The sequence below is a fragment of the Serratia sp. BFP-2025 genome (assembly GCF_050880365.1).
GTDB classification, from domain to species: domain Bacteria; phylum Pseudomonadota; class Gammaproteobacteria; order Enterobacterales; family Enterobacteriaceae; genus Serratia; species Serratia surfactantfaciens.
Window position 1 is genome coordinate 1 of sequence record NZ_JBPAFV010000003.1, and the last position, 57,671, is coordinate 57,671.

Here is a 57,671-nt window from a genome sequence, read left to right on the forward strand (position 1 = left end):
CAGGACGCCCGCCATAAACTGCCAGGCATCAAACAAAGCCGAAAGCCCTGAACTGACGTTCAGGGCTTTTTGCTATGCGTAAAAAACAAAAAAGCGCAGCTACGCTGCGCTGCTTTACCCAACTTCTCTCCGACAGGCAGCCAGAGAAAAGGCCCCGAAGGGCCTTTGATTAGGGTGTGTTTGCTTTTTTCACTTATTATTCGGTTAATGCGAGCTGCCCTGAGAGATGCCCAGCCCGGTTTGCGAACGGACAAACTGGGCCCGGAAGCGTTCCCTTTCTTGCTGTCCAGCCAGCGAGCCGTCGGTTATCGAGAACAGCCAGGTGCCGACAAAGGCCACGATCATCGAGAACAGCGCCGGATATTCATACGGATAAATCGGTTTTTCATGGCCGAGGATCTGCACCCAGATCGTCGGGCCGAGGATCATCAGTATCACCGCCGTCAGCAGGCCCAGCCAGCCGCCAATCATCGCGCCACGGGTAGTCAAACGCGACCAGTACATCGACAGGATGATGATAGGGAAGTTACAGCTGGCGGCGATGGAGAACGCCAACCCGACCATAAAGGCGATGTTCTGCTTCTCGAACAAAATCCCCAGCGCAATGGCGACCAGTCCCAGCACCACGACGGTGATCTTGGAGACCTTCAGCTCATCGCGCTCGGTCGCCTTGCCGTTTTTCATCACGCTGGCGTAGAGATCGTGGGACACTGCCGAGGCGCCGGCCAGCGTCAGGCCCGCAACCACCGCCAGAATGGTGGCGAAGGCTACCGCCGAGATAAAGCCGAGGAAGAAGTTGCCACCAACGGCATTGGCCAGGTGCACCGCCGCCATGTTGGTGCCGCCCAGCAGCGCGCCGGTGGCGTCTTTGAACGCCGGATTGGCGCTGACCAGCAAGATGGCGCCGAAGCCGATGATAAAGGTCAGGATATAGAAGTAACCGATAAAGCCGGTGGCGTAGAACACGCTCTTGCGCGCTTCCTTGGCGTCGCTGACGGTGAAGAAGCGCATCAGGATGTGCGGCAGGCCGGCGGTGCCGAACATCAGCGCCAAACCGAGCGACAGCGCGGAGATCGGATCGGAGACCAGGCCGCCGGGGCTCATGATGGCGATGCCTTTCGGGTGCACCTTCACCGCTTCGGCGAACAGGGTATTGAAGTCGAAGTTAACCGACTTCATCACCATCAGCGCCATAAAGCTGGCGCCTGCCAGCAGCAGCACCGCTTTGATGATCTGCACCCAGGTGGTGGCCAACATGCCGCCGAACAGCACATACAGCACCATCAGAATGCCGACCAGGATCACCGCCACGTGGTAGTTGAGCCCGAACAGCAACTGGATCAGTTTGCCGGCGCCGACCATCTGCGCGATCAGATACAGCGCCACCACCACCAACGAGCCGCAGGCCGACAGGGTGCGGATCGGTTTCTGCTGCAGGCGGTAAGAGGCGACGTCGGCAAAGGTATAGCGGCCGAGGTTGCGCAGGCGCTCCGCGATCAGAAACAGAATGATCGGCCAGCCGATGAGGAAGCCGATGGAGTAGATCAGGCCATCATAGCCCGAGGTGTAAACCAGAGCGGAGATGCCGAGGAACGAGGCGGCGGACATGAAGTCGCCGGCGATCGCCAGGCCGTTTTGCAGGCCGGTGATACGCCCGCCTGCGGTGTAGTAGTCCTGACGGGAACGGGTGCGTTTGGACGCCCAGTAGGTGATGTACAGGGTGGCGCCGACAAACAGGATAAACATCACGATCGCCTGGATGTTCAACGGCTGACGATGCACTTCGCCGCCGATGGCGTCGGCGCGGGCCAGGCCGGGCAACAGCAGCAGCGCGGCGGCGGAGAGGGCGGAACATAAGCGTTTCATTGTTTCACCTCGCGCAGAATTTCTGCGGTGAGGCGGTCAAACTCGCCGTTGGCGCGAAACACGTAGATTCCGGTCAAGACGAAAGAGATCACGATCAGCCCGACGCCGACCGGGATCCCGCGGGTGATGGTCGATCCGACGGCGATCGGCGTGCCGAGCCACTGAGGATCGAAGGCGATCAATAGAATAAAGCCGACATACAGCGCCAGCGTAATCAGCGAAAGCAGCCAGGCGAACCGGCCGCGTTTTCTTACCAGCTCTTTAAAGCGCGGGTTTTCTTCAATCCCTTGATAAATGGTGTCATTCATCAGTGTGTCTCCAGTCGGTATTGAGAGAGTACGCCGCGCCAGGGCCGCTCAACGGCGCGTTATCCGAATGAGCGGCCTGAAGCGGCGTAAATTATGACGGTACTTTCATTGATTGTTTTTCTTCCAACAGCTTGTCGACTACGGCCGGATCCGCCAGCGTGGAGGTATCCCCCAGGTTGCTGGTGTCACCGGCGGCAATTTTGCGCAGGATACGCCGCATGATCTTGCCGGAACGCGTTTTGGGCAGCGAATCTGTCCAATGCAGCACGTCCGGCGTGGCGATCGGCCCTATCTCTTTGCGCACCCAGTTGCGCACTTCGGCATAGAGCTCCGGCGTTGGTTCTTCGCCGTGGTTCAGCGTGATATAGGCGTAGATCGCCTGGCCTTTGATGTTATGAGGAATGCCGACCACCGCCGCTTCGGCGATTTTCGGATGCGACACTAGCGCGGATTCGATCTCGGCGGTGCCCAGACGGTGGCCAGAGACATTCAGCACGTCGTCGACGCGGCCGGTGATCCAGTAATAACCGTCCTCGTCGCGGCGGGCGCCGTCGCCGCTGAAGTACATGCCTTTGAAGGTCGAAAAGTAGGTCTGCTCGAAGCGCTCATGATCACCGAACAGGGTGCGCGCCTGGCCCGGCCAGGAGTCGACGATCACCAGGTTGCCTTCGCAGGCGCCCTCCTGCGGTGTGCCGACGTTATCGACCAGCGCCGGCTGTACGCCGAAGAAAGGCCGCGTGGCGGAACCGGCCTTCAGCTCAGTGGCGCCCGGCAGCGGGGTAATCATGAAGCCGCCGGTTTCGGTTTGCCACCAGGTGTCGACGATCGGGCATTTCGCGTTGCCTATCTTGTTGTAGTACCACTCCCAGGCTTCCGGGTTGATCGGTTCGCCGACCGAGCCCATGATGCGCAACGAATCGCGCCGGGTGCCCTCGATCGCCTTGTCGCCTTCGGCCATCAGGGCGCGAATGGCGGTTGGCGCGGTATACAGAATGTTGACCTGATGCTTGTCGATCACCTGCGACAGGCGGTTGACGCCCGGGTAGTTAGGCACGCCTTCGAACATCAGGGTGATGGCGCCGCAGGCCAGCGGGCCATACAACAGATAGCTGTGACCGGTGACCCAACCCACGTCGGCGGTGCACCAGTAAACGTCGCCATCGTGATAGTCGAAGACATACTTGAAGGTCATCGCGGCGTACACCAGGTAGCCGCCGGTGGTGTGCAGCACGCCCTTCGGCTTGCCGGTCGAGCCGGAGGTGTACAGGATAAATAGCGGATCTTCGGCGCTCACTTCTTCTGGCGGGCAGTCGGCGGAAACGTCCTGAGTCAGCTCATGCCACCACAGATCTCGCCCTTCCTGCCAATACCCCGGTTTACCGGTGCGTTTGAACACCACCACGTTCGCCACGCTGACCACGCCGGGATTTTTCAGCGCGTCGTCGACGTTCTTTTTCAGCGGCACGGCGCGGCCGGCGCGCAGGCCTTCATCGGCGGTGATCACCAGTTTGGCGTTGGAATCGATAATGCGTCCGGCGACCGCTTCCGGCGAGAAGCCGCCGAAGATCACCGAATGGACGGCGCCGATGCGCGCGCAGGCCAGCATGGCGACCGCCGCCTCCGGCACCATCGGCATATAGATAGCCACCACGTCCCCTTTTTTCACGCCGAGCTTTTTCAGCACGTTGGCGAACTGGCAGACATCATGATGCAACTGTTTGTAAGTCACTTTCTTGGATTGGGTCGGATCATCGCCTTCCCAGATGATGGCGGTTTGGTCGCCGCGCTCGGCCAGATGGCGGTCCAGACAGTTGGCCGACAGGTTCAACGTGCCGTCTTCAAACCAACGAATGCTGACGTGGCCCGGATCGAACGAAGTGTTTTTAACTTTGGTATAGGGTTTGATCCAGTCCAGGATTTTGCCATGCTCACCCCAGAAAGCCTCTGGGTCTTGAACCGACTGTTGATAATACTGTTGGTATTGTGCCGGATTAATCAGGGCGCGTTCTGCAATTGCAGAAGGAATAGCGTGTTTATGCAGTTGGCTCATAGCTTTTCTCCTTGAAGTTGTTAATGATATGTCAACTGAAGGTTAAGTATAGTTTGCTACGATTCTTTGTTTCTTTTTTGCGCGGCAGATCACGCAACAAAGATATTGATTTGTAATAGTTCTGTCGCATTTGCAGGGCGTATCTATCTCTTTGGCGTTTAAATCATCATAAACCCGCGTTTTTAGCCAAAAATACTTATCTAAAGAACAAAAAAGAATAAACAACGCCGAGACTATTTGCCTCGTGCTTAATAGCGTGGGGAAGTATTGGCATTATTCCGCGCTATAAATCTTTTTGGATTATTTTTCGCTATTAATATTCGAAGTTGGTATTAACGCGATATAACGATAGACGGCACATCCTGAAATAACGTTTTATTAACCTTTAATTCCTGATGAAAAGTCGGGTGATACCCGAGGGTATTCACTCTGCGGCATCGCTCGATTTTTAAGCTAAATATAAAGTGGCGCTGCATTTATGAGGGAAAGTGTCACTCGGTAAATTCTCATTTAATTGACTTTTGAGTAACAAAATATAAACATTTGTCGTGGACTAAATATGCAGAATGGACGAAAAATAACGCATTTTAATGGCGTTCAAAAAAACGTCGTCGGCACGGTTATGTACTTCATTATATGAAAAATTATGTTTTTAATAACAAGCAATTATGCCATTTGAAATAGTAACGCGAAATTTTTGTGATTCGATTCAGCGCTCAACCCTGACAAATCAAGGCTTGCAGAGCATGCCGCCCGGATGATACAGATTTATACTGCGTCGCACCCAGGGCAGGTGAACGCTTCCACTGAATTAACATAAGCCTGTAATAAATGATTAAGTATTCTTTTCGCTGTGTTGCGACTTTGTACGGCGGAAAGAGTCTTTGAGGACTTTTTGGGTATGAAAAGTGTAAAAATTAGCCTGGCTTGGCAAATCCTGATCGCGTTGGTACTGGGTATTATTGTTGGCGCGGTATTGCACAACCAGACCGAATCTCGTGAGTGGCTGGTAAGCAATATTCTCAGCCCGGCGGGTGATATCTTTATTCGTTTGATCAAGATGATTGTGGTGCCGATCGTTATTTCCACGCTGATCGTCGGCATTGCCGGCGTGGGCGATGCGAAAAAGCTGGGCCGCATCGGATTGAAAACCATTATTTACTTCGAAGTGATCACCACCGTTGCCATCGTGGTGGGGCTGACGTTAGCCAACGTATTCCAACCCGGCCACGGCATCGATATGTCGACGCTGACCACGGTGGACATTTCGCAGTATGAGAAAACCACTGAACAGGTGCAAAGCGGTTCGCACAGCCTGGTGGCGACCATTCTGTCGTTGATCCCGTCGAACGTCTTCTCGTCGATGGCCAAGGGCGACATGCTGCCGATTATCTTCTTCTCGGTGCTGTTCGGTCTGGGCTTGTCGTCGTTGCCGAAAGAGACCAAAGAGCCGTTGCTGAAGGTGTTCAAGGCGGTGTCCGAGAGCATGTTCAAAGTCACCCACATGATCATGCGCTATGCGCCGATCGGGGTGTTTGGCCTGATTGCGGTCACGGTAGCCAACTTCGGTTTCGCTTCGCTGCTGCCGTTGGCCAAGCTGGTGGTGCTGGTGTACTTCGCCATCGCCTTCTTCGCCCTGGTGGTGCTGGGGGCGGTCGCCCGGCTGTGCAACCTGCGCATCTGGACGCTGATCCGCATCCTGAAAGACGAACTGATCCTGGCCTATTCCACCGCCAGCTCGGAAACGGTGCTGCCGCGCATTATCGAAAAGATGGAGGCTTACGGCGCGCCCAAGTCGATCACCAGCTTCGTGGTGCCGACCGGTTACTCCTTTAACCTGGACGGCTCGACGCTGTATCAGAGCATCGCCGCTATCTTTATCGCCCAGCTGTACGGCATCGAGCTGTCGCTGGGGCAGGAGATTGTGCTGGTGCTGACGCTGATGGTCACCTCGAAAGGGATCGCCGGCGTGCCGGGCGTTTCGTTCGTGGTGTTGCTGGCCACGCTGGGCAGCGTCGGCATTCCGTTGGAAGGCCTGGCGTTCATCGCCGGCGTGGACCGTATCCTGGATATGGCACGCACCGCGCTGAACGTTGTGGGCAACGCGCTGGCGGTGCTGGTGATCGCCAAGTGGGAACACCAGTTCGATCGCAAGAAAGCGCTGGCTTACGAAACGGAGTTCCTGGCGCAAAAGGTGAAGCCGGCCAATCAGGCCTAACCACCGAGTATCGCCTACGTTAAAAACGCCCCGGGCCCCGCGCCTGGGGCGTTTTGCTTTTATGTCCTTTCAGCTTGCCACTTTCTTTTCTCTGCCCCCGCTACGTGACTTGCATCCCCGCTTAACAGAATCTAAAGTGTTACCAAATTATTGGAAATGATAATAGATGTTATTATCATTTTCATTTGATGATGTATGGAAACACGCAAAAGCGGTTGAACGGCGGAATGTCGTCCGTGCGGCGCTTTTATTCAGGCTTATCAAAGGTAGGTAACATGTCGGACACCGCTTTGGCCTCTGAATGGTTGCCGCTGGCGCCAGCGCAGCTTGATTTCTGGGAAGAATACACCTTGCACCCCGGGCAGACCTTATCCACCGTCGCGCATTGCACCGAACTGTGCGGCGCGGTAGAGGAAGAGGCGCTGTGTCGGGCGATCGCCGTCACGCTTGCCGAAACGCAGGCGTTTGCCCTGCGCTTTGGCGAACGGCGTGGCGACCATCCTCCGCCGTTACGGCACGATCCTCAGCGCATACCGTCATTGCAACGCATCGATCTGCAAGCGCATCGCGATCCCTGGCAGGCGGCGCAAAGCCTCATGCGCGAGGATATAGCGCAGCACCGGGCGCTGCACAGCGAAGCGTTAGCCGCAACCTGGCTGCTGAAGCTGGCACCGGAGCGCTACCTCTGGTACGTGCGCGCGCACCATATCTTGGTCGACGGTTTCGGCATGGCGCTTATCGAACACCGCTGCGCCGCGTTATATGCGCACTACCTCGGCCAGGGCAACGCAGGCATCCCTCTGGGCGCCTTTGGCCCCTTTCAACAGGCCGAGCTGGCCTATGCCGACTCCGAGCGCTGCGAGCGCGATCGGCGCTTTTGGCAAGCCTACCTGCCGTCGTCGCAGGCGTTGCCGACGGTGCGCAAGGGCGGCGCGGCGTACGGCGTGCGGCGTTTGAGCGCCAACCACCGGCTGCCGGCGGCGGTGTCGCAACGTTTAACGCAGCTGGCGGAGCGCAGCGGCATCAATTGGCCCGACTTGCTGGTGGCGTTGTCGGCGGTCTGGCTGTTTCAAGTGATGCCGCAGCACACCCGGCAGGGCGATACGCTGCCGATGTGGATGCCGGCGATGAATCGCCGCGGGCAGGCCGCCACCAATGTGCCTGCGCTGGCGGTCAATACCCTGCCGCTGCTGGTGTCACCGTCGCAAGCGGAGACGCTGGGGGGCTTTCTGACCGCTCTGACGCAGCAGCTGCGCGAGCTACGCGGCCACGCCGGCTATCGTCTGCGGCAACTGGCCGTCGATCGCGGAGTGGCTCCGGACTCGCGTTTCTTTATTTCCCCTTTCATTAATGTGCAGCCCTTCGATGCGCCCCGTTTCACCGGCTGCAGCGGTGCCCGGCGCGTGCTGGCCGGCGGTTCGGGTGACGGTTTCAACCTGACTTATCGCGGCCGCACCGACGCCCGAGATCTGCAGGTGGATATCGATATCTATCTGGAGCAGTTCCCGACGGAGGATGCGCTGAACTATGGCGAGGCACTGCAAGAATTCCTGTTGCGTGCGCTGCAACGGGATGCGTGGGAACAGCCGCTGGCGGGTCTGACGGCGCTACCCGCCTGATAAAATACGGGCGGGGGATGTCCCCGCCCAAGTGGCATGGCTTCAGTTGGTCAGTAACGCCGCCACTTCACGCGCGTTCTTGCACGGCAGGAGCGAACTGCTCACCAACCGGGTGCCGAAAGCGTCATTGAGGCGCTCCGCCACCTGTTTGATATGCGGCAGTTTCAGCCCCATGGCGATAAACGCCGTCTCTTCTCCCCATTCCGGGCGCGGCGTCACGCCGATCGCCTGCCAGTAAATGGTCAGGATCTCTGCGCTGCGCGCCAAAGGCGCGTGCGGCGGCGGTGCCGCGCAGGCGTTCAACGCCGGCGCGGTTTGCTGGTGGCTCAGGTCGGCGCGGATGCGATGGCGGTCGGTTTTACCGTTGGCAGACAACGGCAGCGCCTCGGCATGGATAAAGCGCGTGGGAATATGGGTACAGGGCAGATAGCCGGTGGCGAAGGCACGGATCTCGGACAGCGGCAGCGGTTTGCCGTCACGAGTCAGATACAGGGCGCCGAGCGCCGCCTCGTTGTTCTCTCCGCTGGGATAATCCACCACCACCATATCCTGAATCGCCGGATGACGGCGCAGCACGTTTTCGATTTCCGGCAGTGAGACGCGTACGCCGCGGATCTTCACATAGCCGTTCACTCGGGTCGCGAACATGATGTTGCCGTCCGCGCGATAGTAACCCTGATCGCCAGTGCGGAAAGCGCGTAGCGGCTGCCCATCCGGCCCTTCGAGGGTGATGAAATCATGCTGCTTCAGCTCCCCCTGTTCCAGATAGCCCAACGCCAGGTTGACCCCGGCGGTATGGATGCGGCCGACCACGCCGGCCGGGCAGTGGCTGCCGTCGTCATGACAGATGAAATAACGGTTGGCCGGCAGCGGGCGGCCGTAAGGCACGGTGCCGCTCTCCTGCGGGGCGATCGGGTGCCAGATGCTCCAGATGGTGGTTTCGGTCGGCCCGCCGAGCGAGAACAGCGCGAGATCCGGGCGCAGGGTGCGCAGGGTTTGCACCGTCGCCGGCTTGATGTAGTCGCCGCCTTGCGCCACCAGACGCAGCGAACGCAGGCTGTCGGCCGTCTTGCAGGTGAGCAGCATCTCCAGAATGGCAGGCACCGAACACCACAGGGTGACCCGATGTTTTTCCACCAGCTGATTCCAGCTGATGGCGTCTTTTTCCTGATGCGGCGCCGGCAGCACCAGCGTAGCACCGGCGCACAGCGAACCGAACAGATCGAACATCGACATGTCATGGTGCGGCGGCGTGACGGAAATGAACACGTCGTCGGCGGTGACCGCCCAGCGCTGCTGGGTCTGGTGGACGACGTTGGAGGTGGCGCGGTTGTTGAGCACCACGCATTTAGGCTTGCCGGTGGTGCCGGAGGTGTACAGGTAGTAGCTCGCGGTCAGGCTGGCGCTGCGTTCCGCCAGCGTCTGTTCATCCGCCAGCGCAGGCGCGCGATCCGTCGGCGCCAGCAGGATCGCCGGCGTGACGCCGATCGGCGTCTCCAGATCGCCGCCGTGCACCACCAGCGTTGGCCGGCAGTTCTCCAGCAGGTAGGCGGTACGTTCCGGCGGCGAGTTGATATCGATAGGCACCCAGATCACGCCCTGCAGGGCGCAGGCGAGGCTGAAGATGACCTGTTCCGGGCTGCGCGGTAGATACAGCGCCACCACATTGCCCGGCTGCACGCCGCGGCTCTGCAGGTTGGCGATCGCCGTGGCGATCCGCTGGCCCAGCTCATTATAGGTCAGCGTCTGCTCGCCGCAGATCAGCGCGTTGCCGCCGTTCTGCGCGCCAAACAGCCGCTCGGCCAGCTGCGCCAGATAAGGATAAGGCGCGTAATTCGCTTCGCTGTCGTTGTGGCGGTAATGCGCCAGATCGATGAAGTCTCGCGGCGCGATTGTCAGGTCGGCGCGTTGGCAACTGTGCAGGATGCGCTGCTGCAAGGCCGCCAGCATGGCCTCGACCTGCTCGCCGTGCAGCGCCTGTTCGGCGTAGTCCACGCACAGCTGCAGGTTCTTTTCACTGTCCAGCGTCAGGCGAATGTCGATGGCGACCTGCGGCGTTTGGGTCAGGCCGTCGTGGAAGCGCACTGGCGCCTCGGCCGGCAGCGTTTCCCAGCCCAGACAGTTGGTCAGGATCACCGGCAGCGCCGGGCCGCCCTGGCTTTGGCCGAGCAACTGTCGCGCCAGATCGACGCCGGAAAATGTCAGGTGGTCGAGCGCGCCAAGCACGTCGTCCTGCAAGGCTTGCGCACGCTGGATAAAGTCTTCGCCGTAGCGGGAATAACGCACCGCCACGAAGCTGGAGGCGTTGCCCAGCGCGCCGTCGGCGGCGGGGAACGCCACCGGTACGCCGACGCACAGCTCGCCGTCGGTGGTCCAGTGGGCCAGCGTATCGAGGATCAGCGCCGACAGCAGGCTGTTGCGCAGCAGCGCATGCGGCGATCCCAGGCGGCCGAGCCGTTTTAGCGTGTCGTGCGGCAGCGTCAGGGTGGCGCGGCGATAGCGTGATGAGGTGAGATTGGCGAGCGGGGCGCGCCACGGCAATGCCGACGGGGTGGTGACATCCTGCAGCTTGTCGCGCCAGTAGGCCGCATCGGCCTGACGCTGCGCCGCCGGGGCGGCCGGGGGCGGCAGCGCGGCGGCGGTCGGCGCCAGAGGGCGATCGTCGAACAGGCGCGCGATCACGCTGGAGATCCCCTGGCCGTCGAGGATCAAGGCATCGAAGCTGGTGAAGATCAGCGTATCGTACGGCGATCCCGTCGGATCCTGCTGTTCGGCAAGCTGGATCACGGCGATGCGCCACAGCGGCTGGCTCGGATCGTGGCGCTGGTGGGAGTAGTGCTCGCGCAGCTGTTCGAGCTGGCGCTGCGCTGCTGCGCCGTCAAGAGAGCGCAAGTCGTGGCGATCCAGGTGCAGCGCAACCTCCGGGCGCACGTGCTGCGTGCCGCGCTGCACATCGATGCAGGTGCGAAGCGCCGGGTAGTGCTGTACCAGCTCGGTCAGACGCGCTTCAAGGCGCGGCACATCCAGCTGCCGGGCGCGGTATTCGCGAAAGTCGTGCATCGCCACGCCGCCGAGCGGCCATCGATCGCTGCGGCCAAGAAGATAGGCCTGCTGCAGTGCGGTTAATGCTGTCTCCATGATACTTCCCTATAGTCGCTAACCGATTAAAACGAGTCGGGCGCCACGCGCCCGGAAACCGATCTCAGTGCTGCGGCGCCAGGGCGGCGAGCAGCGTTTTTGCATTTCGCCCCGCCTCGGGCGAACGTTGGCAAATCAGCGCCGCCAGCGCCGCCGGGGAGGGATGCGCCGCCAGATCCTGCGCCGTCAGCGCCGCCGTCAGATACTTGTTGAGCACCGTCAACAGCGCATTCACCCCGGCATCCGGCAAGGCCAACCGGTGGATATCGTCGTGGTCGCGTAAGTCGGCCTCGAGGGCCACCCGCGCCAACAGCCGATGCAGCACCTGGCGCACCGGTGCCTGCTGCGCCAGCGCGTCGGGCGTACATTGCGCCAGCAGCTGCGACAGCGGGCGATCGAATGCCCCCGCTTGCCGCGCAGCCAGGTGCAGCAGCGCCCGGTAACAGGCCAGCAGGCGCGGCAGCACGTGCTCGGGAAACGCGTCCAGCCGCACGTCCCAGTTGATCAAAATGCCGTCGTCGACGTGGGCGACCTGCGCATCCAGCGCCACCTGCGGCCCCTGAGAGATCACCCAGCCGAGACGGCCGAAGGTGTCGGCGACCCGTTCGGAAAACAGCGTCTTGCCGCGGATGCCGAAGCCGGCGGTAAACACCACCGGCGAAGGCTGCAGGCTGCCGTGCAGGCGCGACAGATCGCGCATCACACTGACGCCGGGGTAATCCGCATGCTCGATCAGCTCCGCCAGCTGCGTCATCAGGCGTTGGCAGAAGGCGTTCAGGTTTTCCGTCGGATTCAGTTCCACGCCGAGCAGCACCAGGTTAGAGAAGTCGCCGATGAGGCGCTGCGCGTCCTCCCGCTCGCTCTCGCGGTGGAACAGCGGCACGTTGAGCCGAAAGCGCGTCATGTTCCAACCCTGGCCGACGGCCAGGGCGAACAATGCGAGAAACAGCGTCGAGAGGGAGGTGTGGTGCCGTTTGGCGACGTTCTCCAGCGCGCGGCTCTCTTCTGCATTCAGCTGTACGGCCAGGCGATCGCTGCGGCAGCGGTCCGGCGTGCGCAGCAGGCGCGGCGCCGGCGGCACCTGCGCCAGGCGTTCGCGCCACCAACGTTGGCCGCGTTCGCGCCGCTGGCGCAGCGCGTCGTCGGCGTCGCGTTGCGCGAGGTGATCGAAATAGGCCGGCGGCGCGTCATGGGCAGGGGGCGGCGGGCACTGGTGATAAAACGCCGTCAGATCTTCCATCAACAGGCGAAAACTCATGGCATCGCCGGCGATCATGTCGAGATCGACATGCAGGCGGCTGCGCCCCGCCGGCAACAGGCTCAGGCTGATATCGCAGGGAACGCCCTGCTCCAGCGGCAGCAATTGAGTGCTTTTCGCCTGGCGTTTGGCGGCGAGCGCGGCCGCCAGCGTCGTTTCATCGGCGTGTCGCCAGTCGTCGAGATGCAAGGTATGTCGGGGGCCGGGAGGCGCGATCGTCTGCCGGCCATCGTCGGTAATGCGCAGGCGCAACAGCGGATGACGCAGGTACAACGCCTCGACGGCCTGGCGTAGCCGAGCGATATCCAGCTCGCCGCCGTCGAACTCCGCATACAGATGGGCGGCCATGCCGCCCAGAGGAGGAGCGGACTGTCGGCCAACCCAATAGGCGGCCTGCATCGTGGTTAAAGCTTTCATCGGGTATCCATTTTGATTCAGCCAACGAGACTGCAAGAATATATCCAAATGTTAATAGGAATGAAAATTATTATTATTTGATCCATTTGACGCGAGGGTGCTATCTATAAGGGGTTTTAGCTGTAACGGGCAGGCATGGGGTTGGGTATGAATAATTTATTCATATTATTCTTAGCATTGTAATTATTGTCTGTTATTGCAGCGCTTGTTTTACCTGCGAAAGTATAAGGTTTTCTGGCGGTTATCGTGGCCGCTCTCACACCTTTATTGATAATGATTTGCATTAGAAAATGCAAAATATTATCATTCTTAACATTATTTTACGTTTTTATACAAGCCGTCGGCCGCTCCGCCGGCGGCTTGGCCGTGGACGGGCCGCGCCCGTTCGGCCGCGCAAGGCATAGGTTTGCCGCAGGGATAAGCAACAGAAAGGTCGGGAAGGCCGCAGCGTCATAGTCTGTGTGAGTGTCGATGTAGGTTGTGTAAAAAAAATCAAATTTTGTGCACCTCTGGGATGAAAGGAGAAGACATCTATGGGCAAGCATTTTGCGGCTCAACGGCATGAAAGCGTAGGAAACGGGGAAAAGGCGGGGTTAAGAGCCATTGGGGCATTTTCCTCCGTATTTTTAGGCGTGTGTTCACTGGCGATCGGTAACGTCAACGCGGCGGAAACTAAGAGCAACGAAACCTACCAGGACGCGGAAACGCTGCTGGTCACCGGTGAGAAGATCAAACGTTCCATTTTCGACACCGGCTCCAGCGTGCAGGTGTTCGACAGCAACCGCATCGCCTCGATGCCCGACGCGGTGCAGATCCCCGATCTGCTGCGCATGACCCCCAACGTGGTGGATCTGGGCATCGGCAACGAACTGCCGACCGTGCGCGGTATCGACGGTTCCGGCCCGAACGTCGGCGCCAATGCTTTCCTCAGCGGCACCCGCCCGCGCCTCAATCTGTCGTTGGACGGCCGTTCGCTGACCTATAACGAACAGGCGTTCGGCCCGCAGTCGCTGTGGGATCTGGATCGCGTCGAAGTGTTCCTCGGCCCGCAAAGCTACATCCAGGGGCGCAACGCCATCGCCGGCGCCATCGTCATGGCCAGTAAAGACCCGACCTTCGAATGGGAAAGCGCCTTCAAGGGCGGGGCAGGCAACCAGCACTCGTCACAGTTGGCCGCCATGGCGTCCGGCCCGCTGGTGGAGGATCAGCTGGCGTTCCGCGTCAGCGTCGATCGCCAGCGCCGCCGCAGCGAGGCTGACCTGCCGGCCTATGCGCCAGTGGGTGATCCGCGTGAAGTGGAAGCCACCACCGCCCGCGCCAAGCTGCTGTTCAACCCGGCCGGCCTGCGCGATCTGACCACCAAGCTGACCTTTAACCACTTCGGCAGCACCGCGCCGCAAAACGAAAGCCTCAACCCGCAGCCGCATCCGACCAATCCGCGTCACGATCCGCGCCGCGCCGTGTTCAAAAGCAACATGAACAGCACTATCTGGGATCTGGCCTGGGAGTCCTCCGATGCGCTGACGTTTGAAAACCGCGTTATCTACACCGATTTCAACATCAACCGTCCGACCGCTTACAACATCCAATACGCCGAGATCGACGGCCAGGAAGTTCACGTGGAGCCGGTGGTGCGCTTCGGCGGCGCGGACAGCCGCCTGCACGGGCTGGCGGGGTTGCGTTATTTCCACGGCACGCAGGATGAGTTCGTCAACATTTTCGGCGGCTCGACCTTCAAGGATAAAACCGATACCCATTCGGCGTTCGCCGAGTTGACCTATGCGCTGACGCCGCAGGTGGACGTGACCGCCGCCAGCCGTCTGGAACGCGAACACCGTCGCCGCGACGGCGGCAGTCAGGCGGTGCGCATCGACTTCGATGAAACCTACACCGTGTTCCTGCCGAAACTGGACGTGGCCTGGAAACCGACGGATACCCAAACCTACGGCGCCAAGATCGCCCGCGGTTATAACGCCGGCGGCGGCGGCATCACGATCGGCACGCCGGTGGTCAGTTACACCTACGGTTCCGAGTATGTCTGGAACTACGAGCTGTACACCCGCCATCACCTGAAAGACGCCAACGTGGTGCTGACGGGTAACATCTTCTACAACGATTACAAAGATATGCAGCTGCCGTACTCGCTGGGTGAGAACTCCAGCGTGATCCGCAACGCCGACAAGGTGGAAACCTACGGGGCGGAAATCGGCGCCACCTGGCAGCCGCGCTGGGACTTCGAGCTGTTCGGCAACCTCGGCCTGCTGAAAACCGACATCAAAAAGTTCTCGGGCAGTGGCGTGGAAGGGCATGAACTGGCGCGCGCGCCGGCTTACACCGCCAACATGGGTGCCAAGTATCAGTTCCTGAAAGGGTGGGAGCTGAGCAGCAACGTGGCGTTCACCGACTCCTACTATTCGCAATACGACAACGACTCGCGCGGGCGCATCGGCTCCTATTGGACGGCCAACGCCCAGCTGGCTTACACCTTCGACTACGGCCGCGCCACGCTGTATGCGAAGAACCTGTTTGACTCCGACCGCCGCGAGATGATCCGAAGCAATGACATCTACACGGCGACGCTCCAGCGCGGCCGCCTGATCGGCGCGGCGGTTGAGCTGAATTTCTAACGCTATCGCAATGACGGGGGACGAATGTCCCCCGTTTTGTGCGCTATCCCGGCATGGCCGGGCAAAGGAGATAACGCAGTGATCGGTGATTTTGACAGCATTCTGAGCGATGAAGAGGCCCAGCGGCTGGAGAGCGCGTTTCAGGCGCTGGGCGCGGAATCGGCGAACGGCGAGCGGCCGGTGAGCGAAGCCGAAGAGCGGGCATGGTTTGCCCATCTGCAGCAGGGTGACGCACGCGGGCAGCGGGCGTTGGCCTGGCGCCTGACGGGGGAAGTGGATATCGCCCGGCTGACGGCGGCACTGCAGGCGCTGGTGCGGGAGACGCCGGGCGTGGACGTGCGCTACGTTTTTGATGACGAAAACGGGCTGGTTAAACGCGCCGCCGGTTCGGCGCCGTTGCCGGTGAGCCTTCGTCAGGTGGCGGACGAACAGCACGCCATTGGCTGCCTGCTGCAGGCGCAGGCGGCACCGTTTGAACTGGAAGGCGAAGCGCCGCTGCGCGGCTTGCTGTTGCTCACGCCGGACGGCGAGGTGATTTTGGGCGCAGTATTGCATGACATCCTGGCGGAAGCGCTGCCGTGGCGCCATCTGCCGCCGATGCTGTCCGCCCGTTATAACGGGGACCCAGTGCCTCTGCCTTTCGCCGCTGAGCCGGTCGAGCTGCCGGAAAGCCCGGAGCCGCAGCTGCCTTGGCTGCGCCAGGCGGTCTCGCTACAGGATTACCGCAGCCCGGCGCAGCGTGCTGAAGCCTTGCCGCCGGTGGGTTCGCGCGTGGTCACTCGCATTGCGCGCACGTTGCTGCCCGCCAACAATACGCCGCGAGCATTGCTGGCGGCGGTGGCGGCACGGTTTGCCGAGTTCGTCGCCGCACAGGCCGGCGGCCAAACGGTGCAGCTGTGCGTGCCGGTAGCCGAAACGGCGGAATTCGTCGGTCTGGAACTGGGCCTGACGGCGGCGCCGCTGATGCGTCTGACCGTGCAGCATGGCGAGCACGACGTCGGGCAGCGGCTGCTGGCGCAGACCGTGGCTGAACAGCCGGACCCGCAGCGGGCACAGCTGCTGGTGGCCTGGCGCGACGATCTGGCTGCAGAGTGGCGGCTGGAAGGCGTTCACGCCGAGCGCCTGCTGCTGCCGCCGCTGCATACGCCGTTTGAACTGGCGCTGCTGCTGGGCTTGCCGGAAGCGGAGGCGCTGACGCTGGAGCTGGTTACCGATCCGCGTTTGTCCCCACATGCCGCGCCTTTCCTGCTGGAACAGTTCAGCGCCTTCCTGGCCGGGCAGCAAATTGCCGTCGCATTGCCGGCGGCTGAGGCCGCCTCCCCGGCGATTACCGCGCCGGCGGCGAACGGCGACGCGGACGAAAGCGTTGCGCCGCTGATTTTGCAGGAGTTCCGTGAGGCGCTGGTGGCGCCGGAAATGACCCTGGATGAAGACTTCTTCGATCGCGGCGGTCATTCGCTGGTCGCCACCCGGGTGATCGGCCGCTTGCTGAGCCTGCATCAGATCGAAATCAACATTAACGACCTGTTCAGCCATCCGACGGCGCGTGGGCTGGCGGGGTATGCCAAACGCCTGAACGTCGCGCAGCCGAATGCCGCGGTGGTGACCGCCGACGATCATGATCGGGCGCAGGCGCCGCTGTCGTTGGCGCAGGAATCGCTGTGGAAGGTGTATGAAGCCTTTGGCCATGACGAGATCTTCAACCTGCCGTTCTCTTTGCGTTTCTTCGATGCAGTGGATGAAACGGCGCTGCGTCAGGCGTTTATCGACGTCATGACTCGCCATACCGTGCTGCGTTCACGCTTTGTTGAGCAGCAGGGCGAGGTGGCGCAGGTGGTGGTGCCGGCTGCCGAACTCGCGGACTACTCGTGGTTCCGCTTCTCTCACGAGACGCCGGCGGGCAACGCCGCCGCCCTGTTGGCCGATGCCGGCCAGCACCGGTTCGATCTGGCCGCCGAGCTGCCGCTGCGCGTCACGATGCTGCGCGATGCGGACAATGGCCAGCAGTTGCTGTCGCTGCTGTTCCACCATGTGGTGCTGGATGAATGGTCGCTCAACCTGATGATGGACGAGCTGGGCGTCGCTTACCGCCATCGCGTCGCTGGCCAGGCGCCGCAGTGGCGCGGGCAGCCGCCGCAGTTCCACACCTTCGCCCGGCAGCAGCGAGCCTCCGGGGTGCAGCAGCAGCATCTGGACTACTGGCTCGACGCGCTGCGCGGCGCGCCGGTCGGCCAGCCGATCTTCCGGCAAGAACCCTCTACCCATCCGGCGGTGCCGGCGCCGGCGGACGTCAACGGCGGCTGGCTGGAGTTCGAGGTCGATCCGGCCGTGGCGGAGGGCCTGTATCAGCTCGCTCGCCGCAACAACGCTTCGCTGTTCAACGTGGTGTATGCCGGTATTACCTCGGCGCTGCGCCTGCTCGGCGGCCCGGCGGATCTGCTGGTGGGCACCTCGACCTCCGGCCGTAACGACGCCGAGTTCTTCGATACCGTCGGCTACTTCACCACCGTGGTGGTGCACCGCGTGCGCTTCGACGAAGGGCTGACGGTGGCCGGCTTGGTCAGCCAGGTGAAAAACACCATCAACGGCTCGCTGCCGTACACCGATATTCCGATCGATCTGGTGGAGGAAGGGCTGTTCGGCGTGGACGCCGACCGCAAGAACCATATGTTCGAAGTGTTTATCCAGATCCACAGCCGCATCAAGCTGAACGGCGAGTTCCGGCTGCAGGACGGCAGTGCGATCGCCTACCGGCAGGTGGAGCCGGAGAAAGCAGAATCGCTGCTCGGCCTGCAGTTTGAGGTGATGGAAGACGATCTGGCCGGGAAGAAATCCCTGCGGGTGATGATGACCTACCGTCAGGATCACTACAGCAAGGAACAGGCTGATTTGATCGCCGATGGCGTTCAGCACGTCTTTACCCAGTTTGCGCAGCACATCGCTGGCGATATCGCTCTGGCGGCGCTGCCGCCCGGGCCGCAGGCATGACGTTGTTTCACTCTAACCGAAAGCATGATTTTCAAGGAGATAAAAGGATGTCTGGAACCCTAGCAACCCCGCGCGCGTTACTGTCGCTGCTGGTGGCGGCCTCTCTGGTGGTCGCCGGCGCCGCGCAGGCGAACGATGTCGGCATCAAACCGCAGGACATCAAGCGCGAGGCGCTGTCGTCGACGGTGGTGGAGATGGCCTACAGCACCTCGCAACAGGCGCTGTTCGTCAGCGCGCCGGACTGGAAGGAAGAGGCGCGCTCCCGCGTGCTGCGGCTGGATCCCAACACCCTGGCGATCAAGGCGGAGATCCCGCTGCAGGTGAAAGGCTTCGGCGTGGCGCTGAACGATGCGGGCAATCGCTTGTACCTGACGCAGGCCTTCAACGGTGAAGTCGGGGTGGTAGACACCACCACCAACCACGCGCTGGGCAGCATCAAGCTGCTGGACAAAGCGGTGCTGGAGCAGGCTTACAAGCAGGCGGGCATCAGCGGCAAGCGCCTGGATTTCCTGCTGGCGGAGCTGAAGAAATTCAAAATCACCGAGGACTACCTGTACCGCCTCCGCGAGCTCAAGTATGACGCGCAAAGCGGCCGTCTGTTCCTGCCGGGCCTGGGCTTCGGCGTCGACAGCGTGCTGTACGTGGTCGATACCAAAGCCGGCAAGCTGGAGAAAGTGATCCCGGGCTTCGGCTACAACGCGGTGGGCATCACGCTGGATGAGAAGGGCCGCAGGGTATTCGTTTCCAACATGCAGGGGCAGGTGATCACCCTGAACGCCGACACGCTGGCCATCACCGCCACGCACGAAGTGCAGGCCGATCAGCTGCTGAATCTGGTGTATGACCCGGCGAGCAATCGCCTGCTGGGCGTCGATCAGGGCATCGATCGCGACGACTACCGCAACCATCATCTGGGGCACGACTACGTGAAGCGCAGCAGCGGTCACCGGGTGTTTGCGCTGGATGCGGACAGCGGCAAGGTGCTGGCCAGCGAGCTGACGGATGAGGTGCCGATCGGCCTGCTGCTCGATGAGCGCAGCCAGCGGCTGTATGTCGCCAATCGCAAAGGCGTGCGCGTGGATCACGGTGCCGGCACGCTGACGGTGTTCGACGCCAAGACGCTCAAGCGCCTGCAAACCGTAGACCTGCCGCCGCACCCTAACAGCCTGGCGTTGGATCCGAAAGGCGACGCGCTGTTCGTGACGGTGAAAAACGACGGCGCTTCCACCAAGGCCGGCAAGCCGGAAAGCGTGGTGCGCATTCAGCTGCATACCAAATAACGCAATGGAAAGATAAAAAAAGGGGCGCCGCGGCGCCCCTTTGTCGTTGGGTCATGTCATCAGAAGTGGGTGTTGATGCTCATGTAGTAGGTACGGCCCGGTTCGTTGTAGGTGGCCGCGCCCGCGCCGGCGATGTTGACCGCGCCGGTAATCGGGTCGCCCACGTTCTGCGCGTTACCGGCGCGGAACTGGCGTTTATCGAACAGGTTGTCGATACCGGCGGTGACGCTGACGTTTTTGGTCAGGTCATAGGTCGCGCTGGCGCCGACGACGGCATAAGGGCTGACCTCGCGGGTTTCGCCGCCGGTGGCCGGTTTACCCTGGTAGTTGTACTTCTTCGGCTTCTGACGGCCGTACCAGGTCAGGGTGGACTGCATCGACAGATCCTGCGTGGCCTGCCAGCTGAGAGTCGAGTTGACGGTGAACTTCGGGATCACCGACAGGTAATCGCCGGTGGTCTTGTTCTTGTTCTCGATCATGTAGGTGGCGTTGTTGCTCCAGGTGACGGTCTCGCTGACCGGCACGTTCAGCGAGCCTTCCAGCCCTTGTACGACCGCTTTCGGTACGTTCTCCCACTGATAAACCGCCGTGCCGGTGCTGCTGGTGGCGATGCGCGAGTTACCCGCTTCAATCTTGTTGTGGTAATCGTTGCGGAAGTAGGTTACGCCGGCCAGCCAGCCTTCGTTATGGAACTCCAGCCCGATCTCTTTGTTGACGCTGGTTTCCGCCTTCAGATCGTCGTTGCCCAGCAGGTAGCAGCCGTTTCTGACATCGCTGCCCGCACACCCCTGGCCTTTGCTGTACAGCAGGTAGTTGCCGTTGGTCTGGTACAGGGTCGGTGCCTTATAGGAACGCGCGATGCCCATTTTCAGCGTGAAGTAGTCGCCCAGTTCCTGCGACAGGTTCAGCGCCGGGCTCCAGTTGTTGCCGGATTCTGAATGCAGATCGTAGCGCAGGCCCGGCGTCAGCATGGTGGTGTCGGTCAGCTCGATATTGTCTTCGGCGAACAGCGAGAAGATATGCGCGGAAGCGTAAGGGCTGCGCGTGCCGTTGCCCATGCCGGGAATGGTGCCGCCCATCAGCGTTTGGCTGGTGGAAGTACCGTCTTTCATCCGCTGTTGGGTCCACTCGGTACCCAGCGTGGCGGTCTGTGAAACGCCCAGCTCAAACGGCACGCTGACTTCGCTGTGCGCCAGGAAGTCGTCCAGCTTGGTGGTGCCGAACCCGGTATTTTTGGTGTCGAAGATGCCTTCGGTGCCGCCGGCCAGTCCTTCGTTCAGACGGGTGTTGCGGGTGCGCTCGAACTGCACGTAGTTGTTGGTGCTCACGCCGTTGTCCCAGGCACCGCGATGGGTCAGGCCGAAGGTTTCACGGTAGATGCGGTTGGTCTCTTTGCCGTAGTTGCTCTGCACCAGGGCATTGGTGTTGGTGTTCTGGGTATCGCCGGAATACAGGTTGCCCTGACGGCCATAGGCATACTCGAACTCCAATGACTGCAGATGGGCGAAGTCCCAGTGCAGCAAGGCGTCGATGTTTTTATCGACCACCCCTTCGCGCCCGGCGGGCAGGCTGCTGGCGTAGGCGCCTACGCGTTCGGATTTATGTGATTCGTTAATGTCCCAGGCGTCGGCCTGCGTTTTGCTGTAGCCGCCGAACAGGCGGAAGCTCAGGGAATCGCTCAGCGGGCCGGACAGGCTGAAGTCGGTGCGCTTGGTGGCGCCCTCCTGCTTGTGCTGCGGCACGTTGAAGTAGCCGTTCAGCGAGCCATGCAGCGCATCGCCGGCCTTCTTGGTGATGATGTTGACCACGCCGCCCGCCGCGCCGTTGCCGTAGCGCGCCGCGGCCGGGCCGCGCAGCACTTCGATGCGTTCAATCATTTCCGGCGGTACCCAGGCGGTATCACCGCGCGAGTCGCGCTCGCCGCGCCAGCCCTGGCGCACCGAGTTGCGGCTGGAGGCCGGTTTGCCGTCGATCAGCACCAGGGTGTTTTCCGGGCCCATGCCGCGGATATCGATCTGGCGGTTGTTGCCGCGCTGGCCGCTGGTGGAGTTGCCGGTCAGGTTAACCCCCGGCATGGTGCGGATCAGTTCGCTGATGTCGCGCGCCGGCGGGCGTTTCTTGATCTCGTCGGCGGTGATGGTGGACACCCCCGGCGCCTGCAGGTTCTGCCGGGCGGCGGTGACGACGATGGTGTCTTCGCCGCGCGGTTTTTTATCCGTGGCGCCGCTGTTTTCTTCCGTGGTGGTGGTATCAGCCTGCTGTGCGGCGTTGGCGAACGCGGACGCGCCCAATCCCAAGCCGATAAGAGTGGCTAAAGAATAACGTGATAGCTTGCTTTTCATTTGAGTGTCCTACCTTGCTGCCATCCCTCGCCGAATGGGGGGAAGGGCGGTTGTAGTTTTTTGTGTAGTCGGAAATAGAAAATCGGCTGCGGCAAGGGATGCCATTGATGTATCCCCGATCCCTGTCCGTTGCGCGCAATACCAGCACGATCTCCAAGCCTTACACACTATTGCAAATGCAAATTATTATCAATAGTATTTGGCGTACAGTGCGTTCGGGCGGTGGCCGGCGATAGGGAAAAGTCGACGTTCCCGGTGCCGCCAACTACAAAATGGGTAGGCGTTGTGAATACAGAACTACAGTCAGAAAGCAGCAGATTATTGGCCAGCAGCAATGCGGGCAGTCCAGGGTGGTGGTTGACGGTGGCACGACGCGGTACGCCATGGGTAGAACCGGCGGGTAACGGCCGGTGGCGAACCACCTTTTTCTGGCGCGATCCTCAGGGATGCGAATTGACCTCCGCCTACCGTCGCGTGTGGATCAACATCAACTGCCTGACCGACCATCATCAGCCGAATCCGCCGCAAAGCCTGCAGCGTTTGGCCGGCACCGACGTGTGGTACTGGCAGACCGAGCTGAGCGGCGCCTGGCGCGGCAGCTACTGCTTTATCCCCTGCTTTGACGAGCGGCCGCCGGCGTTCAGCGGCGACGATGCGCACGCCAACATGCACAACCTGCGGCACTGGTGGCACCAGGTGTTCGCCAGCGCCACCCCCGATCTGCTCAACCCGTACCGCTCCTGGCAAAGCGCCAGCGGCCACAGCGTCTCCGGCCTGCACATGCCGGATGCGCCGCCGCAGCCGGTATGGCGTTCGTTCGATGAGTATGAAATAGCCAGCGGGCGCTGCACGCCGCCGCTGCCGGCGCGTTTGCAGCGCCATACCTGGCAGAGCGAGCGTCTCGGCAACAGCCGCGACGTCTGGATTTACACCACCGGCGACAGCAAGCCGGCCGAGCGCCCGTTGGCTATCCTGCTCGACGGCCAATTCTGGGCGAAGCAGATGCCGGTCTGGGAGCCGCTGATGCAGCTGACCCGCGAAGGGGCGTTGCCGGAAGCGGTGTATGTGCTGATCGATATCATCGATCTGCCGCACCGGTCGCGCGAACTGACCTGCAAAGACGACTTCTGGCTGGCGGTGCAGGAAGAACTGATGCCGCAGCTGGCCGACTGGGCGCCGCACAGCGACAAACCGGCCGATACGGTGGTGGCGGGGCAAAGCTTTGGCGGCCTGGCCTCCCTGTATGCCGGGCTGCGCTGGCCGCAGCGCTTCGGCGCGGTGATCACCCAGTCCGGTTCCTACTGGTGGCCGCGGCGCGACATGCTGCAGCTGCCGAGCATTCCCGACGACGCCTGCTGGCTGATGCAGCAGGTAGAACGTCACGGCCTGGGCAACCACGGCGCGCTGAAGGTCTTTATGGAAGCCGGTTCGCAGGAAAAGCTGGTGCATCGGGTCAGCGGCGAAATGGCGGCACGCCTGAGCGACGCCGGCCATCGGGTGCACTACCGGGTGGTGGAAGGCGGGCATGACGCGCTGTGCTGGCGCAGCGGCCTGACCGACGGGCTGCAGGCGGTATGGGCTTCCGCTTTCGCCACCGCTTATCCGGCATCGGCGACGGCAACGGCACGAGGAACACATGATGGAAAGCCTGAATCCGTTCGATGATCTACAGCAGCGCAGCCTGGTGCTGCGCAACGTACAACAACAATACAGTTTGTGGCCGGATTTCCGCGCCATTCCGTCCGAGTGGACGATCGTCTTCGGCCCGGCGGCGCGCACCGAGTGCGCCGAATGGCTGGAACAGCATTGGCAAGACATTCTGCCGGTCGCAGCACGCGAGGCGTGACCGGCGCCAGGTAATCACGGGAGCAATAAGCAGTGTCACACACCCCTAACTCTCTCAGCGGCCCGGCGCTTGCGGGCGAATGGCCGCTGGTCGCGGCACAACCCGGCATCTGGGTCGCCGATCAAATCTCCCCGCATCGCAATGCCTACGCGGTGGCTCACGCCATCGAACTCAACGGCCCTGTCGCCGTGGAGCCTCTGCTGCAGGCCATCATCCAGGGTCTGGGCGAGGTGGACATGCTGCGCCTGCGTTTTGCGGAACGCGACGGCGTGCCGGTGCAATGGCTGGATGACACGCTGGTGGTGCACGCGCCGGAACTTGTCGATCTGACGACGTCGCCGGATCCTGAAGCCGCCGCGCGCGCGCTGATGGACATCGATCTGGCGAGCGATCTGCGCGCCGGCAGCGGCGCGCCGCTGTATCGTCATGTGGTGATGCGTCTGGCGGATGACCGCTGGTTCTGGTATCAGCGCTATCACCATCTGCTGGTGGACGGTTTCAGCTTCACCGCCATCGCGCGCCGCGTGGCGGCGATTTACACCCATCTTTGCCGCGGCGACGCGCTGGAACCGACGCCTTTCACGGCGTTCAGCGACGTGGTGGCGGAATACCAGGCTTACCGGCAGGCCCCGGCCTGGCAACGCGACGCCGATTTCTGGCGCGAAAAAGCACGGCAGCTGCCGCCGCCGGCCACGCTCTGTCCGCAGCCGCTGGCCGGGCAAACGCCCACACCGCGCATCCACCGGCTGGAACAGCGCTGCGATCCGCAGGCCTTCGCCGAACTGGTGCAGTGCGGCGCGCAGCAGAAGCTGAACGCCGCCGATATGGCGGTGGCGCTGGTGGCGCTGTGGGTGTCGCGTCTGAGCGGCCAACCGAGCTTCAGCGCCGGTTTTATCTTCATGCGCCGTACCGGATCGGCCGCCCTGTGCGCCGCCGGCCCGGTGATCAACGTGCTGCCGATGGAGATGCACCTCGAGCCGCAGGCCACGCTGTATGAGGCCGCCGCTCGCATCAGCCGCGAGCTGAAAACGGTGCGCCGCCATCAGCGCTACGACGCTGAACAGGTGCAGCGCGATCTGGGGCGCATCGGCGACGGTGAACCGCTGTACGGTACGGTCTTCAACTTCAAAATGTTCGATTACCAGCTGGACTTCGCCGGTATCGAAGGCATTACCCACGATCTGGCCTCCGGGCCGGTGCGCGATCTGGAGATTGCGCTGTTTATCGACGAACACCATCAGCTGAAGGTGGAGCTGCTGGCCAACGCCGAGCGTTACAGCCGTCAGGAACTGCTGGCGCATCTGCAGCGGTTGCCGCTGCTGCTGGCGCAGTTCGCCGCGCAGGCAACGTTGCCGATCGGCGAAGCCGACATGCTGACCGCCGACGATCGCGCTCTGCTGGCGCGGGTCAACGACACGGCGCATCCGGTGCCGGCGACCACGCTGAGCCAACTGCTGGCGCAGCAGGCGCAAAGCACGCCGAACGCGCCGGCGCTGGCGGATGCGCATTTCAGCTTCACCTACCGCGAAACGCGCGAACAGGTCACGGCGCTAGCGCGCCAGCTGGTTGTGCAGGGCGTACGGCCGGGCGACATCGTGGCGGTGGCGCTGCCGCGCTCGGTGTTCCTGTCGCTGGCGTTGATGGCGATCGTGGAAGCGGGCGCCGCCTACCTGCCGCTGGACACCGGTTATCCGGACGAGCGGCTGGCGATGATGCTGGAAGACGCTGCGCCCCGGCTGGTCATCACCAGCCCGGCGCAGCAGGCGCGTTTCGCCGACAAGGGCGAAATTTTGCTGTATGACGCACCGCTGGCGGCCGATCACGCCGCCGGGGTGGCGATCGCGGGCCCGACGCCGGATCATGCGGCCTATATCATCTTTACCTCCGGCTCCACCGGGCGCCCGAAAGGCGTGCTGGTCGGCCATCAGGCGATCGTCAACCGCTTGCTGTGGATGCAGCATCAGTATCCGCTGGGGGCGGACGACGCGGTGCTGCAGAAAACGCCGTGCAGTTTCGACGTCTCGGTGTGGGAATTCTTCTGGCCGCTGATGGTCGGCGCCCGGCTGGTGATGGCGCCGCCGGAGGCGCACCGCGACCCGCAGCAGCTGCAACAGCTGATCGCACAACATCGCATTACCACGCTGCACTTCGTGCCGTCGATGCTGGCGGCCTTCGTCGCTGCCCTGGACGACGACGCGGCGGTGGCGAGCTGCGCCGCGCTGCGCCAGGTGTTCTGCAGCGGCGAAGCGCTGCCGGCGGAGCTGTGCCGCCTGTGGCAAAGCCGCACGGCGGTGCCGTTGCACAACCTCTACGGCCCGACCGAGGCGGCGGTGGACGTGACCTGGCATCCGGCCTACGGCGACGCGCTGGCGAAGGTGACCGGCGCCAACGTGCCGATCGGCCTGCCGGTATGGAACACCGGGTTGCGCATTCTGGACGCGCGCCTGCGGCCGGTGCCGCCGGGCGTGGCGGGCGATCTGTATCTGACCGGCGTGCAGCTGGCGCACGGCTACCTTGGCCGGCCGGATCTGACCGCCAGCCGCTTTGTCGCCGATCCGTTCGGCGAGGGCGGACGGATGTACCGCACCGGCGACGTGGCGCGCTGGCTGCCGGACGGCGCGGTGGAATATTTGGGCCGCAGCGACGATCAGCTGAAGATCCGCGGGCAGCGTATCGAGCTGAGTGAAATCGACCACGCCTTGCTGTCGCTGCCGGGCGTGCGCCAGGCGGTGACGCACGCGCTGGTGTTGCAGGGTACGCCGGTGGACGCCGGCGGCGATGCGCGCCAGCTGGTGGGTTATCTGGTGATGCAACCCGGCGCGAGCTGGGATGCGGAAGTTTTGCGTGCGGCGCTGGCCGACCGCCTGCCGCCGCACATGGTGCCGGTGGCGTTGGTGGAAATGCAGGATTTGCCGCTGAGCGCCAACGGCAAGCTGGATCGCAAGGCGTTGCCGCAGCCGCAGGGCGGTGAACGCAAGGCAGGACGGCAGCCGCAGGCCGGGTTGGAAAGCGAGATCGCGGCGGTATTCGCCCGTTTGCTGCAGCGCGAGCAGGTGTTCGCCGACGACGATTTCTTCGCGCTCGGCGGCCATTCGCTGCTGGCGATGCGCCTGGCGGCGGAGCTGCGCCGCGATCTGGGCAAGGCGGTGTCCGTCGGCCAGGTGATGGTGGCGTCGCGCGTTGAGCAACTGGCCGCCTTGCTGGCGGAAGATCGCACGCAGGAAGAGGCCGATCGCAGTGGCTTCGACAGCGTGTTGCCGCTGCGCGTCACCGAGGGGCCGACGCTGTTCTGTCTGCATCCGGCATCCGGCTTCTCCTGGCAGTTCAGCGTATTGCCGCGCTATCTCGACCAACACTGGTCGCTGGTCGGCATCCAGTCGCCGCGGCCGGATGGCCCGCTGGCGCTGAGCGAAGACATGGATCAGGTAGTGGATGCCCACTTGCAGACGGTGTTGCAGGTGCAGCCGCACGGGCCGTACCACTTCATCGGTTATTCGCTTGGCGGCACGCTGGCGCAGGGCATCGCCGCCCGGCTGCAGGCGCGCGGCGAGCAGGTGGCGTTCCTCGGCCTGCTGGATACCTATCCGCCGGAGACCCAAAACTGGGACGTGATGCTGGACGACAACGTGTTGAAGGAAGTGCAGCGCGAGCGCGAGCAGTTCCTGGCGGTGTCGCAGGACACGCTCGATCCGGCGCTAGGCGAGACGCGCACGGCGATGTTCGACAACATCGAAGCCAACTACGCCGATTCGGTGCGGTTGCTGTCGCGTACCCGCACCGCCCGTTTCCACGGCCAGGCGACGCTGTTCGTCGCTAAACGCACGCTGCAGGAAGGGATGGACGTGCAGCAAACCTGGTCGCAGTACGTTGATGCGCTGCAGGCGCACGAGCTGGACTGTGCGCACGTCGATATCGTTTCGCCGGCGTCGTTCAAAGTGCTGGGGCCGCTGCTGAACCGGATCTTGCGCACGCTGTAATGACTCCCTCATCCCGCCGCCAGACACGGGGATTATCCCGCGTTTGGCGGCGTTTCTTGCGGTCGCTCACAATTGAATATCAATGAGTTTTATTATCATTATTGATTTCGTCATCTGTGCTAGCATAGCGCCCCGCAACTGCAGAATCCCCGTTTAAAGATGTGGTGAACAACCGATGAGTAGCAAACCCTCCATCCTGCTTGATTTTAGCCTGCTGAAAACCAACCGGGCTTTCCGCGCGGTGTTCTGCGCGCGCTTTATCTCCATTGTGGCGCTGGGGTTGATGGCGATCGCCATCCCGGTGCAGATCCAGGCGTTGACCGGTTCCACCCTGCAGGTCGGGCTGGCGGTGACGCTGGCCGGCGGCGGCATGTTCGCTGGGCTGCTGATGGGAGGGGTATTGGCCGATCGCTATGAGCGACGCCGGCTGATTCTGTTTGCGCGTTCCACCTGCGGCGTCGGTTTTGTCGGCCTGTGTCTCAACGCCCTGCTGCCGTCGCCTTCGCTGGCGGCCATTTATCTGCTGGCGGTGTGGGACGGCTTCTTCGGCGCGGTGGGGGTGACGGCGCTGCTGGCGGCCACGCCGGCGCTGGTGGGCCGCGAAAACATCGTGCAGGCGGGCGCCATCAGCATGCTGACGGTGCGCTTCGGCTCGATTCTTTCTCCGGCGATCGGCGGCCTGGTGATCGCCCATATGGGCATCGCCTGGAACTACGGTCTGGCGGCGTTCGGCACCCTGCTGACGTTGCTGCCGCTGCTGAGCCTGCCGCAGCTGATGCCGCCGCCGCAGCCGCGTGAACACCCGCTGCGCGCGCTGGCGGGCGGTTTCGCCTTCCTGTTCCAGAACAAGGTGATCGGCATGGTGGCGCTGATCGGCGCGCTGCTGACCATGGCCAGCGCGGTGCGCGTGCTGTACCCGGCGATGGCGGAAGGTTGGCACATCGACGCTGCCCACCTCGGTTATATGTACGCCGCCGTGCCGCTCGGCGCGGCCATCGGCGCGTTCACCAGCGGGCGCGTGGCGCACGTGGCGCGCCCCGGCTGGGTGATGCTGCTGACGGCGATCGCGGCGTTCGCCGCCATTGGCCTGTTCGGCCTGATGCCGTGGTACAGCCTGGCGTTGCTGTGTCTGGTGGCGTTCGGCTACCTGAGCGCGCTGAACTCGCTGTTGCAATACGGTCTGATCCAGAGCCTGACGCCGGACAACTTCCTCGGCCGCATCAATGGCCTGTGGACGGCGCAGAACGTGGTGGGCGATGCGCTGGGCGCGTTGCTGCTGGGGGCGATGGGCGCCTTTATGCTGCCGGCGATGAGCGCCAGCGGCTTTGGCTTCGGCGCGGCGGCGCTCGGCATCCTGCTGTTGTTCGCCATGACCGGTTTGCGTCAGGTCACGATGCACAAACCGGAGCCGCAGAACGAGCCTCAGCCGGCCAGTGAAAAGTAACTCGATGCGTTAATTCGACGCTGTGGGATCAAATAGCAATGCTTATCATCGGCATGCGTAAAACCCACAGCGTTTATGTCATGATTTCGAAATGAAAGAAGTGCTTACGTTTATTGACATAGCAAATATCGGCGAGTAATTTAGCGCGGAATTAACTCAAATGATAATCATTATTATATTGGTTATCACTTCAAATTCTTGAGGGCGAAGCGATGGATACTGCCGTGAACGACATCAATCGAAAGGAAGTGCAGGAGTGCGAAGAGCAGCGATTTGCCGCTGATTTTTCTCCGGCGTCGGGCTTCTTCTTTACTTCTCCTTTCCGCAGTCTGACCACCACCGGTTGTTTCAGCCGCATTCGCCTGCCGGCCGCAGACGGCGCCGATCTGAACGGCGAGTTCCAGCGCAGCGTACGGCAGGCGTTTGCCGAGGCCCGACAGGCCGGCATCAAAAAGCCGCTGCTGTGCGGCGCCATCCCGTTCGATACCCGGCAGCCTTCGGCGCTTTTTATTCCGCAGCAGAGCCGCTGGTTCGATCGCGCCGCCTTTATGGCCGGCGTTAGGCCGGCGGCGGACGGGCCGGAGCTGGCCGGGGTAACGGAGCTGCCGCCACAGCAGCCGTTCATGAACATGGTCAGCGACGCCGTCGACGCGATGAAGGCCGGTGAGTTGGACAAAGTGGTCTTGTCGCGCCTGCTGGAGATCGAAACACGTCAGCCGGTGGATCGCCATGCGCTGATGGCGCGCGTGATTGCCCAGAACCCACACGGTTTCCATTTCCATGTGCCGCTGGAGCAGGGCGCACTGTTGGGCGCCAGCCCCGAATTGCTGCTGCGTCAGGACGGCGGCCGTTTCTATTCCAACCCGCTGGCCGGTTCCGCCCGGCGCGAGGCCGACCCGCAGCGCGATCGCGAAGTGGGAGAGCGGCTGATGGCCTCGGCGAAAGATCGCCACGAGCATCGCATCGTCACCGAAAGCATGCGTGACGTGCTGGCCGGCCGCTGCCGCTACCTGAACGTGCCGCAAACCCCTGAATTATTGACCACCACCACGCTGTGGCATCTCTCCACGCCGATCGACGGCGAGGCGGCATCTCCCGACGAAAACGCCCTGTCGCTGGCCTGCCTGTTGCACCCGACGCCGGCGCTGTGCGGCATGCCGACGGCCCAGGCGCACGCCCTGATCGGCAAGCTGGAGCCGTTCGATCGCGGCCTGTTCGGCGGCATCGTCGGCTGGTGCGACGACGAAGGCAACGGCGAGTGGGTAGTGACTATCCGCTGCGGCACCGTTGACGGCAACCGGGTACGGCTGTTCGCCGGCGCCGGCATCGTGGAAGACTCTTCACCCGAATCTGAATGGCATGAAACAGGCACCAAACTCAGCACCATTCTGCGTGCCTTTGGTATGAATCAAGGATAACGACAAGATGAGCATTGCCTTTACCCCCTGGCCGGTGGAGTTCGCCAGCCGCTATCGCGAGCGCGGCTACTGGATTGACAAGCCGCTGACCGAGATCCTCGAACGCCAGGCCAACAACGACGCTCCGGCGATCATCGACGCCCAGGGCAGCCTGTCCTACCGCGAACTGCAGCAGCGCTCCGATCGCCTGGCGGCCGCTTTGCTGCGCCGCGGCGTGAAATCCGGCGACACCGCACTGGTGCAGCTGGGCAACGTGGCGGAGTTCTATATCGTGTTCTTCGCGCTGCTGAAAATTGGCGTGGCGCCGGTCAACGCGCTGTTCAGCCATCAGCGCAGCGAGCTGAACGCCTATGCCGAGCAGATCAAACCGGCGCTGCTGATCGCCGATCGTCAGCACGCACTGTTTGCCGACGATCAATTCCTGAGCGCCTTCCGCGATGCGCATCCTTCGCTGCGGGTCGTGGCGCTGCGCAGCCAGGCCGAGGGAGAGCTGGCGCTGGCCGCCTGGCTGGGCGAAGCGAGCGACGATTTCGTCGCGCAGCCTTCCGCGGCCGATCAGGTGGCGTTCTTCCAGCTTTCCGGCGGCAGCACCGGTACGCCGAAGCTGATCCCGCGCACCCACAATGACTACTACTACAGCATTCGCCGCAGCGTGGAGATCTGCCGTTTCGATGCGCAGACCCGCTATCTGTGCGCGCTGCCGGTGGCGCACAACTATCCGATGAGTTCGCCGGGCGTGCTGGGTGTGTTTTATGGCGCCGGGCTGGTGGTGTTCGCCGCCGATCCGGACGCCGGGCAATGTTTCCGCCTGATCGAACAGCACCAAATCAACGTGACGGCGCTGGTGCCGCCGGCGGTCACGCTGTGGCTGCAGGCGATCGAAGAGTGGGGCGGCAATGCCCAGCTCGTCAGCCTGAAACTGCTGCAGGTGGGCGGTGCCAAGCTGGGCGAAACGCTGGCGGCGCGCATTCAGAACGAAATCGGCTGCCAACTGCAGCAGGTGTTCGGCATGGCGGAAGGGCTGGTGAACTACACCCGACTGGACGACGACGAGCGCCACATCCTGGCGACGCAAGGGCGGCCGATGTCGCCGGACGACGAGGTATGGGTGGCGGATGACGACGGCAATCCGTTGCCGGCGGGCGAGGTCGGGCGGTTGATGACGCGCGGGCCTTACACCTTCCGCGGTTACTACCAGAGCCCGGCGCACAACGCCGATGCTTTCGACGCCGACGGTTTCTACTGCTCCGGCGATCTGATCAGCATCAGCGAAGACGGTTACATCACCGTGCAGGGGCGGCAAAAAGACCAGATCAACCGCGGCGGGGAGAAGATCGCCGCCGAGGAGATCGAGAACCTGCTGCTGCGCCATCCGGACGTGATCAATGCCGCGCTGGTATCTATGCCGGACGCGCTGATGGGGGAGAAGAGCTGCGCCTATATCATCGCCAACGCGCCGCTGAAACCGGTGGTGCTGCGCCGTCACCTGCGTGAACAGGGCGTGGCGGACTTCAAACTGCCGGATCGCTTTATTCAGGTGGACAGCCTGCCGCTGACCCCGGTCGGCAAAGTGGACAAAAAACGGCTGCGCCAGCAGCTCGAAGCGCAATTACAGACTCAGGCTCAGGGAGATTAATCGATGGCCATTCCAAAACTTAATGATTACGCGCTGCCGACGGCGGACGAACTGCCGCAAAATAAAGTCACCTGGCAGGTGGAGCCGCAGCGCGCCGCGCTGTTGATCCACGATATGCAGCAGTATTTCCTCAACTTCTGGGGCGAGGACAGCGCGCTGATTAAACAGGTGGTGGAGAACATCGCCAACCTGCGCCGCTACTGCAAGCAGCAGGGTATTCCGGTGTTCTATACCGCGCAGCCGAACCAGCAGAGCGATGAAGATCGCGCGCTGTTGAACGACATGTGGGGGCCGGGCCTGAACAAGCACCCCGAGCAGCAGGCGGTGACCGCCGCGCTGGCGCCGGACGAAGACGATACGGTGCTGGTGAAATGGCGCTACAGCGCCTTCCATCGCTCGCCGCTGCAGGAGATCCTGCAGGAGTCCGGCCGCGATCAGCTGATCATCTGTGGCGTGTATGCGCACATCGGCTGCCTGACCACCGCCATCGACGCCTTCATGCGCAATATCCAGCCGTTCATGGTGGCCGATGGCCTGGCGGACTTCTCGCGCGACGAACACCTGATGGCGTTGCGCTACACCGCCGGCCGCTGCGGCCGGGTGGTGACCACCGCGTCTCTGCTGCCGGCGGCCGGTATCGCCAGCATCGATGCGCTGCGTCAGCAGATCCTGCCGCTGCTGGACGAAGACAGCGAAGACATGGGCAACGATGAAAACCTGATCGATTACGGGCTGGATTCGGTGCGCATCATGGAGCTGGCGACCCGCTGGCGCAAGATCCGCGGCGACATCGACTTTATCGCGCTGGCGCGCAACCCGACCATCGACAGCTGGTGGGCGCTGCTTTCCGAAGAGAAAGCCTGATTTTAATCACGAGCAGAGGGCGGCCGTTCGGCCACCCTGTTGGCTTTATAAGGAGATTTTGATGAATACTTTGATCACCAAGGGAAAACGTGCGGCATTTCCGCTGATGCTGCTGTCTACGCTGCTGTTCTCCAACACCTTGCAGGCGCAAACCGCGCCGGAAGTGCTGCGCAAGCCGGTCGGCAAAGGCGCTTATGAAATGGCTTACAGCCCGAGCGAAAACGCGCTATACCTGGCCACCTCGCAGAGCCGCAAGCTGGACAAGGGCGGCATCGTCTACCGTCTGGATCCGACCACGCTGGACGTGACCCAGATTATCCATAACGACATCAAGCCGTTTGGCGCCGCCGTCAATGCCAAGACCGGCACGCTGTTCTTCGGCAACACCGTCAATAACTCGGTAACCGCGATCGACGCCAAAACCGGCGACGTGAAAGGCCGCCTGGTGCTGGACGCGCGCCAGCGCTCCGAAACCGTCAAGCCGCTGGCGCCGCGTGAACTGGTGGTGGATGCCGACAGCGACACGCTGTACATCACCGGGCTGGGGGATTCCAGCGTGGTGTGGGTGGTGGACGGCAAGGATCTGACCCTGCGCGCCACCGTGACCGACACCGGCAAATACGGCACCGGCCTGGCGCTGGACGCCGCCGCCAAACGCCTGTACGTCACCAACGCCGACGGCGAGCTGGTGACCATCGACACCCAGAGCAACAAGGTGCTGTCGCGCAAGAAGCTGGATGAGTCTAAAGAGCACTTCTTCCTGAACATCAGCCTGGATACCGCCACGCACCGCGCCTTCATCACCGATTCCAAACAGCCGCAGGTGCTGGTGGTGGATACCCGCAACGGCAACATCCTGAGCAAGATCGACGTGCCGGAATCGCTGGCGGTGCTGTTCAACCCGGCGCGCAATGAAGTTTACGTCACCCACCGCCAGGCGGGCGAAGTGAGCGTGATCGATGCCAAGAGCTACAAGGTGCTGAACACCATCAAGACGCCGACTCATCCGAACAGCCTGGCGCTGTCGCCGGATGGCCAAACGCTGTATGTCAGCGTCAAACAGGCTTCCAGCCGCGAGAAAGAAGCGACCGCGCCGGACGACGTGATCCGCGTAGCGCTGAAATAATCTCACCCAGGTAAGCACACCTCGAACAGGCGAAGCGGCGACGCTCCGCCTGTTTTTTTTCGCCGTGCGATCTGCGGTATAAAGAGGGGATTGTCTTATTCACCCGAAGGAACGTTGGATATGCCCGTCTCACGCTCTCCGCTGTTGTTGTCTGTGATCACCCTGCTGCTGCTGGCGGCGCTGATCCACAGCGGCATTCATCCTTACGATCGCACCACCTGGCTGATGGAAGTGGCGCCGGTCTTGATTGTTTTGCCGCTGCTGTGGCTGACCCACCGCCGCTACCCGCTGACGCCGCTGCTCTACACGCTGATTTTCTTCCACGCGCTGATTCTGATTTTCGGCGGTATGTACAGCTATGCCCGCGTGCCGCTGGGGTTTGAGGTGCAGCAGTGGCTGGATCTTGGCCGCAACCCGTACGACAAACTGGGGCATTTCTTTCAGGGATTGGTGCCGGCGCTGGCGGCGCGCGAGATCCTGCTGCGCGGCGGCTATGTACAGGGGCGCAAGATGCTGGGCTTCGTGGTGTGCTGCATCGCGCTGGCGATCAGCGCCCTGTATGAGTTGATCGAATGGTGGGCGGCGCTGGCGCTGGGCCAGGGCGCCGACGAGTTTCTCGGCACCCAGGGCGACCCGTGGGACACCCAGTCCGACATGTTCTGCGCGCTGCTTGGGGCGATATGCGGCCTGTTGCTGTTCGGGCGCTGGCAGGATCGGCAAATTGTTCGCTTAGGCTGATAAACCTCAAATGATCACATCGCAATAGCCCGCCGTATGGCGGGTTTTCTATGAAAAAACGTAAAGTAACCAGGCGGGGCTGAAAGGCGCCGCCTTTTCACTCTTCTTTCGCATAGAGATACACCGAAGCGCGGGAAACGCCGAGGTGCTGCGCCACGATTTCCATCGCCTTTTTCACCTCGAGCAGACCTTGCTCCCTCAGTTCCTGAATCAACCGCTTTCTGTCCGGCGTTTTCAGCGCGCGCGGCGTGGTGGCGTGGCGTGCGGCGAAGCGATCGATACGGTTGCGGATGGCCTCCGCGCCGCTGGGCTCCAGGTGTTCCGTCACCGCGCCGGCCGCCGTTTGCGTGAACTGCGCCAGCGCGCTTTGCATGCCGCGGAACAGCGTCATATCAACGTTCAAACAGAGTGCGGCGACGTAGTCGCCCTGCGCATTCTTGATGCCGATCGAGGTGCTTTTCGCCGGGCGACCGTCGGCGAACTGGTTGCCGTAGTTGGCGATCACGCTGGGAAACTCCGCCGAAGCGATGCGAGCCAGGCCAAGTTCCGTCGCCGCTTGGCCGACTTCTCGTCCGGACAGGTTGTTGTGGATCGCCAAAATGGCGTGTTCGGGATTTTGCAGATCGTGAACCACCACTTCGCAAAACGGCGCGAAGGTGGCGCTCAGCCCCTCGGCAATCACATTCAACTGGGATAACAGTAAATTTTCCGGCACTTCAGGCATAGGGCACTCCGATCACTCTCTTGGCGGCGTTGGCTCATTTCGAGCCAGATCCAGATGAAGAACATACCACAAGTGCGGCGCACGGCGGTTTTCATCTGGCGCCTGGCGACACTAAAAATGATCCTGCTCCCAATTCTGCACTTCCCGATTAGCATTTGACTGTCGCGCAGGTATATAACATTATCATTGGACTTATTTTCTAATTTTAGATTATTTGTTTTGAGTATGACAATGTTCGTGCGTTAAAAGCCGTATCGCACACACCGGGGTTTTTCAGCGCTAGCTTCAACGGCCCGCAAGGGCATGGAGAACAATAATGTCTGCAACTTCAGTCGTCGGTTCTGCACGAAAACCTTTTTACTCCACGCTGACCTTTCAGTTAGTGGTAGGGCTGGCGGCCGGTGGCGCGCTGGGAGTGCTGTGGCCGCAAATTGGCGCTCAGCTCAATCCGCTGGCGGCGGCCTTCGTCAAGCTGATCAAAATGGTGGCCGGCCTGATTGTGTTTCTCACCGTGGTGGCCGGTTTTGCGCAGGTTAAACGCGGTGCCGGCGTTGGTCGCCTGGGCATGATCTCGGTCTGTTATTTCGAAGCGGTCAGCACGTTGGCACTGCTGATCGGCCTGGTGATGGGCAATCTGTTTGAGCCGGGCAAGGGGCTGGCCTTGCATGCTGATGCCGCCACGGTGCTTAAACCGGCGGAGCCCCTGCAAGGCGTGGACTTCGTGATGAGCATTATCCCGAAAACGGTGGTTGATGCGTTAGCCAGCGGCATCATGCTGCAAATCTTGTTGGTGGCTCTGCTGTTTGGCTATGCGCTGTACGCAATGGGCGATAAAGGCAAGCCGGTGGTTGATTTGGTGAATCTGCTTACCGAAGCCACCTTCAAAGTGGTCAATATCATCCTCAAGCTGGCGCCCGTTGGCGTATTTGGCGCGGCGGCGTTCATGCTGGGCAAATACGGCATTGGCGCGCTGATGCCGGTGATGAAATTGGTGGGGCTGGTCTATCTGGGGTGTCTGTTCCTCATTGTGGTGGTGTTTTCCGTGGTGGCCTGGTTGACCCGTTTTAGCCTGTTCGGTTTCTTAAAACTCATCAGGGAAGAGCTGATCATCGCCTTTACCACCACCTCATCGGAAGCCGCCTTGCCGGGCCTGATGAAAAAACTTGAATTGGCCGGCTGTAGTAAAGCCACCGTCGGTTTTGTCGTGCCGACCGGTTACTCCTTGAATCTGGACGGCTCTTCAATCTACATGACGTTAGCGGCGCTGTTTATCGCTCAGGCCGCCGGTTTGGAGCTGAGCCTGGCGCAACAGGCCGGCCTATTGATGGTGTTTCTGCTGACCTCGAAAGGCGTAGCCGGCGTGACGGGCGGCGCTTTCGTCACGCTGTCCGCTTCGCTGTTGATGTTTCCAGAGATACCGATGGAGGGGCTGGCGCTGATTCTTGGCGTGGATCGCTTGATGGATACCATGCGTACGTTGACCAACGTGGCCGGCAACGGCGTGGCGACCATGGCGATTTCTTACTGGCAGAAAGAGCGTGTGGGTTTTCAAGCGAGGCTGCCTGAAGCTGCCGTGCGCAAACCCGTCTGAATGCCGCCCTGCGCGGTTGCCGCAGGGCTTTTCGAACCTGTGCAAGGATTAAATATGAAGCATGATGTGGTTTACAACGGATCCGGCGGCTTTCCTCCCGCCGGTCATTACTCACCCAGTTGCACGGCCAATGGGACGGTCTATATCTCTGGCCAATTGCCGATCGCCTTTTCCGGGGAGAGTCTTGCCGGCGAACCTTTCGCGCGGCAAGTCCGCCAGGTGCTCGACAATCTGGATGCCTGCCTGGCAGGGGCCGGCGTCGGCCGCGCGCAGCTGGTTCAGGTGCGCGTCTATCTGACGGATATCGATTTGTGGCCGACCTTCAATGCGCTGTATGCCGAATGGATCGGCGAGTTTCGCCCTGCGCGCGCGGTGGCCGGCGTATCGCAGCTGCATTATGGCGCCGCCGTGGAAGTGGAAGCTGTCGCGTTGGCCGCCCTTTAACCCTTACTGACAGGTAACGCTATGACCGATTTGATTTTACCCGTTTATGACGACGTGGCCGCCGCAGCCGCGCGCATCAAGGATTATGCTCACCGCACGCCGGTGCAGACTTCACGCACGGTTGACGACGATTTCGGCGCCAGCGTATTTTTCAAATGCGAGAACCTGCAGCGCATGGGCGCCTTTAAATTTCGCGGTGCGATGAATGCCTTGCTGCAGTTTTCTCCGGCGCAGCGCAAGGCCGGGGTAGTGGCCTTTTCTTCCGGCAATCATGCACAGGCGATCGCGCTGGCTGCCAGGCTGCTCGACATTCCCGCCACGATCGTTATGCCGCACGACGCGCCGGCGGCCAAAGTGGCTGCGACGCGCGGCTATGGCGGCAAAGTGGTGGAGTACAACCGTTATCATGAGGATCGCGAGCAGATCGGCCGGGATCTGGCGCAGCAACAGGGATTAACGCTGATCCCGCCTTACGATCATCCGCAGGTGATCGCCGGGCAGGGTACCGCGGCTAAAGAGCTGTTCGACGAGGTCGGCGAACTGGACGCGCTGTTCGTTTGCCAGGGCGGCGGCGGGTTGCTGGCCGGCTCTGCACTCGCCGCGCGTCGGCTGTCGCCGGGTTGCCGAGTCTATGGCGTAGAGCCTTTGGCGGGCAATGACGGGCAGCAATCATTCCGTACCGGCCGCATCGTTCACATTGAGACGCCGCAGACCCTCGCCGATGGCGCACAGACGCAGCATCTGGGCCAACATACTTTCCCGATTATCCGCCGGGACGTTGACGACGTTCTGACGGTGACCGACGATGAGCTGATTACCGCCATGCGCTTTTTCGCTGAACGGATGAAAATGGTGGTGGAGCCAACCGGCTGCCTGGGGTTCGCCGCCGCCTGCGCGCAGAAATCGATGCTGCGGGGAAAACGCGTCGGTGTGATCATCAGCGGTGGCAACGTCGACATTCGCCGCTACGGCGAGTTGCTGGCAGGTCAATAGAAACAGGCGGATGACGAGAGAGAACCATGGTGACAGACAAGACGGTATTTGAGCAGGTCGTGGCGCTGCTGAGCGCCGGAGAGGCCGCATTCCGGGTGATAGAACATCCGGCGGAGGGGCGCTGCGAAGCGGTAGCGGCATTGCGCGGCACCGAACAGGGGCAGGGCGCCAAGGCACTGGTGTGCCAAACGCGCATCGACGGAGCCAAGCATTACATTTTGGCGGTGCTGGCGGCGGACCGTCAGGCGGATCTGCAGCGGTTGGCGGCCGAGTTGGGCGGTAAAAAGGCGTCGTTGGTCAGCCCGGCGGAAATCACGACCCTGACGGCCTGCGTGCCGGGGGCGATCCCGCCGTTCAGCTTCCACCCGCAGCTCAGACTGGTCGCCGATCCGGAGCTGTTTGAGCGTTACGATGACATTGCGTTTAACGCCGGCGATCTGCAACGCTCCGTGGTGCTCAATGCGCAGGATTATCTGCGTATTGCGGCGCCTGAGTTTATTCATTTCGCGCGTACGGAGACGATGGCGGAGTGAGAAAAAGAGCGTCTGTTCAGACGAGTTGAACAACAACGCTGAACTGCCGTTTACCGCCGGTTCAGCGTTTTTATGCTATATCCTTTGTTCGGAACCGCTGGCTGAACGAGAGACTGAGTTTGATCACCAATCCCCTATCCCGCAAAGAATACGCAGTATGGATGTCGTTAACGATAGGGTTCAGCTTTGCGTGGTTAAATCTTTTAGAGCTCTATAACAACGACGCATTATTCTTTCAGAAATTGACGATTTCCGTCATCAATAACGTTTCGTTCGCCGATGTCATCGCCTCTTACCTGAGGCTGATTCTGTATCTTCCTTTCGGCGTGTTGGCGATCGTGCTGACGCTGCTGTTTTGCGCCCAGCGGTTATGCGATACCCGGTTCTTCGTGCTCGCCTGGCCGGTTTCTCTGGCGATCTTCCTGGCCTTTTGGTTCATCAACGTCGCTTTCCCCGGGCATCTCAATCTGGTATTAGCCGCCAAATCTTGCGTACTGGCGCTGATTGGGCTGATTCCGCCGAGCCAACGAAAGTCCGAATAATCGAACGCAGTTCGATGGAGAGTCCGTACCTCAGAAAGCGAAAAACCCGCCATAGGCGGGTTCTTCTGAATATGGTGCCCGGACTCGGACAACCGGCGCTGGCGCCGTGTTGAACAGCGCTTTAGCGCCGGCCCGCAGGGTGAGGCCTCTGGCCGAATAATCGAACGCAGTTCGATGGAGAGTCCGTACCTCAGAAAGCGAAAAACCCGCCATAGGCGGGTTCTTCTGAATATGGTGCCCGGACTCGGACAACCGGCGCTGGCGCCGTGTTGAACAGCGCTTTAGCGCCGGCCCGCAGGGTGAGGCCTCTGGCCGAATAATCGAACGCAGTTCGATGGAGAGTCCGTACCTCAGAAAGCGAAAAACCCGCCATAGGCGGGTTCTTCTGAATATGGTGCCCGGACTCGGAATCGAACCAAGGACACGGGGATTTTCAATCCCCTGCTCTACCGACTGAGCTATCCGGGCAACGGGCAGCATTAAACCGTATTGGCATAAAGCCGTCAACGGCTTTATGCGTGAAAGACGCTAAAATGCGTCCGGTTGCTGGCTTTTCAGGCAAAGGGCGCAAAAAATGCGCCTGTCAGAGAGAGCACCTTGGGTTGGCTGCGCCGCCGACCCTGCAGATTCAGCTCAGCGCCCCGTTACGGCGGCATTGCGCCACCTGCAAGATGTCTTCCGCCAGCCGTTTGGCGACCGATACGTCCTGGAGCTGGCGTTTTACCAGCAGTTTGCTCAGGCAACCTTCCTGAATCAGCTCCATTTGCTGCGCCACCATGTCGGCGTCGTCGGCGTCCATGTCGCGCAGCAGTTCGCGGGTCAGCTCCAGCGAAGTCAGCTTTTGCTGCTCCGCCAGTTGGTGGATCGGGTGATCCGTTTCCGGGAAGAAGCTGCAGGCGGCGATAAACAGGCAACCGGGGTAGCGGTCTTGCTGCACGTATTCCGCCAGCACGTCATAGCGCGCCAGCAGCTTTTGCTGCGGGCTCAGATTCTCGTCCAGCAACAGCTGGCGGCGCCAGGTGTCTATCTGCTGGCCATGATAGCGCAGGCAGTCGTACAGTAGCGCTTCGCGATCCGGCCAGAACCGTTTGAGATCGCCGGGTTGAACGTCGAGTTTTTCCGCCAGCATCTCTAATGTGGCGGTCGCCAGGCCCTGTTGTTCCAACAGGCCCAGCGCGGTATCAAGGACGTGTTCACGTTGCACTTGTGCTTCCTCCTCTTCGGTTCAGAACCTCAGTGTTATTTATCGCATCACTTTCTGCAAATGCGCGTTGAAGGCTTCCGCCTTCATAAAGCCGGTGACCCGCTCGGCCGTCAGCTCGCGGCTTGCCGGATCGAAGAACAGGATCGTCGGCAGCCCCAACACCTGCAGATGCTTCAACAGCGCAGCCTGTTCTGCGCTGTTGGCGGTCACGTCCGCTTGCAGCAGCACCGCGTTGGCCAGGCTCGCCTGTACCGCCGCATCGCTGAAGGTGTATTTCTCGAACTCTTTACAGGCCACGCACCAGTCGGCGTACAGATCGAGCATCACCGGCTTGCCCCGCGCCTGTTGCAGCGCCAGATCGAGCTGTTCGACGTTGTTGATACGTGTAAAGGCCAGGTGCGGCTGAGCGGCCTGCTGCGCCTGGTCGGCGCCGAAAGCCCAATCTTGCAGCGGCCGTGCGGCGATCACCGCCGCCGCCAGCAGCAGCAGTTGCAAGGCGCGAGCCCAGCCGCGCGCGCTTCTCAGGCTCAGGGCGAAGGCCCAACCGAAGAATGCCAGGCCGAGCAGGCTCCACAAACGCATGCCCCACAGATCGCCGATCACTCGCTCCAGCAGGAACACCGGCAGCGCCAGAATGACGAAGCCGAAGGCCTCCTTCACGTACTGCATCCACGGGCCGCTGCGCGGCAGCAGGCGGTTGCCGAACAGGGTGACGATCACCAGCGGAATGCCCATCCCCAGCGCGTACAGGTACAGCGTGCCGCCGCCGGCCCACAGATTGCCGCTCTGGGCGATATACAGCAGGATGGCGCTGAGCGGCGCGGTGGTGCAGGGCGAGCAAATCAGCCCGGCCAGGGCGCCCATCAGGAATACGCCGGTCAGCGAGCCGCCGCGCTGGGTGTTGCTCCAGTTAGCCAGCCGGGTTTGCAGTGCGGAAGGCAGCTGCAGGGAATAGAGGCCGAACATCGACAGCGCCAGGGCGATGAACAGTACCGACAGGCCGATCAAGACATAAGGATGTTGCAGCGCCGCCTGGAACTGCAGCCCGGCGGCGGCCACCACCAACCCGAGCAGGGTGTAGGTGAGCGCCATGCCCTGTACGTAAACTACCGCCAGCGCCAGAATGCGGCCGCTGCTTTGCGGCCGGTCGCGGCCGAGAATGATGCCGGAGATCAGCGGGTACATCGGCAGCACGCACGGGGTGAAGGCGATACCGATGCCGATCAGCAATGCCCACAGCGGCGAAAACGGCAGGCTGGCCGGTGCGGCGGGCGCTTCAGCCGGTGCAGAGGCCGAAAGCGGTGCGGCTGCTGCTGCGCTGACCGCGTCCAACGGGATCACCCGGGTTTCCGGCGGATAGCAGAAGCCGGCCTCGGCGCAGCCCTGATAGGTGACGCTGAGGCTGGCGTTGGCCGCCGCCTGTTGCAGCGGCACCTGCAGATTAAGCTGCTGCTTGAAGATGGCGACTTCGCCGAAGAACTCGTCCTTGTGGCTCAAACCTTCCGGCAGGGTAAAGGCGCCGAGCGTCGCCTGTTGCGGCACCAGTTTGATCTGCTGACGATACAGGTAATAGCCGGGGCGGATCTGCCAGTTCAGCGTCACCTGGCTGCCTTGCTGTTTGAAATCGAAAGCAAAAGCCCGATCGACGGGCACGAACTGGCTGCCGCCCGTCGGTGCGAACAGCGAGGCCTGCGCCGCCTGCGGCAGGAAGAACAGGCTGCACAGCAGCAAAATCAGTTTAATGAAGCGTTGATCCATGACAGGTAGTCTTTATCTCCGGCCATCACCGGCAATACCAGCAGCTCGGGCGTCTGGTAGGGGTGATGTTGTTTCAGGGTGTCGAGCAGGGCCTGCTGACGGCGGCGATCGCTTTTGAACAGCATCTGCACCTCGTATTCCTGTTCCAGCTTCCCTTCCCAGTAATACAGCGAGGTGGCGCCGGGCAGCAGCGTGGCGCAGGCCGCCAGCTTATCGCCCAAGACCCGCGCCGCCAGTTCCTGGGCGCTGGCTTCATCGGGTGCGGTACAGAGTATGACGACAGCTTCGCAATCAGACATCTTCAGCCCTCTCTTCGGTTCGAATGGGCACTATACCCTGAAGGCGGATTGGCTAGAAGGCGAGTTTATCGCCAGAAGGAAAACCGGGGCCGCAGCCCCGGTCGAAGAGTTACAGCATGATGCTGCCGAGCAGGAAGCCGAATACCACCGCGAAAATCACGCCCATGGTGCCGGGAATGAAGAACGGATGGTTGAATACGAAGCGGCCGATGCGCGTGGTGCCGGTATCGTCCATCTGCACCGCGGCGACCAGCGTCGGGTAGGTCGGCAGGATGAACAGGCCGGATACGGCGGCGAAGGAGGCGACGGCGGTCAGCGGCGACACGTTCAGCGCCAGCGCCATCGGCATCAGCGCCTTGGCGGTGGCGGCCTGCGAGTACAGCAGCGCCGAGCAGAAGAAGAAGATCACCGCCAGCAGCCACGGGTGCGCCTGAATGACGCTGCCTGCCGTCTCTTTGATCCAGTCGATGTTGGCCTGCACGAAGGTGTCGCCCAGCCAGGCGACGCCGAGGATACAGATACAGGCGCTCATGCCGGCCTTGAAGGTGCTGGAGTTCAGCACCATGTCGGTGTCGACGCGGCACAGCAGGGTGGTCAGCGTGGCGACGCTCAGCATGATGATCAGGATGGCGTTGGTGGTGTTCATCAGCGGCTTGGCCACCAGGCCCAGGCCCGGGCTGTTGATGATGGCGTAGGCTACCACGCACAGTACGCCCAGCAGGAACAGCAGCACCGAGGCTTTGGCGCGCGGTTTGATCTCCAGCGCGTTGTTGCCGCGCAGGGTGATCAGGCCTTCTTCCAGGCGTTTCAGGTAGACCGGATCGTTAGACAGCTTGGAGTCGAACAGCCAGGTCACCAGCAGCGACATCACCAGCACGGCGCAGAAGGTGGACGGGATCACCACCATCAGCAGGTGCAGGTAGCTGACGCCGTGGCCTTCCATCACCGAAGACATGTACACCACCGCGGCAGAGATCGGCGAGGCGGTGATGGCGATCTGGGCGGACACCACGGCGGTCGACAGCGGCCGGCAAGGCTTGATGCCCTGTTCTTTCGCCACTTCGGCGATCACCGGCAGCGCCGAGAGCGAGATGTTGCCGGTGCCGGCGAAGATGGTCAGGAAGTAGGTGACGATAGGGGCGAGAATGGTGATGTGCTTGGGGTTCTTGCGCAGCAGCTTTTCGGTCTGCTGTACCAGATAGTCCATCCCCCCGGCGACCTGCATGGCGGAGATCGCCGCGATCACCGCCATGATGATGGAAATCACGTCGAAGGGAATGCTGCCCGGCTTAACGCCGATCAGCGCCAGGACCAGAACGCCCAATCCCCCCGCGAACCCGATACCGATACCGCCCAACCTGGCCCCTAAAAAGATGGCCAGCAGAACGATAACCAATTCCAAGGCTAGCATAGTGTTTACTCCTTAAAATGAGATTTCCCGTCGTCCTTGAAACTGCATCGGTGTTGGCTGCGATCACTGACCCCAGTCACTTACTTGAGTAAGCTCCTGGGGACTTGCGCTCTTGCCGCCTTGATGCAGTCCCAATGATTTAGGGTGTAAATTGAAAATAAAACGTTAAAATTTTGTGGGCGCCGGAAAGTAAAAAGGCACGCTATCCAGAGGATTTAGCGTGCCTTTCAGGGCTACCGGGTAGGTCTGTTATTGTTCATTTTCATCCGTATAGCGTTTGGCTTTATAGGCCGGGTGCATCAGGTTCTCCACGGAGAAGATGTCATCCAGCTCGGCTTCGGTCAGCAGGCCGCGTTCCAGCACCACTTCACGCACGCTCTTGCCGGTTTCGGCGCAGATCTTCCCGACGATGTCACCGTTATGGTGGCCGATGAACGGGTTCAGATAGGTGACGATACCGATCGAGTTGAAGACGTAGTGTTCGCAGACTTCTTTATTCGCGGTGATGCCGTTAATGCATTTTTCCAGCAGGTTGTAGCACGCGTTGGTCAGGATGTGGATCGACTCGAACATCGCCTGGCCGATCACCGGCTCCATCACGTTCAACTGCAGCTGGCCCGCTTCGGCCGCCATGGTAACGCAAGTGTCGTTGCCAATCACCTTGAAACACACCTGATTGACCACTTCCGGCACCACCGGGTTCACTTTGGCCGGCATGATGGACGACCCCGCCTGCAGCTCCGGCAGGTTGATTTCGTTCAGGCCGGCGCGCGGGCCGGAGGAGAGCAGGCGCAGGTCGTTACAGATTTTGGACAGTTTCACCGCCAGGCGTTTGAGCGCGCTGTGCACCATCACGTAGGCGCCGCAGTCGGAGGTGGCTTCGATCAGGTCTTCCGCCGGCACGACCGGCAGGCCGCTGACTTCCGCCAGTTTTTGCACCGCCAGCGGCTGATAGCCTTCCGGGGTGTTGAGCGCGGTGCCGATGGCGGTGGCGCCCAGGTTCACTTCCAGCAGCAGCTCCGCGGTGCGGTGCAGGTTGCGGGTTTCTTCGTTCAGCAGCACGCTGAAGGCGTGGAATTCCTGGCCGAGAGTCATCGGCACCGCGTCCTGCAGCTGGGTGCGGCCCATCTTCAGGATGGTTTCGAACTCTTTCGCCTTGCGATCGAAGCCTTCGCGCAGTTGGTTGATGGCGTCGATCAGCTTCTGGTTGGAGGCGTACACCGCGATGCGGAACCCGGTCGGGTAGGCGTCGTTGGTGGATTGGCATTTATTGAGGTGATCGTTCGGGTTCAGGTATTGGTATTCGCCTTTTTGGTGGCCCATCAGCTCGAGGCCGATGTTCGCCAGCACTTCGTTGGTGTTCATGTTCAGCGAGGTGCCTGCGCCGCCCTGGAACACGTCCACCGGGAACTGATCCATGCATTTGCCTTTATCCAGCACCTCGTCGCAGGCCTGGATGATCACGTCGGCGATTTTGCGCGGGATGGTTTTAAGTTCTTTGTTGGCCATCGCCGCGGCCTTTTTCACCATCACCATGCCGCGAACGAACTCGGGGACATCGCTGATTTTGCTGTTGCTGATGTAGAAGTTTTCAATCGCACGCAGAGTATGAACTCCGTAGTAAGCGTCTGCGGGGACTTCACGTGTTCCTAACAGGTCTTCTTCGATACGAATGTTGTTTGACATGAGAACCTTCTCTATCTCTATGTGTTGCTGCCGAATTAATAATTTGTCAGGTCAAGGCTAAAGGGCACAGCCTAAATTAATATTGCCGAAGGCTTGGGGCGTGAAACGATTAACCAAATCGCCCGTTGCTGCCCAGATCATATGCTGGTTGGTAAGAAATGACTGAATCCAGATCACCTTATGGTGTTTAAGGATATGCCCTTTTCCGGTTCTGTGACTTCTTTCACGTTTGTGAACTTTAGCAATAAAAACCGGCTCTCGGTTGAAATGAAAGGGTGATGTCCCCATTGTAGTGGTGTCGGCCGTTTACGGCCTCTTTTTTCGCGCCGTCGCCCCGTGGCGGCCGCGCTTTACCTACCGATAGGAGAACCAGGTGCGCTGGTTACCGCTACTGCTGATATTTCTGCTGGCTTACATAGAAATATCGATCTTTATCAAAGTCGCCGCCGTGCTCGGCGTCGCTGTCACCCTGCTGCTGGTGGTGTTCAGTTCCTGCGTCGGCATTTCGCTGGTGCGCAATCAGGGTATGAAAACCTTCGTGCAGATGCAGCAAAAACTGGCGGCCGGCGAAAGCCCGGCGGCGGAAATGGTGAAAAGCGTTTCGCTGGTGTTGGCAGGCTTCCTGCTGCTGATTCCGGGCTTCTTCACCGACTTCCTCGGCCTGCTGCTGCTGCTGCCGCCGGTGCAAAAATCGTTGACGCTGAAGCTGATGCCGCATCTGTCGGTGTATCGCCCCGGCGGTTGGACGGGCGGCGACGCCGCCAACGGCAACACCTTCGACGGCGAATTCCAGCGCAAGGACGACGAACGCCCGGTGCTGGAACACCGCCCGGACGAGGAGCGCAAGCCTCACGATCGTTAACAAAACGCGGCCCAGGCCGCGTTTTTCATCTCTGTAGCCTCCGTTCGGCCAAAAATGCGAAATTTTTTTCGTTAGCCCCCTTGAAGGGGGCTGGAACGCCCCCATCTCAAATGCCACGAGGCCGGTAATAACAACCATCCGGTGTACAACCCTAAATCTGATAGAGACCTTCTTACAGGAGAGCGTTCAATGAGTATTCGTCCATTGCATGACCGCGTTATCGTCAAGCGCAAAGAAGTTGAATCAAAATCTGCTGGCGGCATCGTCCTGACTGGCTCTGCGGCGGGTAAATCCACTCGCGGTGAAGTGGTTGCAGTGGGTAAAGGGCGTGTGCTGGAAAGCGGCAACATCCAACCGCTGGATGTGAAAGTTGGCGATATCGTGATTTTCAACGACGGCTACGGCGTGAAAGCAGAGAAGATCGACAATGAAGAAGTGTTGATCATGTCCGAAAGCGACATTCTGGCAATTGTTGAAGCGTAATTGCGCTTTATCTTCTGAACTGAACGAGTTGAAGGGAAATACCAATGGCAGCTAAAGACGTAAAATTCGGCAATGACGCTCGCGTGAAAATGCTCCGCGGCGTGAATGTTCTCGCTGATGCAGTAAAAGTGACCCTGGGCCCGAAAGGCCGCAACGTAGTGCTGGATAAATCTTTCGGCGCACCAACCATCACCAAAGATGGCGTTTCCGTTGCGCGTGAAATCGAACTGGAAGACAAGTTCGAGAACATGGGCGCTCAGATGGTGAAAGAAGTGGCCTCCAAAGCGAACGACGCGGCGGGCGACGGCACCACCACTGCAACCGTACTGGCTCAATCCATCATCACCGAAGGTCTGAAAGCGGTTGCTGCAGGCATGAACCCGATGGATCTGAAGCGCGGCATCGACAAAGCGGTTGTCGCTGCGGTTGAAGAACTGAAAAAACTGTCCGTACCTTGCTCCGATTCCAAAGCTATCGCTCAGGTAGGCACCATCTCCGCCAACTCCGACGAAACCGTGGGTAAACTGATCGCGGAAGCGATGGAGAAAGTGGGCAAAGAAGGCGTTATCACCGTTGAAGAAGGCACCGGCCTGCAAGACGAGCTGGACGTGGTTGAAGGTATGCAGTTCGACCGCGGTTACCTGTCCCCATACTTCATCAACAAGCCGGAAACCGGTTCTGTTGAGCTGGAAAGCCCGTTCATCCTGCTGGCTGACAAGAAGATCTCCAACATCCGCGAAATGCTGCCGGTGCTGGAAGCCGTTGCCAAAGCAGGCAAACCGCTGCTGATCATCGCTGAAGACGTTGAAGGCGAAGCGCTGGCGACCCTGGTGGTCAACACCATGCGCGGCATCGTGAAAGTCGCCGCCGTTAAGGCGCCTGGCTTCGGCGACCGTCGTAAAGCCATGCTGCAGGACATCGCTACCCTGACTGCCGGTACCGTTATCTCTGAAGAGATCGGTCTGGAGCTGGAAAAAGCCACCCTGGAAGATCTGGGCCAGGCGAAGCGCGTTGTCATCAACAAAGACACCACCATCATCATCGATGGCGTGGGCGACGAAGCGACCATCCAGGGCCGCGTTGCTCAGATCCGTCAGCAGATCGAAGAAGCGACCTCTGATTACGATCGTGAAAAACTGCAGGAGCGCGTAGCGAAACTGGCCGGCGGCGTTGCCGTTATCAAGGTTGGCGCAGCCACTGAAGTTGAAATGAAAGAGAAGAAAGCCCGCGTTGAAGACGCCCTGCACGCGACCCGCGCCGCAGTGGAAGAAGGCGTGGTTGCAGGCGGCGGCGTAGCGCTGATCCGCGTTGCAGGCAAAATCGCCGCGCTGAAAGGCGACAACGAAGACCAGAACGTGGGTATCAAAGTTGCGCTGCGCGCAATGGAAGCCCCTCTGCGTCAGATCGTGGTCAACGCCGGTGAAGAAGCTTCCGTTATCGCCAACCAGGTGAAAGCGGGCGAAGGCAGCTACGGCTACAACGCTTACTCTGAAGAATACGGCGACATGATCGCGATGGGTATCCTGGATCCAACCAAAGTCACCCGTTCTGCTCTGCAGTACGCGGCGTCCGTGGCTGGCCTGATGATCACCACCGAATGCATGGTCACCGACCTGCCGAAGGCTGACGCACCGGATCTGGGCGCAGCAGGCGGTATGGGTGGCATGGGCGGCATGGGCGGCATGATGTAATCATCCCCCACACGCTTGTGTGCTGAGAACCCCGGTCAAGTGATCGGGGTTTTTTTTATCTTAAAAATCAATAAAAAGAATGTTTGTTTAGCGCGTTATTAGTTCACTGAATGAATTATTGCATTATTTTGTTTTTACCCTAAACCGTTGTCGTTTCGTACCGATATAGCCCCTACCGGGCGGGGAATTTTCCCCCGCCGGGGTGACTGTCAACGGAGACGACTTATGCTGAAAAATATGAAAATAGCCACCTGGCTGATGTTAATGCTGTTGCTGCTGGGCTTGATGCCCATGGGAACCGGCGCCATCGCCTTCTATTTCATGCAGCAAAACGGCAACAGCATCGGCAGGATGAGCACTTTCTCCGACGAGGAAGCGGCGCTGAACCGCAGTTGGCGTGCTTTGCTGCAAACGCAGACGCTGATCGACAACATGGCGTTCGAGCGTATGGCGCAGACCAGCAGAGCCGATATTCAGCAGGGCATTGATGAGGCGCGCGGCGAGCTGCGCGGCGCCGATGTCGCTTTCAACCTGTTCTGGGATACGCCGGGTTTGACGGTATCGCGCCCGGAGCTGGGCGAGGCGATGAAAAAGGTTTACCTGGCGCAGCAGGCGGTGCTGAAGCAAGAGTTGACGCTGCTGGCCGACACGCCTCAGGTGGCATTGATCGAGCGGCTGCACGCCATGGCGGCCGAGAAGCGTCAGGTGCGCCAACGGTTGGACAGCCAGTTTGCCGACTATATGCGGGCGACGGTCGCCGCCCACCGTCTGGCGGTGGAGGAGGCGGAACAGACTCAGAAAGTGTTCGCTCGCCTGCTGAGCGGTACCCTGGCGGCGATCCTGCTGCTGCTGGTCGCCGTACAGCGCGACTTCCGTCGGCGCCTGATCCTGCCGCTGCGCCAAATTGCTGAACACTTGCAAAAGGTTGGGCGCGGCGATCTGCGCAGCAAGATCGTGGCGCGCAGCAACGATGAGATTGGCATGTTGTTCGCCAGCCTGCAGGCGATGCAGCAGGAGCTGAGCGCCACCGTGCAGCAGGTGCGTGACGGCGTGGAGTCGATCAACCACGGCACGCATGAGATCGCCGTCGGCAACGCCGATCTCTCCAGCCGCACCGAAGAGCAGGCCAGCGCGCTGACGGAAACCGCCGCCAGCATGGAACAGATCACCGCCATGGTGCGGCAAAACGCCGATAACGCCAACCAGGCCGCCGGAATGGTCAGCCAGACCGTCGATATTGCCCGCAACGGCGAAACGATGATGGCCAGCGCGGTCGACAAAATGCGGGCGATCAACGACAGCGCGCGTCAGGTGGGGGACATCACCAGCGTGATCGACGGCATCGCCTTCCAGACCAATATCCTGGCGTTGAACGCCGCCGTGGAGGCCGCGCGCGCCGGTGAGCAGGGGCGGGGTTTTGCGGTGGTGGCCGGCGAGGTGCGCAACCTGGCGCAGCGCTGCGCGACTTCGGCCAAGGAGATCAGCGGCCTGGTCGACGGCGTGACCGGCGATATCGCCGCCGGCGTGCGGCTGGTGGAACAGGCGGGCGAAACGATGAATGCCATCGCCGGTTCGGTGAATCAGGTGATGTCGCTGATGGATAACATTTCGTACGCGTCGCAAGAGCAAAGCAAGGGCGTTGAGCAGGTCGGGGTGGCGGTGACCCAGATGGATCAGGTGACCCAGCAGAACGCCGCGCTGGTGGAGGAGGTGGCGACCACCGCCGTCGGCGTGGAGGAGCAGGCGGCGCTGCTGGCGCAGGCGGTGGCGGTATTCCAACTGGCGGAGGAGGAACCGCGTCAGGGCGAAGTGGAGGCTCAGGCATCAGCGGCCGCTGCCGGTTGGGCATAACGCCGCCGCACTGTATTTGATGATATTTTTGCCGCCCGGGGCGATTTAGCTGGTAGACTGGTTAGTTATCAGCTGTCGCTCAAGACGTTGGCCCGCTAGCGTGGCAACGGATGCTTAAGAGATGGCATCGCTTTCTGATATACCCTATGAGTTTCAAGTTGTAGCTAGGCGGCCAGCTCGTGAGTCCCCAGGCGCTTACTTGAGTAAGTAACTGGGGGGAGCGAGTGCAGTCAACAACGCTACAGCTTGAAAGGCGACGGGGATAAGATTTTGCGTAATTCTCAACATCGAATGGGGAACAAGATGCGGATTAAAGCCTTACTGGGTCTTTCGGCAGCGATGCTGCTGGCGGGTTGCAGCACCACTCATGAACTGACCGCTGCGGGTCAGCAGATCAAGTTCACCGACAGCAAGCCGGCGGCGGAATGCCAGCTGCTGGGTGAAGTGACCGGCACCCAGAGCAACTGGCTGTCCGGCAACGGCGGTGAAGGCAGCTCCATGCGCGGTGCGGCCAACGATCTGCGCAACAAGGCTGCGGAGATGGGCGGCAACGTCATTTACGGCGCCAACAGCCCAAGCCAGAATCTGCTCTCCAGCTTCGCGCCGTTGGACAGCAAAATGGTCGGCCAGGTTTACAAGTGCCCGTAAGGCGCTGAGGCCAATCGCCGCAGAGAGATAAAAAAAGAGGAATGCCACGGCATTCCTCTTTTCGTTGGGGTGTTTGACGCGCCTCACTCCTGCATCAGACGCAGGTCGATCGGCGTTTTGCTTGGTTCGCCGCCCACCTCACGCGTCAGGCGCGGCACCAGATAACCGGACACCTTGCTCAGCAGCGCCTGCATGATGGCGCGCGCTTCATCGTCGCTGACCATGAAGTGCGCCGCGCCCTGCACTTTGTCCAGCACGTGGATGTAATAGGGCAGGATGCCGGCGTCGAACAGCGCGTTGCTGAGCGCCGCCAGCGTATCGGCGTCATCGTTGACATCGCGCAGCAGCACGCTTTGATTGAGCAGAGTGACACCGGCGAGGCGCAGCTGGGCCATGGCGCTCTGCAGCTCGCGGTCAATTTCGTTGGCGTGGTTGATGTGCGTGACCATCAGCACCTGCAGGCGCGAGGCCGACAGCAGGCGGCACAGCGCCGGCGTAATGCGCGCCGGGATCACCACCGGCAAACGGGTGTGAATGCGCAGGCGTTTCAGGTGCGGGATGGTCTCCAGCTCGCCGACCAGCCACTCAAGCTCGCTGTCTTTGGCCATCAGCGGATCGCCGCCGGAAAAAATGATCTCGTCCAGTTCCGGGTGTTGGCGGATATAATCCAGCGCCTGCCGCCAGTTGTTCTTATTGCCCTGGTTGTCCTGATAGGGGAAGTGGCGGCGGAAGCAGTAACGGCAGTTGACCGCACAGCCGCCCTTGACCAGCAGCAACGCGCGATTGCGGTATTTGTGCAGCAGGCCCGGCACCACGCTGCGCTGCTCATCCAGCGGATCGGTGGTGAACCCTGGGGCGTTGATGAACTCCTCTCTGGCGGTCAGCACCTGGCGCAGCAGCGGGTCGTTGGCGTCCCCGGGGCGCATGCGCGCAGCGAAGGCGCGCGGCACGCGCAGGGCAAACAGCCGACGGGCATCGCGCCCCTGCGGCAGTTCCGGGTGCGTATTCAGTGACAAAAGCTGCAGTAATTCATCAGGATCGGTAATAACATCGGCGAGTTGATGCAACCAATCTTCTCTATGTGCCGTACTTTGGGTTATAATGTGTGCCATTTTTTTGGCTAAGCTACCAGTTCAAATATTCAGAGGGCCATCATGGCGACTTATTCTAGCAACGATTTCCGTCCGGGTCTTAAAATCATGTTCGAGGGCGAACCTTACGCCGTCGAAGCCAGTGAGTTCGTTAAGCCGGGCAAAGGCCAGGCGTTCGCGCGCGTGAAAATGCGCCGTCTGCTGACCGGCACCCGCGTGGAAAAAACCTTCAAGTCTACCGATTCTTGCGAAGGCGCGGACGTGATGGACACCAACATGAACTACCTGTACAGCGACGGTGAGTTCTACCACTTCATGCACCCTGAGTCTTTCGAACAGCATCAGGTTGACGGCAAAACCGTCGGCGACGCGGCCAAATGGCTGCAGGATAACGCAGAGTGCATCATCACCCTGTGGGATGGCCGTCCAATCGCCGTTCAGCCGCCGAACTTCATCGAAGCGGAAATCACCGAGACCGATCCTGGCCTGAAAGGCGATACCGCAGGGACTGGCGGCAAGCCGGCTACCCTGAGCACCGGCGCCGTGGTTAAAGTGCCGTTGTTCGTCCAGATCGGCGAAGTGATCAAAGTTGACACTCGCTCTGGCGAATACGTCTCTCGCGTTAAGTAAGTTTCAAAACAGAGGAACCCCAGCGGTTCCTCTGCTTTATCCCTTCCCCGTTCGTTGGCAGAAAATCCGCATGTTCAAGAAAACGCTGTTGGCCGTGCTCTCCCTGTTGTTCCTTTTCTCCCTTAGCGGTTGCAATACGTTTCGCGGTTTCGGCGAAGACGTTCAGCATCTCGGCGGCGCCATCTCCCGCACGGCCAGCTGAACCCGCCTTTAAATCGATGTATTTGCGCTACAAAGCCGGTTGTGATCCCACGCCTTCCGTCAATTTTGACTACGCTTAGAAAGCCGTACTTTTTCATCAACGACAAATAAGGACTTTCTTATGCTGAAGAAAAGTATTATCGCGATCTTCTCTTTGATGATTTTGGCCTCGCTGACCGCCTGCAATACCACCCGCGGCGTGGGTGAAGACATTCAGGCCGGCGGCAAGGCCATTCAGCGCAGCGCGGAATAATCCGTTCTCATCCGGCGGCGCTTCGCCAGCGGAGGCCGCCGCACTACTTGTCCTTGCCTATCTGTTTGCGCTGTTGCTATGCTGCCGCGGTGCGGGCGAGGTTGCCCGCCGTTCATCACCTGGCTGAACGGGACGACCCGTTTACGCGTCATTTCATCGGGGACGACCCCAGTGGTAGGGAGGCCGTCTCATGGCCTGGATTATTCTGCTTGTCGCCGGTTTGCTCGAAGTGGTTTGGGCTATCGGTCTGAAATATACCCATGGTTTTACCCGATTGACGCCGAGCATCATCACCATCGCCGCGATGGTGGTCAGCATGTTGCTGTTGGCCAACGCCATGAAAACGCTGCCCGCCGGCACCGCTTATGCGGTGTGGACCGGCATCGGCGCGGTGGGCGCGGCGATCATGGGCATGGTGCTGTTGGGCGAGTCGACCAATATCGCGCGCATCATCAGTCTGTGCCTGATTGTGGTCGGCATCCTAGGGTTGAAGTTCAGCAGTCACTGATCGGCGGACTGTTGCACCCAGATCAGCGCATCGGTGGCGAAACCGTAGCCCTTGGCCGTCTGTAATAAGCTGTCGCGTGCGTTGGCGTCAAGCGTCGGGGTGCGCGACAGGATCCACAGATAGTCGCGGTTAGGGCCGCAAACCAGCGCGTAGCGGTAGTCCGGGTCCAGGGCAATCACGTTATAGCCGCCGTAGAAGGGGCCGAAGAACGACACTTTCAGCGCCGCGACCTGCGGTGAACCGATAAAGTAGGCTTTGCCTTCGCTTTCTTGCCATTGCTGTTTCTGCGGATTGAAGCCGCGATTGATGACTTTCAGCCCGCCGTCGGCGCGTGGGCTGTAGTGGGCGGTCACCTGCTGCAAACCGCGTTCAAAACGATGATCCAGACGCGCGATTTCGTACCAGGTGCCGAGATAGCGCTGGCTGTCGAAATTGTTCACGACCTTGATGTCTTTGGGCGGGGAGACGCTGCAAGCGACGGAGAGCAGGGCGGAAAGCATGACGCTAAGCTTTGACCATAAACGCATCGGTGGCTCCTGTTTACCGGGGGCGAGTAGACAGTGTAGCCGATGAGAAAAGGGCGGCCAACGGGCGTTGGCCGCCTGAGCGGTTTACAGCGTGACGACGCCGATGACGGTGACTACGCTGAGGATCGCCGCCAGACCGTAGAATACCCACTTGCCGGCCGGCACGTGGATCTTCAGATCGTGCATCGCATGGTGGATGCGGTGCAGGCCGCACCACAGCGGCAGAATGATCATCAGCAGCAGGAACAGGCGGCCGATCAGGCTCTGGCAGAACGCCAGCACGCGCTCGTAACCCAGCGCCTCACCGGGGAACAGCCCCAGCGGCAGCAGAATGCCGACCAGCAGCACGATGGCCGGCGCGACGATCGCGCCCCACATGCCGCCGGCGCCGAACAATCCCCAGAAAACCGGCTCGTCGGAGCGTTTAGGTGCTTGATTTATCATGTTTCCTCCGGATTAGATCAGGGCCACGGCCAGGATGACCACGCTGACGACGATGGTGACGGCCCACAGTCCTTTCACGATGGGGCCCGGCCCCATTTTCTCGCTGTTGACCACGATATTGGCGGCCTTCGGCGCCAGATCGAACCAGGTTTTGGTATGCAGCGCCGCCGCCAGCAGGGCGACGACGTTGATCAACAGCACCAGCGGATTCTGCAAGAAACCGACGAAACCGGCCCAGCTCTCGGCGCCGCCCTTCAGCGCAAATACGCCGTAGAGCAGCACGATGCTGAACCACACCGCAAGCACCGAGGTGCCTTCGCGCAGCATATAGAAACGGTAGAAGCCGAGCTTTTGCCACCAGGTGGGCGTCATGGTGCGCACATAGGGCTTACGTTGAGTTGTCATGGCAATTTTTCTCCCTTATTGCGGCTTCAACATGGCGATCATGAAGTCTTTGGCGCTCTCCACCTTGCCCTGCTGGATGGCGGCGGCGGGATCGACGTGTTTCGGGCAGACTTCAGAGCAATAGCCGACGAAGGTGCAGCTCCAGACGCCGTTTTGGCCGTTGAGCTGCGGCATGCGCTGTTTCTTGCCGTGGTCGCGGTTGTCCAGGTTATAGCGGTGTGCCAGCGTGATCGCCGCCGGGCCGATAAACTCGGGGTTGAGGCCGAACTGCGGGCACGCGGCGTAGCACAGGCCGCAGTTGATACAGCCGGAGAACTGGTGGTACTTGGCCATCTGCGCCGGGGTCTGCACGTTCGGGCCATCTTCCGGTTTGCGATCGTTACCGATGATGTACGGCTTGATTGCCTCCAGGCTTTCGATGAAGTGGGTCATGTCTACCACCAGATCGCGCTCGATCGGGAAGTTGCCCAACGCTTCGACCTTCATGCCGCCGACGTAGTCGCGCAGGAAGGTTTTGCACGCCAGCTTCGGCACGCGGTTGACCATCATGCCGCAGGAGCCGCAGATCGCCATGCGGCATGACCAGCGGTAGGAGAGATCCGGCGCCAGGTTATCCTTGATGTAGCCCAGCGCGTCGAGCAGCGAGGTTTGTTCATCGTAAGGCACGGCGTAGGTGACGAAATGCGGCTCGGCGTCGGTTTCCGGGTTATAGCGCATGACGTCGATCTTCAGGGTTTGCATCTCAGCCATTTGCCTGCTCCTTATTCTTTTTCTCCTGCGCTTCGGCTTCTGCGCCGTAGACGCGTTTGGCCGGCGGCAGCTTGGTGATTTTCACGTCGCTGTATTCGAGACGCGGCGCGCCCTGCGGGTTATGGAACGCCAGCGTATGTTTGAGGAAGTTGACGTCGTCGCGCTCGGTGCAGCCTTCGTCCAGGCGCTGGTGGGCGCCGCGCGACTCTTTGCGGTTAAGCGCGGAGTGCGCCATGCACTCGGCGACGTCCAGGCCGTAACCCAGCTCGATGGTGTACAGCAGATCGGTGTTGAACACGCTGGAGTTGTCGGTGATTTTGACGCGCTTGAAGCGCTCTTTCAGCTCGGCCAGCTTATCGATGGTTTTTTGCATCAACTCCGGCGTGCGGTAGATACCGCAGCCTTCTTCCATCGACAGCCCCATTTCGTCGCGGATCTTCGCCCAGTTCTCGTTGCCTTCCTGTTTCATCAGGTTGCTCAGGCGGGTTTCGACGTCGCGGGTTTGCGCATCCAGCGCGGCGCCGTTGGCCGGTGCGGTTTCCAGCGCGCGGCGCGCCGCGTGTTCACCGGCGACGCGGCCGAACACCACCAGTTCCGCCAGCGAGTTGGAGCCGAGACGGTTGGCGCCGTGCAGGCCGACGGAGGAGCATTCGCCGACTGCGAACAGCCCCTTGATGCGGGTTTCGCAGTTTTGGTCGGTTTCAATGCCGCCCATGGTGTAGTGCGCGGTAGGGCGCACCGGAATCGGATCTTTCACCGGATCGACGCCGACATAGGCCTTGGCCAGTTCGCAGATGAACGGCAGCCGCTCCAGCAGCTTTTTCTCGCCCAGGTGGCGCAGATCGAGGTAGACCACGTCGCCGCGCGGGGTGGCGATGGTGCGGCCGGCGCGCCATTCGTGCCAGAAGGCCTGGGACACCTTGTCGCGCGGGCCCAGCTCCATGTATTTGTTCTTCGGCTCGCCCAGCGGGGTTTCCGGGCC

At 61.1% G+C, this 57,671-nt stretch carries 46 protein-coding genes and 1 tRNA gene (1 of these 47 running past the window's edge); 28 read left to right on the forward strand and 19 right to left on the reverse strand.

What is annotated here, in order from left to right:
* Positions 1-204: 204 nt before the first annotated feature.
* The 3 genes from actP to acs form a co-directional block, all read right to left on the reverse strand.
* Positions 205-1,866 carry a cation/acetate symporter ActP gene (gene actP, locus ACRAWE_RS18090; RefSeq protein ID WP_063919657.1) on the reverse strand — a complete coding sequence of 554 codons (1,662 nt, stop codon included), beginning with the start codon at positions 1,864-1,866 and terminating at the stop codon, positions 205-207.
* Positions 1,863-2,174, reverse strand: coding sequence for a DUF485 domain-containing protein (locus tag ACRAWE_RS18095; protein WP_019453431.1), 312 nt, complete (start codon positions 2,172-2,174; stop codon positions 1,863-1,865). The genes actP and ACRAWE_RS18095 overlap by 4 nt, the downstream gene beginning before the upstream one ends.
* A gap of 91 nt (positions 2,175-2,265) precedes the next feature.
* Positions 2,266-4,224, reverse strand: coding sequence for an acetate--CoA ligase (acs, locus tag ACRAWE_RS18100; protein ID WP_019453430.1), 1,959 nt, complete (start codon positions 4,222-4,224; stop codon positions 2,266-2,268).
* Between the two features lie 901 nt (positions 4,225-5,125).
* On the opposite strand from acs, the gene gltP reads away from it, so the two are divergent.
* A complete protein-coding gene (gene gltP, locus ACRAWE_RS18105) occupies positions 5,126-6,442 on the forward strand; it encodes a glutamate/aspartate:proton symporter GltP (RefSeq protein WP_015376334.1) in 1,317 nt (438 codons plus the stop codon).
* Positions 6,443-6,717: 275 nt separating this feature from the next.
* The gene (locus ACRAWE_RS18110; RefSeq protein ID WP_063919658.1) at positions 6,718-8,061 is read left to right on the forward strand and encodes a condensation domain-containing protein; all 1,344 of its coding nucleotides are present in this window, start codon (positions 6,718-6,720) and stop codon (positions 8,059-8,061) included.
* 42 nt (positions 8,062-8,103) lie between these two features.
* Here ACRAWE_RS18110 and ACRAWE_RS18115 read toward each other — a convergent pair whose 3' ends face one another.
* Positions 8,104-11,199, reverse strand: coding sequence for an amino acid adenylation domain-containing protein (locus ACRAWE_RS18115; protein WP_432525690.1), 3,096 nt, complete (start codon positions 11,197-11,199; stop codon positions 8,104-8,106).
* 64 nt (positions 11,200-11,263) lie between these two features.
* Positions 11,264-12,874, reverse strand: coding sequence for a condensation domain-containing protein (locus ACRAWE_RS18120; protein ID WP_154747849.1), 1,611 nt, complete (start codon positions 12,872-12,874; stop codon positions 11,264-11,266).
* Positions 12,875-13,407: 533 nt separating this feature from the next.
* Here ACRAWE_RS18120 and ACRAWE_RS18125 point away from each other — a divergent pair.
* From ACRAWE_RS18125 to ACRAWE_RS18135, 3 genes are all read left to right on the forward strand, one after another.
* Positions 13,408-15,501 carry a TonB-dependent receptor gene (locus tag ACRAWE_RS18125; protein ID WP_063919661.1) on the forward strand — a complete coding sequence of 698 codons (2,094 nt, stop codon included), beginning with the start codon at positions 13,408-13,410 and terminating at the stop codon, positions 15,499-15,501.
* 78 nt (positions 15,502-15,579) lie between these two features.
* A complete protein-coding gene (locus tag ACRAWE_RS18130; protein WP_432525692.1) occupies positions 15,580-18,489 on the forward strand; it encodes a condensation domain-containing protein in 2,910 nt (969 codons plus the stop codon).
* 47 nt (positions 18,490-18,536) lie between these two features.
* Entirely contained in the window at positions 18,537-19,769 is a 1,233-nt protein-coding gene (locus ACRAWE_RS18135; RefSeq protein WP_063919663.1) for a YncE family protein, read from the forward strand.
* 59 nt (positions 19,770-19,828) lie between these two features.
* On the opposite strand, the gene ACRAWE_RS18140 is transcribed toward ACRAWE_RS18135, so the two are convergent.
* Entirely contained in the window at positions 19,829-22,111 is a 2,283-nt protein-coding gene (locus tag ACRAWE_RS18140) for a TonB-dependent siderophore receptor (protein ID WP_025159574.1), read from the reverse strand.
* A 285-nt stretch (positions 22,112-22,396) separates the two neighbouring features.
* Here ACRAWE_RS18140 and fes point away from each other — a divergent pair, with 285 nt between their 5' ends.
* From fes to ACRAWE_RS18185, 9 genes are all read left to right on the forward strand, one after another.
* Complete coding sequence (gene fes, locus ACRAWE_RS18145; RefSeq protein ID WP_072271055.1) at positions 22,397-23,776, forward strand: enterochelin esterase; 1,380 nt, start codon at positions 22,397-22,399, stop codon at positions 23,774-23,776.
* Entirely contained in the window at positions 23,751-23,957 is a 207-nt protein-coding gene (locus ACRAWE_RS18150; RefSeq protein ID WP_019453420.1) for an MbtH family protein, read from the forward strand. The genes fes and ACRAWE_RS18150 overlap by 26 nt, the downstream gene beginning before the upstream one ends.
* A 32-nt stretch (positions 23,958-23,989) precedes the next feature.
* Positions 23,990-27,934, forward strand: a complete 3,945-nt coding sequence (locus ACRAWE_RS18155; RefSeq protein WP_432525693.1) for an enterobactin synthase subunit F — start codon at positions 23,990-23,992, stop codon at positions 27,932-27,934.
* A 175-nt stretch (positions 27,935-28,109) separates the two neighbouring features.
* The gene (gene entS / locus ACRAWE_RS18160; protein WP_019453418.1) at positions 28,110-29,378 is read left to right on the forward strand and encodes an enterobactin transporter EntS; all 1,269 of its coding nucleotides are present in this window, start codon (positions 28,110-28,112) and stop codon (positions 29,376-29,378) included.
* A 212-nt stretch (positions 29,379-29,590) separates the two neighbouring features.
* Complete coding sequence (locus ACRAWE_RS18165; RefSeq protein ID WP_063919665.1) at positions 29,591-30,796, forward strand: isochorismate synthase; 1,206 nt, start codon at positions 29,591-29,593, stop codon at positions 30,794-30,796.
* Positions 30,797-30,803: 7 nt separating this feature from the next.
* Positions 30,804-32,432, forward strand: coding sequence for a (2,3-dihydroxybenzoyl)adenylate synthase (locus tag ACRAWE_RS18170; RefSeq protein ID WP_154747851.1), 1,629 nt, complete (start codon positions 30,804-30,806; stop codon positions 32,430-32,432).
* A 3-nt stretch (positions 32,433-32,435) separates the two neighbouring features.
* On the forward strand, positions 32,436-33,296 hold the full coding sequence (locus tag ACRAWE_RS18175) for an isochorismatase (RefSeq protein ID WP_004930014.1): 861 nt from the start codon (positions 32,436-32,438) through the stop codon (positions 33,294-33,296).
* 106 nt (positions 33,297-33,402) lie between these two features.
* Positions 33,403-34,422, forward strand: coding sequence for a PQQ-binding-like beta-propeller repeat protein (locus ACRAWE_RS18180; protein ID WP_432525830.1), 1,020 nt, complete (start codon positions 33,403-33,405; stop codon positions 34,420-34,422).
* Positions 34,423-34,542: 120 nt separating this feature from the next.
* Positions 34,543-35,160, forward strand: a complete 618-nt coding sequence (locus tag ACRAWE_RS18185) for a DUF2238 domain-containing protein (RefSeq protein WP_432525694.1) — start codon at positions 34,543-34,545, stop codon at positions 35,158-35,160.
* Between the two features lie 97 nt (positions 35,161-35,257).
* On the opposite strand, the gene ACRAWE_RS18190 is transcribed toward ACRAWE_RS18185, so the two are convergent.
* A complete protein-coding gene (locus tag ACRAWE_RS18190) occupies positions 35,258-35,884 on the reverse strand; it encodes a helix-turn-helix transcriptional regulator (protein WP_019453414.1) in 627 nt (208 codons plus the stop codon).
* Positions 35,885-36,200: 316 nt separating this feature from the next.
* Here ACRAWE_RS18190 and ACRAWE_RS18195 point away from each other — a divergent pair, with 316 nt between their 5' ends.
* The 5 genes from ACRAWE_RS18195 (at position 36,201) to ACRAWE_RS18215 (ending at position 39,987) form a co-directional block, all read left to right on the forward strand.
* A complete protein-coding gene (locus ACRAWE_RS18195) occupies positions 36,201-37,475 on the forward strand; it encodes a cation:dicarboxylate symporter family transporter (protein WP_154747854.1) in 1,275 nt (424 codons plus the stop codon).
* A gap of 54 nt (positions 37,476-37,529) precedes the next feature.
* Entirely contained in the window at positions 37,530-37,919 is a 390-nt protein-coding gene (locus ACRAWE_RS18200) for a RidA family protein (protein ID WP_019453413.1), read from the forward strand.
* Between the two features lie 21 nt (positions 37,920-37,940).
* Complete coding sequence (locus ACRAWE_RS18205; protein ID WP_432525695.1) at positions 37,941-38,912, forward strand: threo-3-hydroxy-L-aspartate ammonia-lyase; 972 nt, start codon at positions 37,941-37,943, stop codon at positions 38,910-38,912.
* A 26-nt stretch (positions 38,913-38,938) separates the two neighbouring features.
* Positions 38,939-39,445, forward strand: a complete 507-nt coding sequence (locus tag ACRAWE_RS18210) for a YbaK/prolyl-tRNA synthetase associated domain-containing protein (RefSeq protein ID WP_309530805.1) — start codon at positions 38,939-38,941, stop codon at positions 39,443-39,445.
* 119 nt (positions 39,446-39,564) lie between these two features.
* Positions 39,565-39,987, forward strand: coding sequence for a hypothetical protein (locus tag ACRAWE_RS18215; protein ID WP_432525696.1), 423 nt, complete (start codon positions 39,565-39,567; stop codon positions 39,985-39,987).
* Between the two features lie 392 nt (positions 39,988-40,379).
* Here ACRAWE_RS18215 and ACRAWE_RS18220 read toward each other — a convergent pair.
* From ACRAWE_RS18220 to aspA, 6 genes are all read right to left on the reverse strand, one after another.
* A tRNA-Phe gene (locus ACRAWE_RS18220) sits at positions 40,380-40,455 on the reverse strand.
* Positions 40,456-40,615: 160 nt separating this feature from the next.
* Complete coding sequence (gene dicD / locus ACRAWE_RS18225; RefSeq protein ID WP_015376374.1) at positions 40,616-41,191, reverse strand: division control transcriptional repressor DicD; 576 nt, start codon at positions 41,189-41,191, stop codon at positions 40,616-40,618.
* A 39-nt stretch (positions 41,192-41,230) separates the two neighbouring features.
* Entirely contained in the window at positions 41,231-42,949 is a 1,719-nt protein-coding gene (locus ACRAWE_RS18230; protein WP_432525698.1) for a protein-disulfide reductase DsbD, read from the reverse strand.
* Positions 42,925-43,248, reverse strand: a complete 324-nt coding sequence (gene cutA, locus ACRAWE_RS18235) for a divalent cation tolerance protein CutA (protein ID WP_015376376.1) — start codon at positions 43,246-43,248, stop codon at positions 42,925-42,927. The genes ACRAWE_RS18230 and cutA overlap by 25 nt, the downstream gene beginning before the upstream one ends.
* A gap of 109 nt (positions 43,249-43,357) precedes the next feature.
* Positions 43,358-44,659 carry an anaerobic C4-dicarboxylate transporter gene (locus tag ACRAWE_RS18240; RefSeq protein ID WP_033654882.1) on the reverse strand — a complete coding sequence of 434 codons (1,302 nt, stop codon included), beginning with the start codon at positions 44,657-44,659 and terminating at the stop codon, positions 43,358-43,360.
* 249 nt (positions 44,660-44,908) lie between these two features.
* A complete protein-coding gene (aspA, locus tag ACRAWE_RS18245; RefSeq protein ID WP_004929659.1) occupies positions 44,909-46,345 on the reverse strand; it encodes an aspartate ammonia-lyase in 1,437 nt (478 codons plus the stop codon).
* Positions 46,346-46,718: 373 nt separating this feature from the next.
* On the opposite strand from aspA, the gene ACRAWE_RS18250 reads away from it, so the two are divergent.
* The 5 genes from ACRAWE_RS18250 (at position 46,719) to ACRAWE_RS18270 (ending at position 51,880) form a co-directional block, all read left to right on the forward strand.
* Entirely contained in the window at positions 46,719-47,207 is a 489-nt protein-coding gene (locus tag ACRAWE_RS18250; protein WP_019453406.1) for an FxsA family protein, read from the forward strand.
* 189 nt (positions 47,208-47,396) lie between these two features.
* The gene (locus ACRAWE_RS18255) at positions 47,397-47,690 is read left to right on the forward strand and encodes a co-chaperone GroES (protein WP_004952634.1); all 294 of its coding nucleotides are present in this window, start codon (positions 47,397-47,399) and stop codon (positions 47,688-47,690) included.
* A 44-nt stretch (positions 47,691-47,734) separates the two neighbouring features.
* Positions 47,735-49,381: a chaperonin GroEL gene (groL, locus tag ACRAWE_RS18260; RefSeq protein WP_004929662.1), complete on the forward strand. Its 1,647-nt coding sequence runs from the start codon at positions 47,735-47,737 to the stop codon at positions 49,379-49,381.
* Between the two features lie 225 nt (positions 49,382-49,606).
* The gene (locus ACRAWE_RS18265; protein ID WP_432525699.1) at positions 49,607-51,232 is read left to right on the forward strand and encodes a methyl-accepting chemotaxis protein; all 1,626 of its coding nucleotides are present in this window, start codon (positions 49,607-49,609) and stop codon (positions 51,230-51,232) included.
* A gap of 303 nt (positions 51,233-51,535) precedes the next feature.
* Positions 51,536-51,880, forward strand: a complete 345-nt coding sequence (locus tag ACRAWE_RS18270) for a DUF4156 domain-containing protein (protein WP_025159576.1) — start codon at positions 51,536-51,538, stop codon at positions 51,878-51,880.
* Positions 51,881-51,963: 83 nt separating this feature from the next.
* Here ACRAWE_RS18270 and epmB read toward each other — a convergent pair whose 3' ends face one another.
* Positions 51,964-52,992, reverse strand: a complete 1,029-nt coding sequence (gene epmB / locus ACRAWE_RS18275) for an EF-P beta-lysylation protein EpmB (RefSeq protein WP_025159577.1) — start codon at positions 52,990-52,992, stop codon at positions 51,964-51,966.
* 42 nt (positions 52,993-53,034) lie between these two features.
* Here epmB and efp point away from each other — a divergent pair, with 42 nt between their 5' ends.
* From efp to sugE, 4 genes are all read left to right on the forward strand, one after another.
* The gene (gene efp, locus ACRAWE_RS18280) at positions 53,035-53,601 is read left to right on the forward strand and encodes an elongation factor P (RefSeq protein WP_019453401.1); all 567 of its coding nucleotides are present in this window, start codon (positions 53,035-53,037) and stop codon (positions 53,599-53,601) included.
* Positions 53,602-53,671: 70 nt separating this feature from the next.
* Entirely contained in the window at positions 53,672-53,803 is a 132-nt protein-coding gene (locus ACRAWE_RS18285) for an entericidin A/B family lipoprotein (RefSeq protein WP_019453400.1), read from the forward strand.
* A 120-nt stretch (positions 53,804-53,923) separates the two neighbouring features.
* Positions 53,924-54,055 carry an entericidin A/B family lipoprotein gene (locus ACRAWE_RS18290; RefSeq protein WP_019453399.1) on the forward strand — a complete coding sequence of 44 codons (132 nt, stop codon included), beginning with the start codon at positions 53,924-53,926 and terminating at the stop codon, positions 54,053-54,055.
* A 190-nt stretch (positions 54,056-54,245) separates the two neighbouring features.
* Positions 54,246-54,563 (forward strand): quaternary ammonium compound efflux SMR transporter SugE, encoded by a 318-nt coding sequence (gene sugE, locus ACRAWE_RS18295; protein ID WP_019453398.1) that lies wholly within the window; start codon positions 54,246-54,248, stop codon positions 54,561-54,563.
* On the opposite strand, the gene blc is transcribed toward sugE, so the two are convergent.
* The 5 genes from blc to frdA form a co-directional block, all read right to left on the reverse strand.
* Positions 54,557-55,090, reverse strand: coding sequence for an outer membrane lipoprotein Blc (gene blc / locus ACRAWE_RS18300; protein ID WP_025159578.1), 534 nt, complete (start codon positions 55,088-55,090; stop codon positions 54,557-54,559). The two genes, sugE and blc, sit on opposite strands and share 7 nt — an antisense overlap.
* Before the next feature lie 84 nt (positions 55,091-55,174).
* Positions 55,175-55,534 carry a fumarate reductase subunit FrdD gene (gene frdD, locus ACRAWE_RS18305; RefSeq protein WP_004929672.1) on the reverse strand — a complete coding sequence of 120 codons (360 nt, stop codon included), beginning with the start codon at positions 55,532-55,534 and terminating at the stop codon, positions 55,175-55,177.
* Between the two features lie 12 nt (positions 55,535-55,546).
* Entirely contained in the window at positions 55,547-55,939 is a 393-nt protein-coding gene (gene frdC, locus ACRAWE_RS18310; protein WP_004929673.1) for a fumarate reductase subunit FrdC, read from the reverse strand.
* Between the two features lie 15 nt (positions 55,940-55,954).
* Positions 55,955-56,689, reverse strand: a complete 735-nt coding sequence (locus ACRAWE_RS18315) for a succinate dehydrogenase/fumarate reductase iron-sulfur subunit (RefSeq protein WP_019453394.1) — start codon at positions 56,687-56,689, stop codon at positions 55,955-55,957.
* Positions 56,682-57,671 carry the 3' portion of a fumarate reductase (quinol) flavoprotein subunit gene (gene frdA, locus ACRAWE_RS18320; protein WP_025159579.1) on the reverse strand. 807 nt of this gene lie beyond the right edge of the window, so the window shows 990 of its 1,797 coding nt (coding positions 808-1,797); the start codon falls outside the window, past its right edge — the gene reads right to left on this strand; its stop codon occupies positions 56,682-56,684. Before frdA ends, ACRAWE_RS18315 begins: the two co-directional genes overlap by 8 nt.

Bases quoted from the DNA above. Each gene is read 5' to 3' on its own strand.
- actP (WP_063919657.1), bottom strand. From the start codon at position 1,866: ATGAAACGCTTATGTTCCGCCCTCTCCGCCGCCGCGCTGCTGCTGTTG.
- ACRAWE_RS18200 (WP_019453413.1), top strand. From the start codon at position 37,530: ATGAAGCATGATGTGGTTTACAACGGATCCGGCGGCTTTCCTCCCGCC.
- frdC (WP_004929673.1), bottom strand. From the start codon at position 55,939: ATGACAACTCAACGTAAGCCCTATGTGCGCACCATGACGCCCACCTGG.
- groL (WP_004929662.1), top strand. From the start codon at position 47,735: ATGGCAGCTAAAGACGTAAAATTCGGCAATGACGCTCGCGTGAAAATG.
- ACRAWE_RS18285 (WP_019453400.1), top strand. From the start codon at position 53,672: ATGTTCAAGAAAACGCTGTTGGCCGTGCTCTCCCTGTTGTTCCTTTTC.
- ACRAWE_RS18120 (WP_154747849.1), bottom strand. From the start codon at position 12,874: ATGAAAGCTTTAACCACGATGCAGGCCGCCTATTGGGTTGGCCGACAG.
- cutA (WP_015376376.1), bottom strand. From the start codon at position 43,248: ATGTCTGATTGCGAAGCTGTCGTCATACTCTGTACCGCACCCGATGAA.
- ACRAWE_RS18170 (WP_154747851.1), top strand. From the start codon at position 30,804: ATGAGCATTGCCTTTACCCCCTGGCCGGTGGAGTTCGCCAGCCGCTAT.
- efp (WP_019453401.1), top strand. From the start codon at position 53,035: ATGGCGACTTATTCTAGCAACGATTTCCGTCCGGGTCTTAAAATCATG.
- aspA (WP_004929659.1), bottom strand. From the start codon at position 46,345: ATGTCAAACAACATTCGTATCGAAGAAGACCTGTTAGGAACACGTGAA.
- ACRAWE_RS18180 (WP_432525830.1), top strand. From the start codon at position 33,403: ATGCTGCTGTCTACGCTGCTGTTCTCCAACACCTTGCAGGCGCAAACC.
- ACRAWE_RS18095 (WP_019453431.1), bottom strand. From the start codon at position 2,174: ATGAATGACACCATTTATCAAGGGATTGAAGAAAACCCGCGCTTTAAA.
- frdD (WP_004929672.1), bottom strand. From the start codon at position 55,534: ATGATAAATCAAGCACCTAAACGCTCCGACGAGCCGGTTTTCTGGGGA.
- epmB (WP_025159577.1), bottom strand. From the start codon at position 52,992: ATGGCACACATTATAACCCAAAGTACGGCACATAGAGAAGATTGGTTG.
- ACRAWE_RS18270 (WP_025159576.1), top strand. From the start codon at position 51,536: ATGCGGATTAAAGCCTTACTGGGTCTTTCGGCAGCGATGCTGCTGGCG.
- ACRAWE_RS18175 (WP_004930014.1), top strand. From the start codon at position 32,436: ATGGCCATTCCAAAACTTAATGATTACGCGCTGCCGACGGCGGACGAA.
- ACRAWE_RS18240 (WP_033654882.1), bottom strand. From the start codon at position 44,659: ATGCTAGCCTTGGAATTGGTTATCGTTCTGCTGGCCATCTTTTTAGGG.
- ACRAWE_RS18315 (WP_019453394.1), bottom strand. From the start codon at position 56,689: ATGGCTGAGATGCAAACCCTGAAGATCGACGTCATGCGCTATAACCCG.
- ACRAWE_RS18265 (WP_432525699.1), top strand. From the start codon at position 49,607: ATGCTGAAAAATATGAAAATAGCCACCTGGCTGATGTTAATGCTGTTG.
- ACRAWE_RS18255 (WP_004952634.1), top strand. From the start codon at position 47,397: ATGAGTATTCGTCCATTGCATGACCGCGTTATCGTCAAGCGCAAAGAA.
- ACRAWE_RS18185 (WP_432525694.1), top strand. From the start codon at position 34,543: ATGCCCGTCTCACGCTCTCCGCTGTTGTTGTCTGTGATCACCCTGCTG.
- ACRAWE_RS18290 (WP_019453399.1), top strand. From the start codon at position 53,924: ATGCTGAAGAAAAGTATTATCGCGATCTTCTCTTTGATGATTTTGGCC.
- ACRAWE_RS18140 (WP_025159574.1), bottom strand. From the start codon at position 22,111: ATGAAAAGCAAGCTATCACGTTATTCTTTAGCCACTCTTATCGGCTTG.
- ACRAWE_RS18125 (WP_063919661.1), top strand. From the start codon at position 13,408: ATGGGCAAGCATTTTGCGGCTCAACGGCATGAAAGCGTAGGAAACGGG.
- blc (WP_025159578.1), bottom strand. From the start codon at position 55,090: ATGCGTTTATGGTCAAAGCTTAGCGTCATGCTTTCCGCCCTGCTCTCC.
- ACRAWE_RS18110 (WP_063919658.1), top strand. From the start codon at position 6,718: ATGTCGGACACCGCTTTGGCCTCTGAATGGTTGCCGCTGGCGCCAGCG.
- gltP (WP_015376334.1), top strand. From the start codon at position 5,126: ATGAAAAGTGTAAAAATTAGCCTGGCTTGGCAAATCCTGATCGCGTTG.
- ACRAWE_RS18150 (WP_019453420.1), top strand. From the start codon at position 23,751: ATGGAAAGCCTGAATCCGTTCGATGATCTACAGCAGCGCAGCCTGGTG.
- ACRAWE_RS18230 (WP_432525698.1), bottom strand. From the start codon at position 42,949: ATGGATCAACGCTTCATTAAACTGATTTTGCTGCTGTGCAGCCTGTTC.
- ACRAWE_RS18195 (WP_154747854.1), top strand. From the start codon at position 36,201: ATGTCTGCAACTTCAGTCGTCGGTTCTGCACGAAAACCTTTTTACTCC.
- ACRAWE_RS18165 (WP_063919665.1), top strand. From the start codon at position 29,591: ATGGATACTGCCGTGAACGACATCAATCGAAAGGAAGTGCAGGAGTGC.
- ACRAWE_RS18205 (WP_432525695.1), top strand. From the start codon at position 37,941: ATGACCGATTTGATTTTACCCGTTTATGACGACGTGGCCGCCGCAGCC.
- ACRAWE_RS18190 (WP_019453414.1), bottom strand. From the start codon at position 35,884: ATGCCTGAAGTGCCGGAAAATTTACTGTTATCCCAGTTGAATGTGATT.
- acs (WP_019453430.1), bottom strand. From the start codon at position 4,224: ATGAGCCAACTGCATAAACACGCTATTCCTTCTGCAATTGCAGAACGC.
- sugE (WP_019453398.1), top strand. From the start codon at position 54,246: ATGGCCTGGATTATTCTGCTTGTCGCCGGTTTGCTCGAAGTGGTTTGG.
- ACRAWE_RS18210 (WP_309530805.1), top strand. From the start codon at position 38,939: ATGGTGACAGACAAGACGGTATTTGAGCAGGTCGTGGCGCTGCTGAGC.
- entS (WP_019453418.1), top strand. From the start codon at position 28,110: ATGAGTAGCAAACCCTCCATCCTGCTTGATTTTAGCCTGCTGAAAACC.
- ACRAWE_RS18135 (WP_063919663.1), top strand. From the start codon at position 18,537: ATGTCTGGAACCCTAGCAACCCCGCGCGCGTTACTGTCGCTGCTGGTG.
- ACRAWE_RS18115 (WP_432525690.1), bottom strand. From the start codon at position 11,199: ATGGAGACAGCATTAACCGCACTGCAGCAGGCCTATCTTCTTGGCCGC.